The sequence below is a fragment of the Pseudomonas sp. 22072 genome (assembly GCF_052046095.1).
Taxonomy (GTDB): Bacteria; Pseudomonadota; Gammaproteobacteria; order Pseudomonadales; family Pseudomonadaceae; genus Aquipseudomonas; species Aquipseudomonas paracarnis.
On sequence record NZ_JBQEQE010000034.1, the window covers coordinates 1 to 48,497 of the forward strand.

Genomic DNA, 48,497 nt, shown 5'->3' on the forward strand with positions numbered 1-48,497 from the left:
CCAGCTCCCACCTTTGTTTTGCGGTGTGTCAGGGCTTATTGCGCATCGAAGGCCTGGCCATTGATGCCGGCACTGTCGGGCCCCATCAGGTACAGGTACACCGGCATGATCTCTTCCGGCGCCGGCCTTTCCATCGGGTTTTCCCCTGGGTACGCCTGGGCGCGCATGCTGGTGCGGGTGCCGCCCGGGTTGATGCTGTTGGTGCGCACTGCGGCCACATCTTCCAGCTCATCGGCCAGGGTTTGCATCAGCCCCTCGGTGGCGAACTTGGACACGCCATAGGCACCCCAATAAGCACGGCCCTTGCGCCCGACACTGCTGGAGGTGAACACCACCGACGCGTCCTGGGACAGCTTGAGCAGCGGCAGCAAAGTGCTGGTCAGCATGAACATCGCGTTGACGTTGACGTGCATCACCCGCATGAAGTTCTCGCCGGACAACTGCTCGATGGGTGTGCGCGGGCCGATGATCGAGGCGTTGTGCAACAGGCCGTCTAGGTGGCCGAATGCCTTTTCGATCATCGCTGCCAGCTCATCGTATTGATGGGGCAGGGCGGTCTCCAGGTTGAACGGGATTACCACCGGCTGCGGGTGGCCGGCGGCTTCGATCTCGTCATAAACCTGAGCCAGGTTGGCTTCGGTCTTGCCCAGCAACAACACGGTGGCGCCATGGGCGGCATAGGTCTTCGCCGCTGCCGCGCCAATCCCGCGACCGGCGCCGGTTACCAGGATGGTCCGGCCTTTGAGCAGTTCTGGCGGTGCAGAGTAATCAAACATAAATAGCCTCGACAAAATTCAAGGTGATACACCACTTGAAGTGGAATCCATTTCCTGTGGGAGCTGGCTTGCCTGCGATGGCGGACTAANCCAGCTCCCACATTGATCTCAGCGTTGTTGAGATCTTCGAACAATCAGCAACTGCACAGCGCGTTATCCAGCACCTTGCGCAATTCCAGCGGGTGATCCACCACCACATCCGCGCCCCAGTGGCGTGGGTTGTCATCCGGGTGGATATAGCCGTAGGTGACCGCCGCCGTGCGCGTACCGGCGTCGCGGCCGGATTCGATGTCGCGCAGGTCATCGCCCACGAACAGCACGCTGGCCGGGTCCAGGTCGAGCATCTTGCACGCCAGGATCATCGGCTCCGGGTCCGGCTTGCTGTTTTTCACATGGTCCGGGCAGATCAGCACGGCCGAGCGTTCGGCCAGGCCCAGGCGCTGCATGATCGGTTCGGCAAAGCGCACCGGCTTGTTGGTGACCACGCCCCAGATCAGCTTGGCTTTCTCGATGTCTTCCAGCAGTTCGGCCATGCCGTCGAACAGTTTGCTGTGCACCGCGCAGTCCTTGAGGTAGCGCTCCAGGAATTCCTGGCGCAGCTCTTCAAAGCCTGGGGATTCAGGATCCATCGAGAAGGTCACGGCAACCATCGCTCGGGCACCGCCGGAGATTTCATCGCGGATGTGCTGCGGGTTGATCGGCGCCAGGCCTCGGTCGGCGCGCATGGCCTGGCAGATGGCGATAAAGTCCGGCGCGGTGTCCAGCAGGGTACCGTCCATGTCGAAGAGAACCGCTCGCAACTTCACAGGCTTACTCCTCGCGCAGGGTCTGGATCATGTAGTTGACGTCAACGTCGTTGGCCAGCTTGTAGTGCTTGGTCAGCGGGTTGTAGGTCAGGCCGATGATGTCCTTGACGGTCAGCCCAGCCTGGCGGCTCCACGCACCCAGCTCGGAAGGGCGGATGAATTTCTTGAAATCATGGGTGCCACGCGGCAGCAGCTTCATGATGTATTCGGCGCCGATGATCGCGAACAGGTAAGCCTTGGGGTTGCGGTTGATGGTGGAGAAGAACACCTGGCCGCCGGGCTTGACCATACGGAAGCACGCACGGATCACCGAGGACGGGTCTGGCACGTGTTCGAGCATTTCCAGGCAGGTGACCACGTCGAACTGCTCGGGCATTTCTTCGGCCAGGGCTTCGGCGGTGATCTGGCGGTACTCCACGCTCACGCCGGATTCGAGCTGGTGCAACTGGGCCACGGCCAGCGGCGCTTCACCCATGTCGATGCCCATGACGGTGGCGCCGCGCTGGGCCATGGCTTCGCTGAGGATGCCGCCGCCGCAACCGACGTCCAGCACCTTCTTGCCAGCCAGGTTGACGCGCTCGTCAATCCAGTTGACCCGCAGTGGGTTGATATCGTGCAGGGGTTTGAATTCGCTCTCGCGGTCCCACCAGCGGTGAGCCAGGGCTTCAAACTTGGCGATTTCGGCGTGATCGACGTTGCTCATGGTGAATCCTCTGAATCTGATAAGTCGGTGTGTCGCGGCTGAACCCAAGGCTTCAGCCGCGTCGTTATTCGCTGTGCCCGCTGATGCGTTGGCCCCAGGCAATGGCCGTGGCGGTCAACTGTTGTTCATCCATGCGGGTCAATTGCCGGTCGTCGAGCAATGGCTTGCCGGCAACCCAAAGGTGTTTCACGCAATCGCGCCCGGTGGCATATATAAGCTGTGAGACCGGATCGTAGATCGGTTGTTGCGCCAGCCCGGAAAGATCAAAAGCGACGATGTCTGCCGCCTTGCCGACTTCCAGGGAGCCAATCTGGCTGTCCAGGCCCATCGCCCTGGCGCCGTTGAGTGTGGCCATGCGCAAGGCGCGGTGGGCATCCAGCGCAGTGGCCGAGCCGGCCACGGCCTTGGCCAGCATCGCCGCCGTGCGGGTTTCGCCGAGCAAATCCAAGTCATTGTTGCTGGCAGCGCCGTCGGTGCCGATGGCCACGTTGACGCCAGCCTGCCACAAGCGCTCCACCGGGCAAAAGCCGCTGGCCAGTTTCAGGTTCGATTCCGGGCAGTGAATGACGCTGGTGTTGCTTTCTACCAGTAAAGCCAGGTCGTCTTCGCTGATTTGGGTCATGTGCACGGCCTGAAAGCGCGGGCCCAGCAGGCCAAGTCGAGCCAGGCGCGCCAATGGCCGCTCGCCGGTCTGCTCGACGGCTTGCTGCACTTCAAAGGCAGTTTCGTGAACGTGCATATGGATCACGGCGTCCAGCTCTTCGGCGATCACCCGGATCTTTTCCAGGTTGGCATCGCACACGGTGTAGGGCGCGTGGGGGCCGAAGGTGATTTTGATGCGCGGGTGGTGCTTGAGGTCGCCGAACAGCTCGATACCCTGGCGAATCGCCTCGTCGGCACTGCTGGCGCCGGGGATCGGGAAGTCGAGGATCGGCAGTGCGATCTGCGCACGCATACCGCTGTTGTGCACGCAGTCACTGGCGACCTTGGGGTAGAAATACATGTCCGAGAAGCAGGTGATGCCGCCCTTGATCTGCTCGGCAATGGCCAGGTTGGTACCGTCACGCACGAACGCTTCATCGACCCACTTGGCTTCGGCGGGCCAGATGTGCTTTTCCAGCCAGGTCATCAGTGGCAAATCGTCGGCCAGGCCGCGGAACAGGCTCATGGCTGCATGGCCGTGTGCATTGACCAGGCCGGGGCTGAGCAGCATGCCGGGCAGTTCACGCACCTCTTGCGCCGCCAGCTTCAACGCCGCGTCCCGTGGCCCGATAAAGGCAATGCAGCCATCGCGGATACCCAGGCCGTGCTCCTTGAGCACCACCCCAGCGGGCTCGACGGGTACCAGCCAGGTCGGCAGCAGCAACAAGTCGAGCGGGGCGGCAGTGGAGGTCATCGCAGGCTTCTTCCCAGGCAGCTATAAAAGAAGGGCGAAGTATACCCGAGCGTCCCGGCTGGCGGATCGCTATAATCGGCGGCTTTTGTTCATGAGTGCGGGGTAAGGGATGCGCGACCGACTGTTGGCTGCAGAGAACGTGAAGGCCATCGAATGGCGTGATGGCGCGCTGCACCTGCTCGACCAGCGTGTTTTGCCGTCCCGGGAGCATTGGGTGGCCTGCGGTACCGTTGAAGCGGTGGCCGACGCCATTCGCACCATGGTGGTGCGGGGTGCACCGGCCATCGGCATCTGCGCTGCCTATGGCTTGGTGCTCGCCGCCCGCGAGCGCATCGCCGAGGGTGGTGACTGGCAGGCCGCGTGGGAAGAAGACTACGCCTTGCTGGCCCACACCCGGCCGACCGCATCGAATTTGTTCTGGGCCTTGCAGCGCATGCGCGACCGCCTGGATCGCCTCAAGCAGGACGCCGACCCGCTGGTGGTGCTGGAGGCCGAAGCCGTCGCGATCCATGAGAGTGATCGGGAAGCCAATGTGGTCATGGCCCAGCTGGGTATGGAGCGGATTCGCAAGCATCAGGGCAATGCCCAGGCGATCCTTACCCATGGCAATGCCGGCGCGTTGGCTTCCGGCGGCGTTGGCACAGCCCTCGGGGTGATTCACGCGGCGTATCTGGAGGGGTTGGTCGAGCAGGTCTATGTCAATGAAACCCGTCCATGGCTGCAAGGCTCGCGTCTGACGGCGTGGGAGTTGGCGAGCCAGGGCATCCCGGTGGCGGTGAATGCCGACTCCGCGGGCGCGCATATCCTCAAGACCAAAGGCGTGACCTGGGTGGTGGTGGGTGCTGACTGTGTTGCGGCCAATGGCGATGTGGTCAGCAAGATCGGCACTTATCAACTGGCCGTCTGTGCCATGCACCATGGCGTGCGCTTTATGGTGGTGGCGTCAAGTTCGACCCTCGATTTGATGATGGCTGCGGGGGAGGATGTTGCGCTGGAGCAGCGCGATATGGGTGAGTTGCTTGAGGTTGATGGGCAGCGGTTGGATATCGCGGCGCTTAACCCTGTATTTGACGTGACGCCTGCGGACCTTATTGACGTGATCGTCACCGAAAAAGGCATTGTCGAGCGGCCAGACACTGCCAAACTGGCCAAGTTGATGTGTCGTAAGCGGCTGCATTGAGTGTGTGGGTGCCTGTGGGGGCGCCATCGCAGGCAAGCCAGCTCCCGCCTTTAACTGTATTCACAAATCAAAGGTGGGAGCTGGATTGCCTGCGATCGGCCCTTGAAGTCAACAAAACGTCTGCATTCCATCCTCGCAAAAAAGCACCATCGCGCCTCTGAGCCCCTCTCGTCCCCTTCAAGCCTGTCATCCGTCAAATTACTAGCCTCCATGCGCATCAGGGGGATAGGTGCGTGGCGGCGATTGTGATAACATCCGGCGGTTTCCAGGGCTGCCCCGAGGGGTTGCCTATAACGTGCAGATCCGTGTCATAACTCGTTGATTTGTCGTAAGTCGTTGTCAGGCACCGTGCCGGCAGCGGCGAGCTTCGTTCGTCCCGAATGGATGTGACGAGGTTTCACCCGAAAAAGGAATCAGGCTTCTCATGGGCGAACTGGCCAAAGAAATCCTCCCGGTCAATATCGAAGACGAGCTGAAACAGTCCTACCTCGACTACGCGATGAGCGTAATTGTCGGTCGGGCACTGCCTGATGCGCGCGATGGCTTGAAGCCCGTGCACCGGCGTGTGCTGTTCGCGATGAGCGAGCTGGGTAACGACTGGAACAAGCCGTACAAGAAATCTGCCCGTGTTGTCGGTGACGTGATCGGTAAGTATCACCCTCACGGCGACACTGCGGTGTACGACACCATCGTTCGGATGGCGCAGCCGTTTTCCCTGCGCTACCTGCTGGTAGACGGCCAGGGCAACTTCGGTTCGGTGGACGGCGACAACGCCGCGGCCATGCGATACACCGAAGTGCGCATGACCAAGCTGGCGCACGAGCTGCTGGCCGACCTGCATAAAGAAACCGTGGACTGGGTGCCGAACTACGACGGCACCGAAATGATCCCGGCTGTCATGCCCACCAAGATTCCCAACCTGCTGGTCAACGGTTCCAGCGGTATCGCCGTGGGCATGGCCACCAACATCCCGCCGCACAACCTCGGCGAAGTCATCGACGGTTGCCTGGCCCTTATCGACAACCCTGAGCTGACCGTCGATGAGCTGATGCAATACATCCCCGGCCCGGACTTCCCGACCGCCGCGATCATCAACGGTCGCGCCGGCATCATCGAAGCCTACCGCACTGGCCGCGGGCGCATTTACATGCGTGCCCGCTCGATGATCGAAGACATCGACAAGGTCGGTGGCCGCCAGCAGATCGTCATCACCGAACTCCCTTACCAGCTGAACAAGGCACGCCTGATCGAGAAGATCGCCGAGCTGGTTAAAGAGAAGAAGCTGGAAGGCATCACCGAGCTGCGCGACGAGTCCGACAAGGACGGTATGCGCGTGGTCATCGAGCTGCGCCGCGGCGAAGTGCCCGAGGTGATCCTCAACAACCTCTACGCCCAGACCCAGCTGCAAAGCGTGTTTGGTATCAACGTGGTTGCCCTGATCGACGGCCGCCCGCGCATCCTGAACCTCAAGGACCTGCTGGAAGCCTTCGTGCGTCACCGCCGCGAAGTGGTCACCCGTCGCACCGTGTTCGAGCTGCGCAAGGCCCGCGAGCGCGGCCATATCCTGGAAGGCCAGGCGGTTGCGTTGTCGAACATCGATCCGGTGATCGCCCTGATCAAGGCCTCGCCAACCCCGTCGGAAGCCAAGGAAGCGTTGATCAGCACGCCTTGGGAATCCAGCGCCGTGGTCGCGATGGTTGAGCGCGCTGGCGCCGACTCGTGCCGCCCGGAGACCCTGGACCCGCAATACGGTCTGCGTGAAGGCAAGTACTTCCTGTCGCCAGAACAGGCCCAGGCCATCCTGGAACTGCGCCTGCACCGCCTGACTGGCCTTGAGCACGAGAAGCTGCTGGCCGAGTACCAGGAGATCCTCAACCAGATCGGCGAGTTGATCCGCATCCTCAGCAGCGCCGTGCGCCTGATGGAAGTGATCCGCGAAGAACTGGAAGTGATCCGCGCCGAATACGGCGACGTGCGCCGCACCGAAATCCTCGATGCGCGCTTGGACCTGACCCTGGGTGACATGATCCCGGAAGAAGAGCGCGTGGTGACCATCTCCCACGGCGGCTATGCCAAGACCCAGCCGCTGGCGGCCTACCAGGCCCAGCGTCGTGGTGGTAAGGGTAAATCGGCTACCGGCGTGAAGGATGAGGACTACATCGCTCACCTGCTGGTCGCCAACAGCCACACCACGCTGCTGCTGTTCTCCAGCAAGGGCAAGGTGTACTGGCTCAAGACTTACGAAATCCCGGAAGCCTCCCGCGCTGCCCGTGGCCGTCCGTTGGTCAACCTGCTGCCCCTGGACAGTGATGAATACATCACCACCATGCTGCCGGTCGAGGAATACACCGAAGGCCACTTCATCTTCATGGCCACCGCCAAAGGCACCGTGAAGAAGACCCCGTTGGAATCCTTCAGCCGTCAACGCAGCGTGGGCCTGATCGCCCTGGAGCTGGATGAAGGCGACGTGCTGATTTCCGCAGCCATCACTGATGGCGAGCGCGAAGTCATGCTGTTCTCCGACGGCGGCAAGGTCACACGTTTCAAGGAGTCCGACGTGCGTGCCATGGGCCGTACCGCCCGGGGTGTACGCGGCATGCGCCTGCCGGAAGGGCAGAAGCTGATTTCGATGCTGATCCCGGAAGAAGGCAGCCAGATCCTCACCGCGTCCGAGCGTGGTTATGGCAAGCGTACCGCCATCAGTGAGTTCCCGGAGTACAAGCGTGGCGGCCAGGGCGTGATTGCCATGGTCAGCAACGACCGCAACGGCCGTCTGGTCGGCGCGGTGCAGGTGCTCGATGGCGAGGAGATCATGCTGATTTCCGACCAGGGCACCCTGGTGCGTACCCGTGTGGCGGAAGTGTCGAGCCTGGGCCGTAATACCCAGGGCGTGACCCTGATCAAGCTGGCCAAGGACGAAAAACTGGTCGGCCTGGAGCGTGTGCAGGAGCCTTCGGAAGTCGAAGGTGAAGAGCTCGAAGGTGAGGAATTTGAAGGCGAGGTGATCGCAGCTGGCGATGACAACGTTGACGAGCCAACCCTCGACGCTGCCGCAGACGAAGAAGAACCGCAGGAGTAAGCGGACACACAGGGGGCGGATGAAGATTCGCCCCCTTGTTGTTTGTCCCGTATGAAATACAGCGCCCTTTGCCTGGACGCGGTCCATGTGGGAGCTGGCTTGNCGCTGCTATCGCAGGCAAGCCAGCTCCCACAGATGTCCGCTCCAGAACGAGGGCGTTGCTGACATGATTGCAGCCCCACCAGATCAGAGTGAGATTGGATGTGAGCAAGAGAGCCTATAACTTCTGTGCCGGTCCCGCGGCGCTTCCTGAAGCAGTCCTGCAGCGTGCGCAGGGTGAACTCCTCGACTGGCATGGAAAAGGCCTCTCCGTGATGGAAATGAGCCATCGCAGCGATGAGTTCGTGTCTATCGCCAACAAGGCCGAGCAGGACCTGCGCGACCTGCTGGACATCCCATCCAATTACAAAGTGCTGTTCTTGCAGGGTGGTGCGAGCCAGCAGTTCGCCCAGTTACCGCTGAACCTGCTGCCCGAAGGCGGCACTGCCGACTATATCGACACCGGTATCTGGGGGCAGAAGGCCATTGAGGAGGCCTCGCGCTACGGCCATGTCAACGTGGCGGGCACCGCCAAGCCCTACGACTACTTCGCCATTCCCGGTCAGAACGAGTGGAAGCTGACCAAGGACGCGGCCTACGTTCACTACGTCGCGAACGAAACCATCGGCGGCCTGGAATTTGATTGGGTGCCGCAAGTAGGTGACGTTCCGCTGGTGTGCGACATGTCTTCGGACATCCTCTCGCGCCCGATCGACGTGTCCAAGTACGGCATGATCTACGCCGGCGCGCAGAAGAACATCGGCCCGAGCGGCATCCTGGTCAATATCATCCGCGAAGACCTGCTGGGTCGCGCCCGCTCGGTGTGCCCGACCATGCTCAACTACAAGGTCGCGGCCGATAACGGCTCGATGTACAACACCCCGCCGGCGTTTGCCTGGTACCTGTCGGGCCTGGTGTTCGAATGGCTCAAGGAGCAGGGCGGCGTGGCGGCCATGGGCAAGCTCAACGAAGAGAAGAAGCGCGTCCTGTACGACTTTATCGACGCCAGCGGCCTGTACAGCAACCCGATCAACCTCAGCGACCGCTCGTGGATGAACGTGCCGTTCCGCCTGGCCGACGACCGCCTGGACAAGCCGTTCCTGGCCGGCGCCGACGCGCGCGGCCTGCTGAACCTCAAGGGCCACCGCTCGGTAGGCGGTATGCGCGCCTCCATTTATAACGCTGTCGACATCCACGCCATCAACGCGCTGGTTGCCTACATGGCAGAGTTCGAAAAGGAACACGGCTAATGTCTGAGCAAGAACTCAAAGCCCTGCGCGTACGCATTGACAGCCTGGACGAGAAGGTCCTGGAACTGATCAGTGAGCGCGCGCGCTGCGCCCAGGAAGTGGCCCGGGTGAAAATGGCGTCCCTGGCGGAAGGCGAAGTGCCGGTGTTCTACCGGCCCGAGCGTGAAGCCCAGGTGCTCAAGCGCGTGATGGAACGCAACAAGGGCCCGTTGGGCAACGAAGAGATGGCGCGGTTGTTCCGTGAAATCATGTCTTCGTGCCTGGCGCTGGAGCAGCCGCTGAAAGTGGCTTACCTCGGCCCTGAAGGCACCTTCACCCAGGCGGCAGCCATGAAGCACTTCGGCCATGCGGTAATCAGCAAGCCGATGGCGGCCATCGACGAAGTCTTCCGTGAAGTCGCGGCCGGTGCGGTGAATTTTGGCGTGGTGCCAGTGGAAAACTCCACCGAAGGCGCGGTCAACCACACGCTGGACAGCTTCCTTGAGCACGACATGGTCATCTGCGGTGAGGTGGAGCTGCGTATCCACCACCACCTGCTGGTGGGTGAAAACACCAAGACCGACAGCATCAGCCGCATCTACTCCCACGCCCAGTCCCTGGCCCAGTGCCGCAAGTGGTTGGACGCCCATTACCCGAATGTAGAGCGCGTTGCGGTGTCCAGCAACGCCGAGGCGGCCAAGCGGGTCAAGGGTGAGTGGAACTCGGCGGCGATTGCCGGCGATATGGCTGCCGGCCTGTACGGCCTGACGCGCCTGGCCGAAAAGATCGAAGATCGCCCGGATAACTCCACGCGCTTTTTGATGATCGGCAGCCAGGAAGTGCCGCCCACCGGCGACGACAAGACCTCGATCATCGTCTCCATGAGCAACAAGCCCGGCGCGCTGCATGAGCTGCTGGTGCCGTTCCACGACAACGGGATTGACCTGACGCGCATCGAGACTCGTCCTTCGCGCAGCGGTAAGTGGACCTACGTATTCTTTATCGACTTCATGGGCCATCACCGCGACCCTCTGGTCAAGGGCGTGCTGGAGAAAATCAGTCAGGAAGCCGTGGCACTCAAGGTGCTGGGCTCTTACCCGAAAGCGGTTTTGTGAGGCTTTGACATGAGTGGCAACTTCCTCGCCCTGGCGCAGCCGGGCGTGCAACAACTCTCGCCTTACGTTCCAGGCAAGCCTGTGGACGAACTGGCCCGCGAGTTGAATCTGGACCCGTCCAAAATCGTCAAGCTGGCGAGTAACGAAAACCCGCTGGGCCCGAGCCCAAAAGTGTTGGCGGCGATTCGTGAAGAGCTGGCCGAACTGACCCGTTATCCCGATGGCAACGGTTTTGCGCTCAAGTCTTTGCTGGCGGACAAATGCCGGGTCGAGCTGAACCAGGTGACCCTGGGCAATGGCTCCAACGACATCCTTGAGCTGGTCGCCCGTGCTTACCTGGCGCCAGGCTTGAATGCGGTGTTCAGCGAGCACGCGTTTGCGGTCTACCCGATCGTGGCTCAGGCGGTGGGGGCGGATGCTCGCGTGATTCCTGCCAAGGACTGGGGCCATGACTTGCCGGCGATGCTGGCGGCCATCGATGCCCAGACTCGCGTGGTGTTTATCGCCAACCCGAACAACCCGACCGGCACCTGGTTTGACGAGCAGGCACTGAACGAATTCCTGCAGGACGTGCCGGGGCATGTGCTGGTCGTGCTGGACGAAGCCTACATCGAGTACGCCGAAGGCAGCGACCTGCCCGATGGCCTGGATTTCCTCGCGGCCTACCCGAACCTGCTGGTGTCGCGTACGTTCTCCAAGGCTTATGGCCTGGCGTCGTTGCGGGTCGGTTATGGCTTGTCCACGCCCGTGGTAGCCGATGTGCTGAACCGCGTGCGCCAGCCGTTCAACGTTAACAGCCTGGCCCTGGCGGCCGCCTGTGCGGCGGTGCAGGATACCGAATACCTGGAAGAAGGCCGTCGCCTCAACGAAAGCGGCATGCTGCAATTGCAGGAAGGTTTTCGTGAGCTGGGCCTGGGCTGGATTCCGTCCAAGGGCAACTTCATCTGCGTCGACCTCGGCCAGGTGGCTGCGCCGGTGTTCCAGGGCTTGCTGCGCGAGGGCGTGATCGTGCGCCCGGTGGCCAACTACGGCATGCCGAACCATCTGCGTATCACCATCGGTCTGCCGGCTGAGAACAGCCGCTTCCTTGAGGCGTTGGCCAAGGTTCTGGCCCGTGGTTGATGTCACTGCATTGCAACCTGCTGTGCCTATGATCGGTCGCCTGGTGGTGGTCGGCCTGGGGTTGATCGGTGGCTCCTTCGCCAAGGGCCTGCGTGAAAGCGGGCTGTGTGGCGAAGTGGTGGGCGTGGACCTCGACCCGCAGTCGCGCAAGTTGGCGGTGGAGTTGGGCGTGGTGGACCGCTGTGAAGCGGACCTGGCCGTTGCGTGCCAGGGCGCGGATGTGATCCAGCTCGCCGTGCCGATCCTTGGCATGGAGAAATTGCTGGCGGTACTGGCTGGTATGGACCTCGGGCAAGCGATTCTTACCGATGTGGGCAGCGCCAAAGGCAACGTGGTGCGTGCTGCACGATTGGCGTTTGGTGGGATGCCGCCGCGCTTTGTGCCGGGCCATCCAATCGCTGGGTCCGAGCAGAGCGGGGTGGAGGCATCCAATGCGCAGCTGTTCCGTCGGCATAAGGTCATCCTGACGCCGCTTGCGCAAACCGATCCCACGGCGTTGGCAGTGGTGGATCGTCTCTGGCGCGAGCTGGGCGCGGATGTAGAGCATATGCAGGTCGAGCGTCACGACGAAGTGTTGGCAGCGACCAGTCACTTGCCGCATCTGCTGGCATTTGGCTTGGTGGATTCGTTGGCCAAGCGCAACGAGAACCTCGAGATTTTCCGCTACGCCGCCGGCGGCTTCCGCGATTTCACGCGGATTGCCGGCAGCGATCCGGTGATGTGGCACGACATCTTCCTCGCCAATCGCGAAGCGGTGTTGCGCACTCTGGACACCTTCCGCAGTGACCTCGACGCCTTGCGCGATGCGGTGGATGCGGGAGACGGCCATCAACTGCTGGGCGTGTTCACCCGTGCGCGGGTGGCGCGTGAACATTTCAGCAAGATCCTCGCGCGCCGGGCCTACATGGAAACCGCAGTGAGCACCGATGACTTGACCTTCGTCGCCAGCCCGGGTGGCCGCTTGAGCGGGCGCATCCGCGTGCCGGGTGACAAGTCGATCTCTCATCGCTCGATCATGCTGGGGTCGTTGGCCGAAGGTGTGACCGAGGTGGAGGGCTTCCTTGAGGGTGAAGATGCCCTGGCGACCTTGCAGGCCTTTCGCGACATGGGCGTGGTGATCGAGGGCCCGCACCATGGGCGCGTGACCATTCACGGTGTCGGCCTGCATGGCCTGAAGGCTGCGCCGGGGCCGATCTATGTGGGTAATTCCGGCACATCGATGCGCCTGTTGGCCGGTGTATTGGCGGCGCAGAGCTTTGACAGCGTGCTGACCGGCGATGCCTCGCTGTCCAAGCGCCCGATGAACCGTGTAGCCAAGCCGCTGCGGGAAATGGGCGCGATCATCGAAACCGGGCCGGACGGGCGTCCGCCACTGAGCATTCGTGGTGGGCAGTCGCTAAAAGGCTTGAACTATGTACTGCCCATGGCCAGTGCCCAGGTGAAATCCTGCCTGTTGTTGGCGGGGTTGTACGCTGAGGGTAAAACCTCGGTGACCGAGCCAGCACCGACCCGCGACCATACCGAGCGCATGCTGCGCGGCTTTGGTTACCCGGTGGCGGTGCAGGGCGCGACGGCGTCGCTGGCGTCGGGGCTTGGGTTGACCGCTACGCGTATTGAAGTGCCGGGGGATATTTCGTCTTCGGCGTTTTTCCTGGTGGCGGCCTCGATTGCCGAGGGCTCCGAGCTGCTGCTGGAGCATGTCGGTATCAACCCGACCCGCACCGGGGTAATCGATATCCTGCGGCTGATGGGGGCTGATATCGCCCTCGAAAATCAGCGCGAGGTGGGCGGCGAGCCGGTTGCGGATTTACGTGTGCGTGCCGCCGCGCTCAAGGGCATCGAAATTCCAGAGGCCCTGGTGCCGTTGGCGATTGATGAGTTCCCTGTGCTGTTTATTGCCGCAGCCTGCGCTCAAGGTCGCACCGTTTTGCGCGGTGCCGAGGAGTTGCGGCTCAAGGAGTCCGATCGTATCCAGGTGATGGCCGACGGTCTGTTGGCCCTGGGCGTGAAGTGTGAACCCACGCCTGATGGGATTATCATTGACGGTGGCCCGATGGGCGGCGGTGAAGTGCATGCCCATGGCGATCACCGGATTGCCATGGCGTTCAGTGTGGCTTCCCTGCGGGCGATGGCGCCTATTCGTATCCTTGACTGCGCCAATGTTGCTACGTCTTTTCCGAACTTTCTGACACTGTGTGCCCAAGTCGGCATCCGTGTTGCCCAAGAGGCTCAATTGTGAATATCAAAGCACCGGTGATTACCATCGACGGGCCTAGTGGCTCGGGCAAAGGCACAATCGCTGGCATTCTGGCCAAGCGCCTGGGTTGGTGCCTGCTGGATTCTGGCGCGCTGTACCGCCTGCTGGCGTTTGCTGCGCACAACCATGGTGTTGACCTGACCAACGAAGAATTGCTGACGAAGCTTGCCGCCCATCTGGATGTGCAGTTCATTGCGGCGACCGAGGGTCAGTTGCAGCGCATCATTCTGGAAGGTGATGAAGTCAGCGATGTGATTCGCACCGAGAGTATCGGCGCGGGCGCCTCCCAAGTGGCTGCGCTGCCCGCCGTGCGCGAGGCGCTGCTGCAGCGCCAGCGCGCATTCCAGGAGGCGCCGGGCCTGGTGGCCGATGGCCGCGACATGGGCACGGTGGTGTTTCCCGAGGCGCCGCTGAAGATTTTCCTGACCGCCAGCGCCGAGGAGCGGGCACGCCGCCGTTACTTGCAGTTGAAGGGCAAAGTCGATGGTGTTAGTCTGTCGAGTCTGCTAGATGAGATCCGTGCACGCGATGAGCGTGATACCCAGCGTGCGGTAGCCCCGCTCAAACCGGCGGCTGACGCCATACAGCTGGATTCCACGGAGCTGTCCATCGAGCAGGTGCTGGAACGCATCATGAGTGAAATCGCCATTCGCGATATCGCCGGGTGATCAAGAAGGCCGCAGGGGACCAGTCATAGTCCTGCGGTGGCTTCTTTTAACTGAAACTGACCCACACCGTCTGGGGTGTGGAGATGGGCGTATTCTTCGCCCTTATCAACAGGAATTAAAATGAGCGAAAGCTTTGCGGAACTCTTTGAAGAAAGCCTAAAAACCCTGAACCTTCAGGCAGGCTCCATCATCACCGGTGTTATCGTTGATATCGATTACCAAGCTCGCTGGGTAACCGTTCACGCTGGTCTGAAGTCTGAAGCTCTGATCCCGCTGGAACAGTTCTACAACGATGCTGGTGACCTGACTATCAATGTCGGTGACGAAGTTCACGTTGCTCTGGACTCGGTTGAAGACGGTTTCGGTGAAACCAAGCTGTCCCGTGAAAAAGCCAAGCGCGCTGAATGCTGGATTGTTCTCGAAGCAGCCTTCGCAGCTGAAGAAGTGGTCAAGGGCGTTATCAACGGTAAGGTTAAAGGCGGCTTCACTGTCGACGTTAACGGCATCCGTGCGTTCCTGCCAGGTTCTTTGGTCGACGTTCGTCCAGTGCGCGACACCACGCACCTGGAAGGCAAAGAACTCGAATTCAAAGTCATCAAGCTCGACCAGAAGCGCAACAACGTTGTCGTTTCCCGTCGCAGCGTGCTGGAAGCAGAGAACTCCGCCGAGCGTGAAGCTCTGCTGGAATCCCTGCAGGAAGGCCAACAAGTCAAAGGTATCGTCAAGAACCTCACCGATTACGGCGCATTCGTCGATCTGGGTGGCGTCGATGGCCTGCTGCACATTACCGACATGGCTTGGAAGCGTATCAAGCATCCTTCCGAAATCGTCAACGTTGGCGACGAGATCGATGTCAAGGTTCTGAAGTACGATCGTGAGCGTAACCGCGTTTCCCTGGGCTTGAAGCAGCTGGGCGAAGATCCATGGGTTGCTATCAAGGCTCGTTACCCAGAAAGCACTCGCGTAACCGCGCGTGTTACCAACCTGACCGACTACGGCTGCTTCGCAGAGCTGGAAGAAGGCGTGGAAGGCCTGGTACACGTTTCCGAAATGGACTGGACCAACAAGAACATCCACCCTTCGAAAGTCGTACAAGTCGGCGACGAAGTGGAAGTTATGGTTCTGGACATCGACGAAGAGCGTCGTCGTATCTCCTTGGGCATCAAGCAGTGCAAATCTAACCCATGGGAAGATTTCTCTGGCCAGTTCAACAAGGGCGATAAAATCTCCGGCACCATCAAGTCGATCACCGATTTCGGTATCTTCATTGGTCTGGACGGCGGCATCGACGGCCTGGTTCACCTGTCCGACATCTCCTGGAACGAAGTTGGCGAAGAAGCTGTTCGTCGTTTCAAGAAGGGCGACGAGCTGGACACCGTTATCCTGTCGGTTGACCCAGAGCGCGAGCGCATCTCCCTGGGTATCAAGCAACTGGAAAGCGATCCGTTCTCCGAGTACGTTCAAGAGAACGACAAAGGCGCCATCGTTAAAGGCACTGTGAAAGAAGTTGACGCCAAAGGCGCCATCATCGTTCTGGCCGACGATATCGAAGCGACTCTGAAAGCCTCCGAAATCAGCCGTGACCGCGTTGAAGACGCGCGCAACGTTCTGAAAGAAGGCCAGGAAGTAGAAGCCAAGATCATCAGCGTTGACCGCAAGAGCCGCGTGATTCAGCTCTCCATCAAGTCGAAGGACGAAGTGGAAGAGAAAGAAGCTATCCAGAGCCTGAAAGAAGCTGCTCCGGAAGCTGCTGCTGACACCACCATGGCGGCACTGCTGCGCCAGGCAATGGCTAAGCAGAACTAAGTTCTGTAAAGCTGTAGAAAAAGGGCGACCTCGGTCGCCCTTTTTTGTGCCTGAAATTTGATGAAGCAACTGCACCGAACGAAGGTGTTCAGCCCAATGTCAGAACTGACTATAGTTTTAAAAACGGCTATTTCGCGTTGCTGACTCAATAAGGGTTTGAATGAACAGAATTATCGTAGTATTCGCTTTGCTGGCGCTTGCAGGCTGCTCCTCTACCAGCGCCAAGACCCACGCCAAGCGTGGCGTCAGCGGCATCGAGATCGACTGCTCTGGCTTGGGTAACAAGTGGGAAAAATGCGAAAAACGCGCCGCCCGTGAGTGCAAGATGCAGGGCTATAAGGTCATTACCCGCTCCAGTGATGCGGAGGACGAAGAGGGCGACTACCTGTTCGGCTGGAACCCTGCTGGCGCGGTGACGCGGACCATGTTGGTGATCTGTAAGTAAGGGGTTGACCGCTCGCTGAGCGTGTTTATTCAGCCCCACATAAGTTGACACATGGGCTGTTCAAATTCATCAACTCATGCTAAAACCTTCGGAGCGCTTTTCCTAGCTGCTTGAAAAAGAAGGGAAAAATATGACGAAGTCGGAGTTGATCGAACGAATTGTCACCCATCAAGGGCTGCTCTCATCCAAGGATGTGGAGCTGGCTATCAAGACCATGCTTGAGCAAATGTCCCAATGCCTGGCCACCGGAGATCGCATCGAAATCCGCGGCTTCGGCAGCTTCTCCCTGCACTACCGCGCACCGCGCGTAGGCCGCAACCCAAAAACCGGCCAATCCGTCAGCCTCGACGGCAAATTCGTTCCCCACTTCAAACCGGGCAAGGAATTGCGCGATCGGGTGAACGAAGAAGAGGAAGAAGGCGTCTGAGTTTTTTTGAGTAAGGAGAAGGGCATGCGTGGGGTTAAGCGCGTTGTTGCGGTGTTGATTGCGGTGCTTGCGGCTTTGGTGGTTCTGGCGTTTGTGCTGGAGAACCAGCAGGGTGTTGCGCTGTCATTCCTGGGGTGGAGTACTGCGCAGATGCCGGTGGCGGTGTTTGTGGTGGTGGCTTTGATTTTGGGGATGTTGATTGGGCCGGTGTTGGGGATGGTTGTGCGTAGGCGTCGGGGTAAGGCGGTGGCTTAAGGTTTAAGTCTTGGTTGGCAATTGTGATGGGGATCAGCGGTGTTGGTGACCGTTTGTCAGAAACCCAATTATGTTAAGCGCTTTGAGCTGCGTAGCGACCTAGGCTGGTGGGTTGCGACAGTTCCCACGGAAAACCCAGAATCATCCTACATACATATCAAGACTTGTAATATGCCAAAGAGATGGCAGAATGGAATCTGTTCTCGATAACGGGCATTTTGTGCGCTCAAAATTTAGCAACGAAGCTGGGTTTTAGCGGTCATCCAATTAAAATAAGAAAAGACACAATCTGTTTTGCATAACGAGCCCGCAGTTTCTCTCTGAAGGCAGGTTTTTGTTGTGAGTAGTAGCTTACGCTCCGTCCTCATCCCCCAGCATAAAAAAATTGATTCGTTGGCGCTTATAACAAATATTTGGCGTCAAAAAACAATCATTATCTCCGCGAGTGCACTGATTGCATCGATTTTTGCGGCATATGCATTTTCGGTCACGCCAGAATACAAAGTGAGCAGTGTGCTTCGGCCTGCTGCGATTAATGAATTGGATGCACTTAATCGCTCGGAAGTTTACGTTTTACCTCCTGGTGAGGCCTTGGTGCGGGTCGGTATGGCCTTAGAGTCGTACGAGATTCGTATGGAGTTTTTTAGATCCCATCAAAAGCTCTTCGAGGGATTTGTGCGACCTGGACGTAATCTTCAGCAGGCGTTTGAAGAGTTCAATAAAAAATCTATAAGTTTGATGTTGTCTGATAAAGATAAAGTTGATTCGCTCAGTTCTTATTTGAAGCTTGAGCTGAACTATCCCAAAGGGATCGATGGGGTTTCAATACTCAATGGATTTGTGGACTATGCAATAGAAAATGAGCGTGATCATATATCGGCGGATTTGACAGTTATTATCAATAACCGTTTAAAGGAGATCGACGGCAGGTTGGCCGCAGCCCGTTCAAGCTATGACACATGGAAGGAAGCAAGAATTGCATCACTTTCTGAGTCAGATAGAATTCGCCGAGCTCAGCTACAAGACGAGCTTCAAGGGCTCCGGACGCAACTTCATAGTTTAAATTCGAATCGAATTGCAGAGCTCAATGAGGCCATAACAATTGCTAAGAAATTGAACATTATGATGCCTGCTTCACCGACCTCTGTCGGTGACGATGCACATTCTGGGTCTGTCAGCATGCGAACAGAAATTAACAATCAGCAAATTCCGTTGTATTTTATGGGGGTCAATGCGCTTGAAGCTGAGCGTACGGTCTTGCTACAGCGGAAGTCTAATGACTTCACTGAGCGACGGATTTCTCAAATTGCCAAAGAGCTAAAGCTGCTGGAGTCCAATCGAGAGATTGAAGTCTTGAAGAGTCGTGTGAACGATGAGTTATTTCTGACTGATGTGCAGCCATTGCGCGCAGAGAAAGCACGATTGCTGAGTGTGAATAAGGATATGAGTAACCTTAGGCTTGTAGCCATTGATAAAGAAGCGCTAGAGCCTACTTCCCAAGTAAGCCCTAACCGCCCCTTGCTCATAATCGGTGGTTTATTGCTAGGCTTGGTTATTGGATGCGCAATCGCTTTCTTCCGGGTAATAAAGCACACGTTGCGTGAGTCGAAACTTTAGTGATTTCTTCAACTTCTAGTACAGAGAGTTGTTCACCACGGTGAGTTTCAGTGGTGGGCGGGCGTGAAAGCCGAGATCCTTATCGTCAAGGCAAATTGCCATCTGATATTTGTGTTCTGAGAATTGACTTGGCAGAAGATTCTAGATAGAAGCGTCGATTGCAGTGTAAAATTGTTTTTATCGCTGCCGGGCCTATGGCCTTTCCAGTGGCCCCTTTCACCTAATCGGTACCTGAGAATGGCTCGATTGGCAACTGGCGCATGCTCCAACTGAGCTTATTCTGAGGTCGATATGAAAACTAATAAACGCTACGCCTTTCTGGCCGTGCTGGCAGCCAGCGTACTCGTGACCTTGGGTGACACTAGGAATATTATTGGCTCGCTTAATTACTGGTTGTTGTGGGGAGGGGTATTAGTATTTGGGGTTTATGGCAGTGGCGGTAGATTGAAGTTGTCGTCGGAAGTAAGTTCTATCACTCTCGGTTTTGCTTTGATAACACTTGCTTTTATGATCTCTGCTGTAATTAACTCGGATGCCTATACGGCTTATCAAGGCGTCAAGTTTATAGCTATCTATATATTATTTCTGGTGATATACAGTTGTTCGGGTTTGCTGGAATTGAACGATTTTTATAAGATCGCTTCGATTTCGATTATGGTGGGTCTCGTCGTATTTGTAATGTCGAAATTCTTTTTTGATGGATTCTATGTTCAATTGGGCGATGGCCGACAAGGCAGTGAGTTTGCCTACCCTGGTGTAATGTGGAAAGTCTGTGCTTTCTTTGCACCCTATATCATTGCAAAGTTACTCACGGCTCGTATGAGAGGTGCAATTTTTGCGGGCTGCGTTTTAATGGCGTCGGTGTATATATTGTTAGCTGACTCCAGTCGAACCGGTTTTCTATGGTTTGCGATTGTCATCTTTTCCTTTTTTCTTTTGCGTTTTTTGGTATTTCCCATCAGAACTTTGCTGGTCGCAATACTTTGCTTGATTGCAGGAATTTGTGTACTGCTCTCTTCAAATGTTGATCTGACGAATCATGATTCATTATTGGTCTTGAATCGTTTGTTTGAGGGTGACCCCGTTAGGGCGGCGATGATACGGGACGGAATATCGAACGTTCAAAAATGCTTTCCATTCGGGTGCGGATTCGGCAGTTCATTTAGCGTAGTGGATGGAGAAAATATTGTTATCCATAATGTATATTTAGGCATGCTTGGTGACGTAGGAGTTCTGGGTGAGTTGGCACTCTTGTTTCTAATGTTGATGCCGTTTGTGTTTTTCTTGTTGTCACTGGTGCAGGGTTTCGATCTAAATAATAATGTTTTCTTTAAGTTTGCCGCAATTTTAGGTGTGCTTTGTTATATTTTTATCATGCTCTTTCACCCGCTGAGTACTGAAATGTCAGAGTGGGGCTATTGGATTTTGATGGTGTCTTGGCTTTCTCGTATTTATAAGTATGATGATGCCGGTTTGATCAATATCGGGTATGGCCAGAAGGTAGGGTGTTAAAGTGTTTACCGTATTTAAAAACATGGGCCTACTTTTTTTTGTACAGCTCTTTGGTTATTTGGTGCCTATCTTGGAAATTCCCGTGCTGGCGCGCTCGTTGGGTGTGCAGGAATACGGCAAGGTAGTTTTGATTCAATCGGTCGCTCTGCTATCTTCGCTTGTTGTGGAGTACGGTTTTTCGTTAAGCGCCGCCAGACAAGTGTCCTTAGCTAAGACTGACATTTCGTTACTGTCCCGGGTGTTTGGTGAAGTCCTATCTGCAAAGCTAATAATTACGTCGCTTATAAGTTTCGTTGCGCTGCTTTTTTACTTGTCTTTCAATTCGCCAGCCTTCGAGCCTGAAGTGATAGGCTTGGGTTTTTTGTATTTTGTAGCGTTTGGATTTAGCCCTTTTTGGTTTTTTCAAGGGCTCGAGAAGATTGCGCTTGTCGTCTTTTTGGAGGTGGCGTTGCGTGTTGCAAGCCTTTCATGTTTGTTTGTTTTTGTTCGGGATTCAACTGATGCTTTGGTGGCGTTGTCTATTTTAGCGACATTTGCTTTGGCAAATACGTTGCTCGGGAATTATTTATGTTATCGAAATGGATGCCGCGTTCGGTTCAGCTTGTTAGGTGGATGGCTTCAGATTCGAAAAGGATTTCATGTTTTCATCTATAAGAGCTCAAATAATATCTTGCTTAGCGCTGGGCCTGCTCTTGTAGGACTGCTTTGTGGAAAAGTCGCTGTTTCAGGATATGTTCCTGCTGAAAAAATTATACGAGGATTTGTGGGTTTTATAAATCCGGTACTTATAGGTTTTTTTCCTTATTTGAATAGGCAGTACCTTCACTCTGAAAAAAACGCATCCAGACTTTCTTGGATTATTGTCGGGCTGATGTTCTTGCTGGGGGGGGTAAGTGCATTGTTTATTTCTTTGGCAGGAGGGTTTCTAATAAATAAAATACTGGGGGCGGATTTCGAGCAGGCGACGACAACTTTGCAGATTTTTGTATGGATAATCCCCTTCAGAATGGCTAATCAAGCGTTGGGTTTATGCATGCTTATACCTCGTGGTATGGATAAGGTGGCGAGCTCTGCAATGCTATTATTCTCGGTAGTGTCAATTATTCTGGCAAGTGTGTTATCGATTAGCTATTACGTCAACGGCATCGTTTTTGGATTTATTCTGGCGGAACTCATGCTGTGTGTTACGTTTCTTATATTATCTTATCGATATAAACCAGTCACTTATCTTGAGGAGCGTACTGAGTGATAACAATTTTAACGGCAACATATAATCGTTATAACACTCTGCCTCGTTTGCTCAAGAGCTTGCTTGAACAAAGCTCAAAAGAGTTTGAATGGGTGCTAATAGACGATGGGAGTTCAGATGGGACTCAGGATTTCGTTGAAAAATTAAAGGAAGAAAATTTGGGTTTTAACCTGACATCCATCAGGCAGAATAATGCTGGAAAGCACGCGGCTATTAATAGCGGGATAGCAGCAGCGAAAAAAAATTGGATCTTCATTGTAGATAGCGATGATGCACTGGTGCCTGACGCAGTTGAAACGATAATAGCGTCCATCACAAAAGCGACGGATAGCACAGTGGGCTTGTGCTATCGTAAGGCGTATTTCAGCGGTGAGTTACTCGGTAATGATTTAAAGACAGCCGAGCAAAGCTTGGTCTCTACGCCGACGGAGGCCGGAAAATTGTTCGCAGGTGACTTGGCTTATATATTTAGAACTGATGTAATGTCGAAATTTCCTTTTCCGATATTTAAGGGCGAGAAATTTGTTCCCGAGCTATATATTTGGAATAAAATAGGAGATGCGGGCGATATCGTATTTTTTACACGAAAAATTATTTATCTGTGCGATTACCTTGAGGATGGATACAGTCGTAATTTTTCGCGCCATCTAAGGGCTAATCCTAAAGGGTTTTTTATTTATTATTGGTCGCAATTTTTGCGTGAGAAGACCGTATTTTATAAGTTTAAAAATTTAATCAGATCTGTGCAGTGCGTTTTGTATATGTTTCTAGGAAGGCCTAGATGAATATTATATATTTTATTACTGGGTTGGGCATGGGCGGGGCCGAGAGGCAAGTCGTTAATCTTGCTGATCGGATGAGCGCACGAGGGCATAACGTTGTAATTGCTTATTTGACGGGTGACGCGGATGTGCTTCCTGAAGAGCCGAATGTTACGGTGGTTGCTCTAAATGGTAATAAAACCATATTTGGAATGATGCGTGCGGTTAATAATCTGGTTAAATTGATTAGACGATTTAAACCCGGGGTAATACATAGCCACATGGTGCACGCGAACTTAATAGCGCGGATGATTCGTTTATTTATCAAAATTCCCAAGCTGATTTGTACGGCACATAGTTCCAATGAAGGAGGCAAGCTGAAGATGCTGGCCTACCGGTTGACGGATTTTTTAGCTGATCTTACAACGAATGTAAGCCAAGAGGCGGTTGATATACTCATTGCAAAAGGCGCTTCATCTGCTGGGCGTATGGTCTTTGTACCCAATGGAATAGATACCGGGCGTTTTGTATTTGATAAGCATGTACGTAATGAAGTTCGTGCCAGAGAGTCTGTGGACTCTTCTACCAGAGTTCTCTTGGCTGTTGGACGTCTTGTTGAAGCAAAAAACTATCCTTGCCTGTTAGATGCGTTCAAGCTGGTTTTAAATGATCACGAAAATATATGTTTGTGGATAGTAGGCGATGGCCCTTTGGCTGCTGATCTCGCGCTATATGTTAACAAGGCCAATTTAAACGGGAAAATAAAATTTTTCGGGAGTCGTGACGACGTTCCTTCATTCTACTGTGCTGCTGACGTGTATATTTTGTCTTCTGCATGGGAAGGCTTTGGGCTTGTCGTGGCCGAAGCGATGTCATGCGAAACGTTAGTGGTCGCAACAGACTGCGGTGGGGTGAAAGAAGTATTGGGTGACAGCGGCTATCTTGTTGAGCCATTCAACCCCGAAGCGCTACGTCAAGGTATTATCTCAGCACTTAGTCTGTCCCCCGAGCAGAAAAGGTCACTCGTCATCTCTGCAAGATCAAGAGTAGTTGATAACTTCTCCTTAGAGTCTGTGGTTAGTAGATGGGAGGAGTTGTATGCCCAACCACGGACCTGATGATTTTGATCACGTGCAATTCTTGAACGGTATTTTTTAGCATGTGTATATCGACAAGAAATAGTCACTCGCTTGAGCCGGAAAGTTGGGCCTGGGTAATGATTTTGAAAAGGTGCGCAGTGTGAAAATTGTTTATGTCATCACCCGTTCGGACGTTATTGGCGGCGCCAGTGTGCATCTTCTTGATTTAGCGCTTGGCTCATCAAAAGCAGGTCATAGCGTCGATGTCCTCGTGGGCGGGGAGGGCGTCTTTAATACTCGAGCGCGGGACTTGGGGCTGTCGTGCCACTCATTGAAATATCTTGTTCGTGAAATCAGCCCTGGAAAAGATATTCGCGCCTTTTTTGAGTTGCGAGCAATGCTTTCCAAGCTAAAACCTGATCTCGTCCATGTGCATTCTTCCAAGGCTGGCATTCTAGGCCGGCTGGCCGCTAAAAGTCTGGGTTTGCCAGCGGTCTTTACAGCACATGGTTGGGCTTTTACGGAAGGAGTATCTGAGAAACGTCGTTTCGTGTACCGTAATATTGAGAGAGTAATGGCTCGTTTTTCAGACCAGATCCTTACGGTTTCTGAGTTTGACAGGCAACTTGCTCTGGAGGCTAAAGTGGGCGATGAAGAGACTGTTCTGACCATCCACAATGGCATGCCTGAGGTCAGCTCCAATAGAGTCAGCTTTACACAATCTGATCAAATACGCTTGATCATGGTTGCAAGGTTCGAAGTACCTAAAAACCAAAAATTCCTATTGGAAGCACTTGCTAAAGTGGAAACCAAAAATTGGGAGCTCGAATTGGTGGGCGACGGCCCCACACTGGAAAGCGCCCGGAAATTGGCAGCACAGCTGGGAATTGCTGAAAAAGTAGCTTTTTCAGGGGCTTGTGATGACGTTCCGATCAGGCTTTCGCGATCTGACGTTTTCATCTTGATTTCTGATTGGGAAGGGTTACCGCTGACTATATTGGAAGCTATGCGCAGTGGACTTGCGGTAATCGCCTCTAACGTAGGGGGGGTGTCTGAATTGGTTGCGAATGGTGATAACGGTTTCGTGGTAGACCGGGGGGATCAGCAAGGGCTGGTCGACGCATTGACGCAACTGATTAAATCCGCAGAGCTTCGAAAAAAGCAGGGCATTTCAGGTCAATACAGATATCGTACAAATTTTACTTTCGATATTATGTTGGATAAAATTCTGAAAATTTACCAGAAAGTGTTAGACAGGACTAAATGAAAATCCTTATTACTGGTGCGAATGGCTTTATCGGGCGGGCGTTATCCGGGCACCTCGTCAGTTCAGCCAAATACTCAGTTGTCGGCACTTACCGCAGGCCCTCTACTGATGTGCCATCTGATATTCAGATGTTTTCGACTGGTGAGGTAGACGGTAATACTGATTGGAATCGTGCCCTGCATGGCGTTGATACCGTTGTCCATCTGGCTGCGCGCGCGCACGTGTTGAATGCGGGAAGCGAGGATCCAGTTACGGAGTTTGAACGGATAAATGTCGAAGGTGCCATTAATTTAGCAAAGCAATCGATAAAAGCAGGTGTCCGTCGGTTTATATTCATTAGCTCTATTGGCGTAAATGGTGCGGAAACGGATAAGTATGCTTTTACCGAGAGCGATGAGCCCCGGCCGCATGCAGACTATGCACGCTCGAAATTAAAGGCAGAGCACAAGCTGGCAGAATTACTTGCTGGAGAGTCGATGGAGTTGACAGTCATCCGACCCCCTTTAGTGTATGCCGCGGAAGCACCGGGCAATTTTAATCGTCTTCTGAAGCTGATCGCGTCGGGATTACCGTTGCCCTTCGCCGCCGTGAAAAATAAGCGCAGTATGATCGCGCTGGATAATCTGGTGGATTTCATTGAGCTTTGTATTGAGCATCCATTGGCTGCAAACGAACTGTTTTTAGTTTCTGATGGAGATGATTTTTCCATTAGCGAAATTATCAAGCTCCTCGCGTCGGGCATGAAACGAAAAGAAAGGTTGTTTAGCCTTCCTGACCCGGTATTGCGTTCAGTCGCCAGCGCGCTCGGGAAGCGTTCGTTATACACGCAGCTGTGCAGATCATTGGTTGTCGATACTGCCAAAACTAAAACACTATTGAATTGGGTTCCTGCGAAAAAGACCGATGAAGCTTTGGTCGAAGCAGGCCAAAAATTCCATTTATTAAAGTGATTCACTTCGAAATTATTGCAGGTAGGGATTGGCACATGACGTTCTGGATAGCGATTGTTTCAATAGGAAGTTCTATTTTTTTTACAGGATTATTACGTCGTTATGCCCTCCAGCGCAATGTATTAGATATTCCTAACAGCAGAAGTTCACACTCGGTACCTACCCCACGCGGCGGCGGGCTCGCAATTGTGGTGGGGTTTCTGATATCCCTTGGTTTAATGCGTTCTTTTGATTTGATTGATAACGCTTTTTTTCTCGCATCGTTCCTCGCGGGTTTAACGGTAGCCGCTTTAGGATTTCTGGATGACCATGGGCACATACCTGCTCGCTGGCGCTTGTTAGGACATTTCCTCTCAGCGGTATGGGCGTTATATTGGATTGGCGGGTTACCGTCGGTTACGTTTTTTGGATTGCAAGTCAACCTAGGCTGGGTTGGCGGTGCGTTAGCTGTTTTATATGCTGTGTGGATGTTGAATCTTTACAACTTCATGGACGGTATAGACGGCTTGGCGAGCGCTGAAGCTATCTGCGCGTGCTCTTCCGCTGCTCTAATCTATTGGTTGTTGGGGTATGAGGAGTTGTTATGGCCACCTATCTATTTAGCGTTGGCGACGGCAGGCTTTTTTTATTGGAACTTTCCAAAGGCGCGAATTTTTATGGGCGACGCGGGGAGTGGCTTTTTGGGTATTACGCTGGCCATCATTTCGCTTAAAGCTGTTTCTTTTTCGTCTACGCTCCTATGGGTCTGGCTGATCCTGTTAGGCGTATTTATCGTTGACGCCACATTCACATTGCTGCGTAGGCTAGTACGCGGTGAAAAAGTATATGAGGCACATCGCAGCCACGCTTATCAATACGCCTCGCGTACCTTTAATGCCCACATCCCCGTCACACTATGTGTGATTTTGATAAACTTAGTCTGGCTCGCACCGATAGCATGGCTCGTCGCATTTGCCAGAGTTGATGGTGCTGTCGGTATGTTGATCGCCTATGTCCCGCTCGTTGCCCTAGCTCTGAAATTCAAGGCCGGAGTCAAAGAGGCAAGTTGTTAGAGTTAGGAGTGGCGAGAGCGTAATAGTGATGGGCTTATATTTGGATTTTGGATTGTTAGAACTGCGAGAGGTTTGGAAAATATGAACTCACTGAGATCGCGCTTATTACGCCTCCCGCGCAGGTATAAACGTATTTTACAAGTGGTTACTGATGTTTTCCTAGTCTGGTTTGCGCTTTGGTTGGCTTTCGTCGTGCGAATAGGTCTCGATGAAATGATCAATCCGTTTGTGCTGCACACCTGGCTGTTTTTGACAGCGCCAATCGTGACTATACCGCTGTTTATACATTTTGGTATGTACCGTGCAGTTTTACGTTATTTTGGAAATGATGCGTTAATCGCTATAGTCAAGGCCGTGAGCCTTTCTTCGCTAATTATTGGTGTGGTTGTTTATTGGTACAGTAATCACCAAAATGTCGTTCCGCGTTCTATCATCTTTAACTATTGGTGGCTAAGTCTCATCATGATAGGAGGGTTGAGATTAGCATTGCGTCAATTCTTCTTGGGAGACTGGTTTACCGCTGCTCAACATGTGCCTTTCACTAACCGTGACGATGGTTTACCACGCGTGGCTATCTACGGTGCCGGGTCTGCGGGAAATCAGCTAGTCGCCGCATTACGCATGGGCCGCTTGATGAGGCCTGTAGCGTTTATTGACGATGACTCCACTATTTCAGATCGGGTGATCTCGGGTCTTCAAGTTTATAAGCCCAAACATATCCAACGAATGATCGATGCCACAGGAGCTCAAGAAATTCTATTAGCGATACCTTCATCGACGCGTGGACGTCGTCGGGAAATTCTTGGATTTCTAGAAGGTTTTCCTTTACATGTACGTAGTGTTCCCGGCTTCATGGACCTGGCCAGTGGGCGGGTCAAAGTGGATGATATCCAAGAGGTGGATATTGCCGATCTATTAGGGCGCGATCCTGTACCGGCACAAGAAGATCTGCTGGAACATTGCATACGGGGCCAAGTGGTGCTGGTTACCGGCGCAGGGGGATCAATTGGATCTGAGCTGTGTCGCCAGATCCTCGAGTTGCAACCAACGACCCTGATTCTCTTTGAGCATAGTGAATACAATTTATACAGCATTATGTCTGAGCTGGAGGCACGAGTATTAAGGGATTCGTTAGGGGTGAAACTGCTTCCGATCCTGGGTTCTATACGTCATCAGGATAAATTAGTTGATGTAATGAAAACCTGGCACGTAAATACAGTCTATCATGCGGCTGCTTATAAACATGTGCCGATGGTAGAGCATAATATTTCGGAAGGTTTTCTGAATAATGTTATTGGCACGTTAAATACTGCTCAAGCAGCTATTATTTCACAGGTTGCTAATTTTGTACTTATTTCGACTGATAAGGCGGTACGCCCTACCAATGTGATGGGAAGCACCAAGCGGCTTGCGGAGATGACGCTGCAGGCGCTCAGTCGTGAATTGGAACCTGCGCTTTTCAATGATGCAGTTCCTACTCTAAATCACACTCGCTTCACAATGGTTCGGTTTGGAAATGTTTTGGGGTCTTCTGGTTCCGTAATTCCGCTATTTCACAAGCAAATTAAATCAGGTGGTCCGTTAACAGTTACTCACCCGAAAATCACTCGATACTTCATGACCATCCCTGAGGCGGCTCAACTTGTTATTCAGGCAGGCTCAATGGGCCAGGGAGGAGATGTTTTTGTATTAGATATGGGGGAGCCGGTTAAAATCACAGAATTGGCGGAGAAAATGATTCACCTGTCAGGCCTGAGTGTTCGTTCAGAAAAAAAACCGCTCGGCGATATCGCTATTGAGTTTACAGGGCTTCGGCCTGGGGAAAAGCTCTACGAAGAATTACTCATCGGCGATAATGTCGATGCCACGCAACACCCAATGATCATGAGCGCTAACGAAGATTATTTGTCTTGGGGCATATTGAGGCCGAGATTGACGGAGTTGTTGTGCGCTATTGAAAATCATGATTACAGTAAAGTGCGTCAATTGTTGCGCGAAACGGTGAGCGGCTATACTCCCGATGGCGAAATTGTTGACTGGTCTTATCAGCAGAGAAGGTTGGAGCTGTGATTTAGATGTTGGTCGGAGATAATAGTACGGCTGTGCTGTTATCTCTGCCTTATAGATATTCGTGCTTTTATATGACATAAATAAGTGTATGGCTTATTTGCATTAACCAACGTCTGTTAAAGGGCCGACTCGTCGACACGTCACCGTCGGCCACAACGTGCGTTTACTGAAAACGGCAGAAACTGGGCCTATTCAACAGCCTTAGTGCTCTACATTTTCTTCCCATGCATGACGCTTACAGAATACAATCTCTCGGGGTAACGCATCGTGATATTCCCATGCGCGCTACCTCGTGATAAGCGAACGGAGAGCCCGCGCGCCTGAACATCCATGGAGCTTCTCCGACGTAGCCCGAACAGGAAGATATTGCATGAGTAACTTTATAAATGAAAACTGAATATTCACTTGAAGTCATCACGCTCACGCTGTCAATAATACTATTGTTTGTTGCTTTTTCTTCGATATTTAGGTCGAAAATCGAAAGTGCAGAAGTTAAGCATGAGTACAAGTTTATTAATGGCTTGCGTGGTCTAGCGGCTATATTTGTTTTTGTTAATCATGCCCCGTTTGTGCTAATAAATCTGGGTGTAAAAAATACTGTTTTTTCTGCGTGGGGACAAATTTACCCAAACCTCGGATCTTTTGGTGTGCAGATTTTTTTCTGCATAACGGGTTTTCTTTTTTTTGACAAGATTATCAAGAGTAAAGATATTGATTGGGGCGATTTTTTTGTATCCAGAATCAGAAGGGTGGCTCCGCTTTACTATCTGACATCACTCTTAGTGTTTATTATTGCGGCTTCGTTTACAGGGTTTGAGTTTCTGAATAAAGAGTCCATTACCACTATCGCAGGGTTAGTAACGTTTAATTTTATAGATAATCCAATGAAAATTGGAGGCGTATCTCTTGTTCCTCTGAGTTCCGTTACATGGACGTTGGTTCATGAGTGGCGTTTTTATGCAGTGCTACCCATGGTGGCAATTTTTTACCGATCTCCCTATCGGTCCGTTATCATGACGGTAGCTATACTGATTGCTGCCATTGACCTGGGTACTTCTGCCGTGGTGTGCTGGGCATACTTTCTGTCAGGCATGGGTGCAGCAGTTATTCATAAAAAAAGTATTACAAATAAAGCTATAAAACTTTCATTCATGATAATTGCTATATCTATATTTGTTTGGATGTGCGGACTGGTTGAAGTTCCTGGCTACGGAGCGTTGAGATTTACTCTGGCCACAATATTTTTCATAAGTATTACTATTTCCAACCCGCGTTTTTTGCATTATCAGTTCCTGAACAGGCTCAGCGATATTAGCTACAGTGTTTATTTGCTCCACTTGCCAGTGTTGTTTTTGTCCTTCAAGCTATTATCTGTATTCCTCGATCTTGCTGCTCTTGATAAAGTAACCTTTTGGGCTGTGAATTTCATGACCATTCCGATCATCGTTGCGTTGTCGACCTTTACTTTTGTTCATGTAGAAAAAAGATTCATGCGCAAAAAGCGGGAGCAGCAAACCGACGCCCCGCCGGTTGCCTACTCCGAACAGACAAAAGCCGCGATATGAAGTGTGCGGCGCTCCGGCGTCGTGCTTCTTTGTTCCGCTCGACGTCCATCGGTAATGATCGGTCTGTAGGGCTCTCTGCTGACCTTGATGTTATCAATGGCCATTTTGAAAGTTACTAGATATTCGTAACCTCACGCGACTTCAATCGGCTCTCTAACACTTTGTAATACCCCCAATTTTGACACCCTCCACCCATCGCCTAAGTTAGAAAAGCAGCTTTGGAAAGCTGCTTTTCTCTCTTACCGATATCATGGAGCGTCACCAATGCAAAACCTCTACATCTCGTCCCTCATCTTCGCCTTCCTCACCAGCCTCTCCGTCGCCACCACTGCCGCGCCGTCCATCAAGCCGGAACCTCCAACCTCCATCTCCACCCAAATGACCAAGACCGAGCAATCCACCAAGGTCAACCTCAACGCCGCCGACGCCGAGACCCTGCGTCGCGATCTATTCGGCATTGGTGCTTCCAAGGCGAAGGCAATTATCGCCTATCGCGAAAGCAACGGCCCGTTTACAGCGGTGGATGAGTTACTGGAAGTAAAAGGCATCGGCAAGGCACTGCTGGAGAAGAATCGCGACAGGTTGGTTATTGATTGAAGATGTAATAAAAGCGCAGAAGGCCGGTCATTGACCGGCCTTTTCTTTATCGGACCTAGCGCCTGGTAATTCGCAGGCAGCATTGGCACGAAACGTGGTTACCTCTAATTCAGTGATTGTTCAACAATCTCGAGGTAACAATGCCACTCACTTTATCTTTAGCCGACCAAATCGCCCTGGAACTCCGCGCCGACATCATAGGCGGCCGGCTGTTACCAGGCATGCCGCTGATCGAGGTGGACCTGGTCAAAGCCTACAACGCATCACGCAATACGATTCGAGAGGCGCTGCATCGTCTGGGCCAGGAGGGCCTTACTCGCTATGTCCGCAACAAGGGCGTGATGGTTCGGCGCTTGGTGCGGGCGGAAGTGCGTGACCTCTTTGTCGTCCGCCGCACCCTGGAGTTGCAGGCGATTGCCCAGAGCGGGCCGCTGACGGACGTCCAATCGACGCGTATGCAAAGCGCCATTGACGCCACCCACTTGGCCCGGGAGCGCGAAGATTGGCGAGTCGTGGCCACCCACAGTCTTATGTTCCACCAGCAGATCGTCGCCTTGATGGGCAGCCCATTGTTCGACGAGTTTTTCGCTCAGGTGATTGCTCAGTTGCGTCTGGTGTTCTGCGCCGCGCCTGACGAGCAGCGTTTCCAGTCGCCCTGGCTGGAGCGTGACCATGAGATATACACATTACTAACCCGCAACCAAACCCAGGCCGCCAGCGAGGCGATGAGCCTGTACCTGGACGATTCAGAACACCTTTCCCTCGCCCTGTTTGATCACCCTTGATAGAGGATTGCCCCATGTACAAAGACTACCCGGCCGCGTACCAGGTCAGCAAAGGCTCAGCATTGCAGGTGGATAGGGCGTTCTATGAGCGTATTCGTGATCAGAAAACCCAGCGCACGTTGATCGAGCAGTTCGAGGTGCCGATCCGCACGGGGAGGGCGTGGAAGGTGCCGGCCGGGCATGTGTTTCGTGTGACCACGCCGGTGGGGCCGCAGGTGGGGGACTTTAATGTCTGGAACGCCAACGATCCGCGCGAACGTTTGTGGGCTGCGCGCACTCGTCAGCTGCAAGGCGCTCATGTCAGCACCCATGATCGGTTGTGGTCGAACCTGCCCTTTTTAAGGCCCTTGGTCACGATCACCGATGACAGCCTGGCCAGCTACGGCATTGATGAGCACGGTGGGCGTTTGCATGATTTGTTGGGCACGCGGTGCGACCCCTATGTGAACCGTATGTTGACCGGTGAGGACTTTCATCACCATTGCCACTCGAACCTGACCCGTGCGGTATTGCCCCACGGACTGACGGAGTTCGATGTGCATGACGTGTTGAATATTTTCCAGTGCACCGGGCTCAATCACGATGACATGTACTTTATGAAGGCCTGTCCGGCGCAGAAGGGCGATTACCTGGAGTTCTTTGCCGAGATTGATTTGTTGTGTGCATTGTCGACGTGCCCTGGCGGGGATCTGTCGCTGCCGATGTGGGGGCCGGAGGCGCAGGACCCGCTGACGGTGTGTCGTCCGTTAGGGGTTGAGATCTATAGGCTGGAGGATGAGTTGCTCAGTGGCTGGAGCCAGCCGGAGCGTGCTGCCTATAAGGGGCAACATGGGTTGCATATTGCCAAGGCGGATTGGGAGTAGGGGGGGCTGCTTCGCAGCCCAGCGGGAGCAAGCTCCCTCGCCACGGGGTTACACGCGTTTTATCTGTCTTGCGCATCCTTGGCGTCCGCCTGCGCATTTCGCTCGGCCACGCGTTTGCGTTGTTCGTCGGTGAGTTCGACTTTGTTGGCGCTGTCGCGCAGCATCATCAGCCCTCCGACGATCGACCCGATCGCGACTACCATAATCAACCACGCATACCACGGCATAAGGCTCTCCTTGAGGCAGATGTCCGTGGGAAAGCTTCCCACGGTAATGACTGCTTTGAGTCATGGGCTTTCTGAGTAGTTCAGTGTAGGCCCGTTCTGCCTCATAGGCGCTATTGTCCGGTCAACATCGCATCTGCCGGCGCATCGACACGGTCTTGTGCGGTCAGCTGGAAGTAGATGAAGCCCACTGCCATAAAACCCAGGAAGATCAGCCCGATCAAGGCATTGAACCAGGCCATCGCCACCAGGCATACCACCGCCAGCACCAGCGCAATGCCTGGCACGATGGGGTAGCCCGGTGCGCGGAAGGTGCGTTCCAGCAACGGCTCGGTCTTACGCAGTTTGAACAGGCTGAGCATGCTCATGATGTACATGACGATGGCACCGAACACCGCCATGGTAATCATCGCGGCGGTCAGGGTCATGCCGCCCAGGTTGATCAGGCCGTCGCTGTAGATGGCGGCGATACCCACCACGCCGCCGGCGAGGATGGCCCGGTGCGGTGTATGGAAACGTGAGAGTTTGGCCAGGAAAGACGGCAGGTAACCGGCACGGGCCAGGGCGAAGAACTGGCGCGAGTAGCCGAGGATGATGCCGTGGAAGCTTGCCACCAGGCCGAACAGGCCAATCCATACCAGCATGTGCAACCAGCCGGAGCTGTCACCCACCACGGTTTTCATCGCTTGGGGCAGTGGGTCGTTGATGTTCGACAGCGTGCGCCAGTCGCCTACGCCGCCTGCGAAGAACATCACGCCCATGGCCAGGATCACCAGGGTGAGGATGCCGCTGATGTAGGCTTTTGGAATGGTGCGCTTGGGGTCCTTGGCTTCTTCGGCGGCCATGGCCGCGCCTTCGATGGCGAGGAAGAACCAGATGGCGAAGGGGATGGCGGCAAACATCCCGGCAATTGCCGGGGCGCCGAAGGTGTCGGAACCGGCCCAGCCGTTGAGGGCGAAGTGGCTGAAGCTGAACGCAGGGGCGACCACCCCCATGAACACCAGCAGTTCGGCGACGGCGAGCACGCAGACGACCAACTCAAAGGTGGCGGCGAGTTTCACCCCGAGGATATTCAGGCCCATGAACACGATATAAGCGCCGACGGCGGCGTGCTTGGGGTCGAGTGCCGGGAACTGCACGTTCAGGTACGCACCAATGGCCAGGGCAATCGCGGGCGGGGCGAAGACAAATTCGATCAAGGTGGCCAAGCCGGCAATCAAGCCGCCTTTCTCACCGAAGGCGCGACGGCTGTAGGCAAAGGGGCCTCCTGCATGGGGAATCGCAGTGGTCAGTTCGGTGAAGCTGAAGATGAAGCAGGTGTACATCGCGGCGACCATCAACGAGGTCACCAGAAAGCCCAAGGTACCGGCGACGCCCCAGCCGTAGCTCCAGCCGAAATACTCGCCGGAGATCACCAGCCCCACGGCAATACCCCATAGATGCAAGGTACCCAATGTGGGTTTGAGTTGTGTGTTCATTGTGCTGCGCTCCTTGAACTGTTTGGAATGATTCAAGGTGTTGCAGTGGCTATGCCAAGCCTCAGAACTATGTCGTAAAGCAATGCCTATGTCGCCGAAGGGACGGTTTGGCGTTTGAATGCGGCATGAGTTGCACCACATAAGTGCGGTGGTGCCTTGGCGGGCGCTTTCGCGGGCAAGCCCNGACCGAGTTTTAACTGAAAGAACGCAGTCGAATGTGGGAGCCGGGCTTGCCCGCGAAGAGGCCCCCCCAGCCACGGCAAACCCCGCTGTAAACCCCGCATAAACCCACTCTTTACGCCATCTTTACGCCCCACCCGGCGCCTCGCTCTCGTTCCTTTACACCGCTCCTGCGGACAATGCCCCCACACGCGGCAATCGCCGCAAAACGGGGAAATTTCCATGAGCGTTCTGGACGGAGTGTCACTGCTATTGGCCGTGGCGCTGTTCATTTATCTGCTGGTTGCGCTGTTACGCGCGGATCGGAACTAGGAGCGGGCTATGCACAGTTATGACTATTGGCTGATCATCGCCTTCTTTGCCGTGGTACTGGTGCCGGCACCCTTTTTGGGGCGGTTCTACCACAAGGTGATGGAAGGCCAGCGCACTTGGCTCACCCCGGTACTGGGGCCTGTCGAGAAAGCCTGTTATCGCCTCTCGGGCGTGGATGCGCAGCAGGAGCAGAGCTGGCAGAAATACATGCTGGCCTTGCTCGCATTCAACCTGGCGGGCTTCTTGTTGTTGTTCTCGATCCTGTTATTCCAGGGCTCCCTGCCACTGAACCCGCAAAAACTGCCGGGCCAGGAATGGACCCTGGCTTTCAACACCGCCGTCAGTTTCATGACCAATACCAACTGGCAGAACTACAGCGGCGAAGCGTCCCTAAGTTATCTAAGTCAGATGGCCGGCCTCACGGTGCAGAACTTCGTCAGTGCGGCGACCGGTCTCGCCGTTCTGGTCGCCTTGTGCCGTGGGATCGGGCGCAAATCTGCCCAGACCCTGGGCAACTTCTGGGTCGACATGACCCGCGCCACCCTCTACGGCCTGCTGCCGTTGTGCCTGGTGCTCGCACTGTTCCTGGTATGGCAGGGCGTGCCGCAAACCTTCGCTCACTATGTGGATGCCATCACGCTGCAGGGCGTGGACCAGGTGATTCCGCTGGGGCCGGCCGCCAGCCAGATTGCGATCAAGCAACTGGGCACCAACGGCGGTGGCTTCTTCGGCGTGAACTCGGCGCATCCGTTTGAAGACCCGACAGCCTGGGCCAACCTGTTTGAAGTGGCCTCGATCATCCTGATCCCGGTAGCGTTGGTGTTTACCTTCGGCCATTACGTCAAAGACCTGCGTCAGAGCCGGGCGATCCTCGCGTGCATGCTGGCGTTGTTCCTGATCGGCGGCGCGACGTCGCTGTGGTCCGAGTACCAGCCCAATCCAACCCTGAACAACCCGGCGGTGGAGCAAACCGCACCGTTGGAAGGCAAGGAAACACGCTTCGGCACCACCGGTACCGTGCTGTGGTCGGTGACCACCACTGCGGCGTCCAACGGTTCGGTCAATGGCATGCAGGACAGCCTCAGCCCCCTGAGTGGGATGGTCGCGCTGGTGAACATGATGGTCGGCGAAGTGATCTTCGGCGGCGTGGGTGCCGGTATGTACGGCATGTTGCTCAACGTGTTGATCGCGGTGTTCCTCGCCGGCTTGATGATCGGCCGCACCCCCGAATACCTGGGCAAGAAACTCCAGGCCAAGGAAGTGCAATTGCTGGTGGTGACTCTGCTGGTTATGCCGGTCGGCGTATTGGTCTTGAGTGCCATCGCCGCCAGCCTGCCCGGCCCGGCAGGTGCCATCAGCAACCCTGGCCCCCATGGCTTCAGCCAGTTGCTCTACGCCTATACCTCGGCCAGTGCCAACAACGGTTCGGCGTTTGCCGGCCTCGGCGCCAATACCCCATTCCATAACCTGATGCTCGGCCTGGGCATGTTGATCGGCCGCTTTGGCTACATCCTCCCGGTACTGGCCCTGGCCGGCAGCCTGGCGATGAAGAAGACCGCACCGATTGGCCAGAACAGCTTCCCCACCCATGGCGCGCTGTTCGTGACCTTGTTGACCGTGACCATTTTGCTGGTGGGCGGCCTGACTTTCCTGCCGACGCTGGCGTTGGGCCCCATCGCTGAACACTTGAGCATGGGCTTCTAGTTAAGGGATATGAAAATGAATATGCCTGCAAAAAACGCGGCCCCGGTCAAACCCCTGGAGCCTGCCAAAACCGCCATCTCGGCCCTGTGGCGCCCGGCGCTGGTCCAGGCGTTCGTCAAGCTGGACCCACGCCAACTGCAACGCTCGCCAGTGATGCTGGTGGTGGAGCTGACCGCCATCCTCACCACCGTGTTGTGCTTTGTGCCCGACACCACCGTGCCCACTTTTGTAGCGGTGCAAATCGCCGTGTGGCTGTGGTTCACCGTGCTGTTCGCCAACTTCGCCGAAGCCCTGGCCGAAGGCCGCGGAAAGGCCCGCGCCGACAGCCTCAAGGCTGGCAGCGAAGGCTTGAGCGCCCGACGCCAGGAAGCCGATGGCAGCTTCAAGGTGGTGCCGGCCACCAGCCTGCGCAAAGGCGATGTAGTTCGTGTTGCCGCCGGGGAAATGATCCCCGGTGACGGCGAGGTCGTCGAAGGTATTGCGGCAGTCAACGAAGCAGCGATCACCGGCGAATCCGCCCCGGTGATCCGCGAGTCTGGCGGCGACCGTTCGGCCGTCACCGGCAACACGCGGCTGGTGTCGGACTGGCTGCTCATCCGCATCACCGCCAACCCGGGCGAGTCCACCCTGGACCGCATGATCGCGCTGGTGGAAGGCGCCAAACGCCAGAAAACCCCCAACGAAGTTGCGCTGGATATTCTGCTGATCGGCCTGACCCTGATCTTTCTGCTGGTGGTCGTGACCCTGCAGCCGTTCGCCCACTTTGCCAATGGCAGCTTGCCGCTGGTGTTCCTGGTCGCACTGCTGGTGACGCTGATTCCCACCACCATTGGCGGCCTGTTGTCGGCCATCGGGATTGCCGGCATGGACCGCCTGGTACGCCTCAACGTGATTGCCAAGTCCGGCCGCGCCGTGGAAGCGGCGGGGGACGTGCATGTGTTACTGCTGGACAAGACCGGCACCATCACCTTCGGCAACCGTCGTTGCTCGGCCGTGGTCGCTGCACCTGGTGTCAGTGGCCGCGAATTGGCCGAAGGCGCGTTGCTGGCGTCCCTGGCCGATGACACGGCGGAAGGCAAGTCCATCGTTGAATACCTGCGCGCCTTGCACCCCCAGGCCGAGCCGAGCCTGGATGCGTTGACCGCCGTGCCCTTCAGCGCCGAGACCCGTTTGTCCGGTGTCGACTATCAGGGCCGTGTGTTCCGTAAAGGCGCGGTGGACTCGCTGCTGGCGTTTATCGGCCAGCAACGCAGCGACCTGCTGCCTGCGTTGTCGCGGGAAATCGACAAGATCGCCCAAAGCGGCGGCACGCCCTTGCTGGTGTGCGCCGATGGCAAGTTACTGGGGGCGATCCATCTCAAAGACGTGGTCAAGCCAGGTATTCGTGAGCGTTTTGCCGAGTTGCGCAAGTTGGGGATTCGCACCGTGATGGTCACTGGCGACAACCCGCTGACCGCCGCCGCGATTGCCGCTGAAGCGGGTGTGGACGATGTGCTGGCCGAAGCCACGCCAGAGAAGAAACTCGCGCGTATTCGCCATGAGCAGAACGATGGTCGCCTGGTTGCCATGTGCGGCGACGGCGCCAACGACGCCCCGGCGCTGGCCCAGGCTGACGTCGGCATGGCGATGAACGACGGCACCCAGGCCGCGCGCGAAGCCGCCAACATGGTCGACCTCGACAGCGACCCGACCAAGCTGCTGGACGTGGTGCAGATCGGCAAGGAGTTGCTGGTGACTCGCGGCGCGCTGACGACCTTTTCCATCGCCAACGACGTGGCCAAGTACTTCGCGATCCTGCCGGCGTTGTTCGCCTCGATCTACCCGCAACTGGGCGTGCTCAACATCATGCACTTGCAGAGCCCACAGAGCGCGATCCTCTCGGCTATCGTGTTCAACGCGCTGATTATCGTGGTGCTGATCCCGTTGGCCCTGCGCGGCGTGCGCGTGCAGGCCGCGAGTGCGGCGGCGTTGTTGCGGCGCAATCTGCTGATCTACGGGCTGGGCGGATTGTTGGTGCCGTTCGTGGGGATCAAGGCCATCGACATGCTGCTGACCGCGCTGCACTTGGTCTGACCTGATCGTTCCCACGCTCCGCNCGCCGCCGCCCCGGACGCTCCGCGTCCCACAGCACCACTGAATTGAGGAGTCTGAAATGTCCAACATCATCCGCCCAGCCCTGAGCCTGCTTGTACTCATGACCCTGATCACCGGCGTGGCCTACCCGCTGGTAGTCACTGGCGTGGCCCAAGTGGCCTTCCCCGATCAAGCCAATGGCAGCCTGGTGCGCGACGCCAGCGGCAAGGTGCGCGGCTCCAGCCTGATCGCCCAGGACTTTACCGGCGACAGCTGGTTTCACCCACGCCCGTCAGCCGGTGCTTTTGCCACAGTGTCCAGCAGTGCCAGTAACCTGGGCCCCAGCAATCCGGCCTTGGCGACACGCATATTCGAGGATGCCGGCAAACAGTCAGTGCCTGGCCAGGGCCCGGTGCCACTGGCCTCGCTGACAACCTCCGGTAGCGGCCTTGATCCACACTTGCCACCGCAGGCGATTGTCTATCAACTGGCGCGAGTGGCGGCGGCGCGAAATATGCCGGTGTCGACCTTGCAGCGGTTGCTGGATGAGCACATCGAAAGCCCTCTGGTAGGCCCGCCTGTAGTAAACGTACTGGCCTTGAACATGGCTTTGGAAGCGTTGTAAGCAAGACGATTGCCATCGCGGGCAAGCCCGGCTCNCCCGCGATGGCGGCCTTGAAGACTCTCTATCAATACCTGAAGGAACCCCCGAGCATGAGCGACGCCGGCCGCGCCGATGCCCTGTTAGCCGATCTGCCCCGGGACGGCCGTGGCCGGCTCAAAGTCTTCCTCGGCGCCGCGCCCGGTGTGGGCAAGACCTACGCCATGCTCCAGGCGGCCCATACCCAACTGCGCCAGGGCGTGCGCCTGATCGCTGGGGTGGTTGAAACCCACGGCCGCGCCGAGACCGAAGCCTTGCTCAGCGGCCTGCCGCAACAACCGCTGTTGCGTAGCGAATACCGTGGCGTGATGCTCGAAGAAATGGACCTCGACGGCCTGCTCGCCGCCAAGCCCAAGCTGGTGCTGGTGGACGAACTGGCCCACAGCAACGCTCCCGGCAGTCGTCATGAAAAACGCTGGCAAGACATCCAGGAACTGCTCGCCGCCGGCATCAACGTGTTCACTACGGTCAACGTCCAGCACCTGGAAAGCCTCAACGACCAAGTGCGTGGTATCACCGGCGTGCAAGTGCGCGAAACCCTGCCGGACTGGGTGCTGCAAGAGGCCGACGAACTGCTGCTGATCGACCTTCCGTCTCGCGAGCTGCTCGAGCGCCTGCGTGACGGCAAGGTGTATGTGCCCGAACAGGCGCGTGCGGCCATCGATGCGTTTTTCACCCAGACCAACCTCATGGCCCTGCGCGAACTGGCCATGCAAACCGCCGCCGCCCACGTCGACGATGACCTGGCCCAGGGTTACCGCCAACTCGGCCAGGCCGCGCCGGCAGTGCGTGGGCGCCTGTTGGTCGGTGTGGATGGCGATGCCCAAGCCGAACGCCTGGTGCGCCATGCCAGCCGCGTGGCTCAGCGTCGGCATTTGCCCTGGAGCCTGGTGCACATCGACAACGGCCGTGCGCGGGATGAGCAATCGCGCCTGCGCCTGCAAAACGCCCAGCAACTGGCAGAGCGGCTGGGCGGGGAAGTGGTGTTGCTGCGCGCCGGGGAAGTGGCCAAGACCCTGATCCAGCACGCCGCCGAACGCCGTGCCAGTTTAGTGCTGGTAGGGCAGTCACGGATGCGCTGGCGGCGGCGCCTGTTCGGTGGCGGCTTGGCGGCACGCCTGTTGCGCAATGCCCGCGGCTTGGAAATCAACGTCCTCGACAGCGATGACATGCCTGCACCGCCACGCCTGCCGGAGATGCGCGGGTTGGTGTGGTTCGATTACGCCTTGGCGGTGGTGGCGACCCTCGCCGCTGCCGCAGTGGCCTGGGCCGTGTCCAGTGCGTTGGCGCTGCCGAACATCTCGCTGGTGTTTCTTGCCGCCGTGCTGTTGGTGGCGGTGCGCAGCAGCCTGGGGCCGTCCCTGGTGTGTGCGGCACTGTCGTTTTTGACTTACGATTTTCTGTTTATTCCGCCGAATTTTTCCTTCGCCATCCAGCGCGAAGAAGACGTGTTGACCCTGTTGTTCTTCCTGTTGATGGCAGCGTTGACCGGCAACCTCGCCGCACGCCAGCGCCGCCAGCTGCAGGCGTTGCGCGATACCCAGGAAGAAACCAGCGAACTGCTCGACCTGTCGCGCAAGCTCACCGCTGCCACCGACCGCCAAGCTGTCATCAGTGCCGCCGCCCACCATCTGCAAGGTTGGAACGAGCTCGATCTGTGCCTGGTCAATCGCGATGGACAGGGCGGCTGGAAGGTCGAGACCGGTGGCCCGTTGACCCTCACCGAAGCTGAACGCGCCGCCGCCGATTGGGCCTGGCAGCATGATCAGCCGGCCGGCATGGGCACCGGCACCTTGCCGTTTGGGCGTTGGTGGTGGTGGCCGCTGTCGGGTGAAGAGGGGCCCTTGGGGTTGCTGGGTGTCAGTGCCAAGCCTGGCCTGGAATTGAGCGGGCAACGTCGACGCTTGCTCACCGCGTTGAGCCAACCGCTGGCCCAGGCACTGGCGCGGGCACAATTGGGGCAGGAGTTGGAATCGGCGCGCCTGCACGGCGAAACCGAACAACTGCGCAGCGCTTTGCTCGCGTCGGTGTCCCACGACTTGCGCACGCCATTGACCTCCATGCGCGGCAGCATCGACAGCCTGCTGGCCCTGGGTGAAGCCATCCCCCTGGAGGATCGCCGCGAATTGCTCGAAGGCACTCGCGATGAGGCCGAGCGCCTCGACCGTTATATCCAGAATCTGCTGGACATGACACGCCTGGGCCACGGTGCGCTGAAACTGGCACGCGATTGGGTGTCGCCCGGCGATATTGTCGGCAGTGCCCTTGGGCGATTGCGCGCCGTGCTGGCGCCGTTGCAGATGAGCACCGATGTGCCGCCGGAACTGCCCTTGTTGTATGTGCATGCGGCGCTGATTGAGCAGGCCCTGGTCAATGTGCTGGAAAACGCCGCACGGTTTTCGCCGCCCCAGGGCCGCTTGCAGTTGCGCGCTGGCGTGCAGGATGAGCAGTTGTTTTTTGCCGTAGCGGATGAAGGGCCAGGCATTCCCGAGGAGGAGCGTGCGAAGATCTTCGACATGTTCTACACCGCTGCCCGCGGTGATCGAGGCGGGCAGGGCACCGGCCTCGGCTTGGCGATCTGCCAGGGCATGGTCGGTGCGCACGGTGGGCATATCAGCGTGGCCGATGGCATTGACGGGCGGGGCACCTGCATCACCTTGTTTTTACCGCTGCCCACACAGCCTGCCCTGGAGTAAACCTTGTAGGAGCGAGCTTGCTCGCGAAGGTCGTTAACGATAATGATGGCTTCCTGAATGCACGCGTTGCCTAGAGGTTTTTCGCGAGCAAGCTCGCTCCTACAGAGGGTGATTTTTTTAATGGGTTTTAATGAGACACCATGAGCCAGACCGCGACGATTCTTGTCATTGATGACGAACCGCAGATCCGCAAATTCCTGCGCATCAGCCTGGCTTCCCAAGGCTATAAGGTAATCGAAGCCGGCACCGGCAACGAAGGCCTGGCGCAGGCGGCCTTGAGCAAACCGGATCTGCTGGTACTCGACCTGGGCCTGCCCGACATGGACGGCCAACAGGTGCTGCGCGAGTTTCGCGAGTGGTCGAGCGTGCCGGTGCTGGTGCTGTCGGTGCGGGCCAGCGAAGGTCAGAAGGTCGAGGCCCTCGACGGTGGCGCCAATGACTACGTGACCAAACCGTTCGGCATCCAGGAGTTTCTTGCCCGGGTGCGTGCGCTGTTGCGCCAGGCACCGGCCGGAGAGGCTCAGGAAGCCGCCTTGAGTTTTGGCCCGCTGACGGTCGACCTGGCCTATCGCCGCGTTTTGCTGGACGGTGCCGAAGTGGCGCTGACCCGCAAGGAATACGCAGTGCTGGCGCAGTTGGCACGCCACCCGGGGCGGGTGATTACCCAACAGCAACTGCTCAAGGACATCTGGGGGCCAACCCATACCGAGGACAGCCACTACCTGCGGATCGTGGTGGGGCACTTGCGCCAGAAGCTGGCGGATGACCCGACCCAGCCACGGTTTATCGTGACTGAGGCGGGGGTGGGGTATCGGTTGCTAAGTGCCTGAACGTTTGGTGCCTGTGCTGGCGCCATCGCAGGCAAGCCAGCTCCCACAGCTGAAATGCATTTCCCTGTGGGAGCCGGGCTTGCCCGCGATGAGGCCATCCGCAACACTTACACGCTCAACTCTGCTCACTCTCATACCGATCCAACGTATCACTGGCAATCTCCCGCCCCAAAGCGATCAATTCCGGCGCTTTATAGAACTCGAAAAACCGGCACACCCGCTTTGGCACGTTGATCAGCACATCGGGCGGATACCCAGCGATCTTGTACTGTGCCAATGAGGTTTGCATCACCTCGAAACTCTGGTTGATCAGGTCCAGCAACGAGGCAGGCCCGACGTTGTCGATGATGAACGAGCCGGTGGCCGACTTCGGTGCACCGGCTTTCTCGGGCGCCGCGGCAGGTTGTTGGGCTTCGGGTTCGGCAGACTCCAGCCACGGGTTGATTTCGGCGGCCTGGGCCTGCAAGGCTTCTTGTTCCAGCTTCATCAACTGCTCGGCCTGCTTGCGGCGAAATGGCAGGTGGGAGCCCAGTGACTTGGCCAGGCTGTTGAAGCGGCTCTTGAACGCCGGCGGGCGCGGAATCACCGGCAATTGGTAGTGTTTCTGGTTGGTGGCATTGAGGTTGACCGCAATGATCAAGTCGCAATGGCTCGACACCACCGGAACGATGGGCAGCGGGTTGAGCAGGCCGCCGTCCACCAGCATGCGGTTGCCCTGCATCACCGGTGTGAACAGGCTGGGGATGGCCGCTGAGGCGCGCATGGCCTGGTGCAGGCAGCCTTCCTGGAACCAGATCTCCTGTTGGTTGGTGAGGTCGGTGGCGACGGCGGTGTAGGGGATGCGCAGCTCCTCGATATTGATATCGCCGACAATCTTGCGAATTTGCCCGAACACCTTCTCACCGCGGATCGCTCCCAGGCGAAAGCTCACATCTACCAGGCGCAATACGTCGAGGTAGTCCAGGCTTTCGATCCAGTTGCGGTACTCGTCGAGCTTGCCGGCGGCGTAGATTCCACCCACCACGGCGCCCATGGAACAGCCGGCGATACAGGCGATGTCATAGCCGCGTCGTTCGATTTCTTCGATCACCCCGATATGGGCGTAGCCCCTGGCCCCACCGGAGCCCAGCACTAAGGCAACACGTTTCTTCATGGCCAGATCCTTCGCAAAACAGGGGCCCACAATGCACCCATCAAGGGGCCTGCTTCAATCCTTGCTGACAGCGCGCAATATTTTTCCAGGCTGGCGATCAGCCTCGGGTATGCTCTGGCAATAGGTACTACTGATTTCAGGCTAAGGACAAGGCACTTTTCCCTGTAGGCAACGTCTACAGGCTACGACTGAATTTGTATATTTGAGGTGTCATCAATGAAAGCCTGGATCTGTGTGCCTGTGATCGTGTTGGCCTTGGCTGGCTGTGCCGGGAAAACCGCGTATCGCGACAGCTGTGGCTCGCAATTGGACGCCGCCTGGAAAGAGCTGGACCTGGCCAAGGCCGAAGGTTTTGCTGGCACTGTCAGCTACTCCAAGGCTTTGTCGCTGTTGACTGGCGCCAAGACTCAGCAGCAGTTTGAAGCGTTCGAGGGTTGCTCCAACAAGGCCGAAAAGGCGCGGTTCTACATTCGTGAGTCTCGCGCCGGGCGATAACCCAGGGCGGATAGGATTTTTTATCGGAAAGTGAGGGCAGGATGTCAGCGTTGGTCAATCAGTTAGTCGCTCAGGTCATTGGCCTGGAAGTAGGGTTACTGAGCTGCCAGGCTCGCCTCGCCGCCGTCACTGACGATGAAGCCTTGCATGATTTGCGCACAACGGTACGCCGCCTGCGCAGCCTGTTGCGCCCGTTGCGCGGGCTGCCCGGTGTCGAACAGCTTGAATTGGCCGCCAGCACGGTTGGCCAACTGACTACGCCGCTACGCGACCGAGAGGTGCTGGCGGCGTATTTGCATCAGCACGGTTATCACGACGCGGCTGATCGACGCCTGCGTCTGCAGCCCGAGGCTTATCGCCAGGTGGCGCAAAGCCCGGAGCTGGCGCACTTGCTGCTGATTCTGGATGCGTTCCCACGGTTTATCCGCGCGTCCCAGCATCAGAAACTGCTCAAGGGCTTGCGCCCGCGCATCCAGAAACGCCTGGCCAAGCAATGGCAGGCACTCGATGGCGCCTTGAAGGACCCCGATCATGACCGCCACCGGCTACGGTTGCTGATCAAGCGTGTGCGCTATGCCGCCGAGGCGTATCCCGAGCTGGACAAATTACCCACCGACGCCCTGTCGCACTTGAAGAAAGCCCAGAGCGCGCTGGGTGACTGGCACGACTGTTGGCAGTGGCTGGCCCAGGCCGGCCATGAGCCAGACCTGCAACCCTGCGTAGCAGTGTGGCAGCGCACCATGCTCAAGGCGCAAGGCAAGGCCGACCGTGTGCTGGACACGCTCAGCGCCGAGTGTTTTTAAACCGGTCCGGTTTTTGGCCGGAATGGGCGCTGTGCCTGTGCAATTCGATGGTTAAGATTCCTCCACGATTTTCTTGATGTGAGGTCGCCATGCGCTTTAGTGATTTGCTCGACGCTGCCCGTAGCAATCCGCTGGATGTCACCATCCCTGCCGAATGGGCCCAGGGCCGGGCCACCTTTGGCGGGCTGGTCGCTGCCTTGCAGTACGAGGCGCTGCGCGCCCAGGTGCCGGCGGACCGACCGCTGCGCTCGCTGGCCATCACCTTTGTCGGCCCGGTAGCGCCGGATGTAACTGCCAGCTATCAAGTCGAAGTGCTGCGCGAAGGCAAGGCGGTCAGCCAGTTGCTGGGGCGCGTGGTGCAGAACGGTGAAGTGGCGACCCTGGTCCAGGCCAGTTTTGGCGCCTCTCGCCCCTCCGAAATTGACGTGGCAAGTGAGCCGCCACCGGTATTCAAACATTGGGATGAGTGCCAGGAACTGCCCTATATCAAGGGTGTTACCCCCGAATTCATGCGGCATCTGGCGATGCGCTGGAGTGTCGGTGGCCTGCCGTTTACCGGCAATAAATCCCGCGACATGGGCGGCTGGGTACGGTTGCGGGGGGATGTGAAAGAGGAGCCACTGACCGAGGCGCATATCCTCGCCCTGGTCGACGCCTGGCCACCGGCGTTGCTGCCACACCTGAAAAAGCCCGCGCCGGGCAGCACCCTGACCTGGACCATCGAGTTCATCCAGCCGTTGCAAGACCTGACTACGCTCGACTGGTGCCAGTATCACGTCAATATCGAACACGCCCGCGACGGCTATGGCCACGCTGCCGCTGCCTTGTGGAGCCCGACCGGCGAGTTGATCGCCCTCAGCCGTCAGACCGTGGTGGTGTTCGCCTGAACCCGCCGGTCAGTGGTGGTGCCGCTGCCGCCAGGCGCGCCACCAGCCACCGCTGAGCACAAAGCGCGGGAAGGTCACGAACTGCTCGACCACCAGGCGCTGCACCGCATCTTTGCGATCACTGAACGGCTCACTGGCCTGGGCTTCCAGGCTATGGCCGTGACCCTGCAACGCCAGGCCCGCGACAATGCCAATGACACCGACCGCGAAGCTGGCCAGGCTAAGGCTGAACACGCCCGACACGATCAGCAGGAAACCGACGATAAACAGCGGCACGGCAATCAGGTGCAACGCCAGGTTGGTTGGGTGCTGATGGTTCTGTGGGTACTGACGCCATTGCCAGGCGGGGAGATTGGGGTGACGTTTGCCCATGGTGGAGAATCCTCTGTCCGTTGAAACAACTTGAACAGAGTTTAGGTTGAGGTGGGCGAGGTGGCGAATTGGGGCTGGCTATGGGGCTCATAGTAATTATGCGATTTTTGCTCTATCTAGAAAAAATAATCGTCTGGACCATTTATGTATACATTCGGATCGCAAAGTGAAATGAATTTAGCCTTGAATTCAATTAGAGAATTTTCATTCTTTGCTTGGAAATGAAAAAGATCATTTTGCTTAGTGATATCAACAAGAAACACCTCTTTAATGGGGATGTTGTGTATTTTTAATTCGCGAATGCCATGGCAATCGATGCCCATTCTGCAGGTGTTATAGCCTTTCCCTTCCCATTTTTTTGGCAAAGTATCTGGAAATTCGGGTATGTCGAATCCTAATCCCACAGAAGGTCGATCATTTTCTATTTGCAAAGAAAAAAGAGCAATTTGGCCGATTTCTACAGGCGTGCTAAAAATTTTTTCAAAAAAAATATTATGATCAAGTTCGTTCCAGTATTTCATCGACTTCTCCTAAAGTTGTAATGGTCCTTGCCGCCGTCTACGGTTCCGTTTCGAGGCTTGTCTATTGGTCGCAAATTGAAATGCGCTTTTTGGTCACCTATGCCGTCTGGTCTGCCGAATTTATGCCCGGCAGAATGGTCCTGAATAAGAACCTTCGAGCCGTCTGCTCTCGTGAATTGATAAACCCTTGAATTTATGGTTCTACCGCTTTCATCCAATATATTGTCATCATTCAAATCAGTCATTTTTTCTATTTTGTACTGTGTCGTTCTTCCTGAGTTCGGGTGTGTCATCACATCGGGGTTTTGAGTCATAGGTACATTGGCATCCCTTTTTGCTTGCCTGAACGCCCCTTTACGAGAGACATCAGGTATATCCGGTTCTGCAGGCAAAGAGCAGATCGGTTTTTTCTTTCCTGAGCCAGGACAATTTGCGCTCAACCCTAGAGGATCAACCCACCCCGTAGGGTTGGGCACATATTGGTACCCGTTGATCCCACCCGCCAACTTCACCGGATCCGGCGTCAGGTAGCGACCAATATCCGGATTGTAGTAGCGATGGCGGTTGTAGTGCAGTCCGCTTTCCGCATCGAAATACTGCCCTTGAAACCGCAGTGGATTGTCGACTTTGCCCACGTCGAGCCGGGCGATCTGGCCGTAGGCGCGGTAGTGGGCGGACCAGACGATTTCGCCTTCGGTGTCGGTCAGTTCCTGCGGGGTGCCGAGGTGGTCGAGTTGGTAGTGGTAGGGCTTGGTTTCTTTTGGGCCGAAACCTTCCAACAGGGCCAAGGGGCGGAAGCTGTCGGGCTCGTAGAGATAGCTGCGATGGCGCTCTGCATGGTGTTCGGCTATCAGCTTGTCGCCTTGCCAGAAAAATTCCGTGGTTTTGCCCTCCACGGTTTTGCTGACACGCCGCCCAAACGGGTCATAGCGATAGCTGGCGGTTTCGCCGTTCGGTTTTGTGATGCCGATTAACCGATGCTGGCAGTCGTAGCGGTACTCTGTGACGAGTTGCTGGCCCTTGCCGCGTCGTTCGCGGATGAGGTTGCCGAAGGCGTCGTAGTCATAGTGCCGGTCGCCCTGGATCATCAGGCGGTTGGCCGCGACGATGTCCGGGCCGGGGCGGTCTTGCATCAGCAGGTTGCCGGCGGGGTTGTGGGCGAAGCGTTCCTGTACGTCCTGGGAGTGGTCGGCGCGGGTCAGGCGGTTTAGCGGGTCGTAGCGGTAAAGGTGTTCGCCTTTGCGGGTGTCGAGCAGGCGGGTAAGGTTGCCGGTTTTGTCGTAGTCGTATTGGCGTTGGTAGAAATAGTTTTGCTGCTGCGTAACGGCGTGGGCGTGCAGACGATTCTGGTCGTCGTGGTGGTAGTGGCTGAGCAGTTGGCCTTGCTGGCGCTGATGCTCGCGGCCGCTCTTGAACAGATGTGAGGTGAGCACTTCAC

43 protein-coding genes are annotated in these 48,497 nt (G+C 56.2%); 33 read left to right on the plus strand and 10 right to left on the minus strand.

Translation table 11 applies throughout. From position 1 onward, the window contains the following. Positions 1-35: 35 nt before the first annotated feature. The 4 genes from ACTJLA_RS24050 to ACTJLA_RS24065 all read right to left on the minus strand — a co-directional run bounded on the left by ACTJLA_RS24050 (position 36) and on the right by ACTJLA_RS24065 (position 3,681). A complete protein-coding gene (locus ACTJLA_RS24050) occupies positions 36-776 on the minus strand; it encodes a YciK family oxidoreductase (protein ID WP_314548335.1) in 741 nt (246 codons plus the stop codon). Between the two features lie 134 nt (positions 777-910). Continuing rightward, a complete protein-coding gene (mupP, locus tag ACTJLA_RS24055; protein WP_003189759.1) occupies positions 911-1,582 on the minus strand; it encodes an N-acetylmuramic acid 6-phosphate phosphatase MupP in 672 nt (223 codons plus the stop codon). Positions 1,583-1,586: 4 nt separating this feature from the next. Continuing rightward, a complete protein-coding gene (gene ubiG / locus ACTJLA_RS24060) occupies positions 1,587-2,285 on the minus strand; it encodes a bifunctional 2-polyprenyl-6-hydroxyphenol methylase/3-demethylubiquinol 3-O-methyltransferase UbiG (RefSeq protein WP_003189760.1) in 699 nt (232 codons plus the stop codon). A 64-nt stretch (positions 2,286-2,349) separates the two neighbouring features. Beyond that, positions 2,350-3,681, minus strand: a complete 1,332-nt coding sequence (locus tag ACTJLA_RS24065) for a TRZ/ATZ family hydrolase (RefSeq protein WP_072446750.1) — start codon at positions 3,679-3,681, stop codon at positions 2,350-2,352. Between the two features lie 109 nt (positions 3,682-3,790). Here ACTJLA_RS24065 and mtnA point away from each other — a divergent pair, with 109 nt between their 5' ends. From mtnA to ACTJLA_RS24185, 24 genes are all read left to right on the plus strand, one after another. Then, positions 3,791-4,861 carry an S-methyl-5-thioribose-1-phosphate isomerase gene (mtnA, locus tag ACTJLA_RS24070; protein ID WP_314548340.1) on the plus strand — a complete coding sequence of 357 codons (1,071 nt, stop codon included), beginning with the start codon at positions 3,791-3,793 and terminating at the stop codon, positions 4,859-4,861. Between the two features lie 424 nt (positions 4,862-5,285). Further along, positions 5,286-7,940 (plus strand): DNA gyrase subunit A, encoded by a 2,655-nt coding sequence (gene gyrA, locus ACTJLA_RS24075; protein WP_032892792.1) that lies wholly within the window; start codon positions 5,286-5,288, stop codon positions 7,938-7,940. Between the two features lie 203 nt (positions 7,941-8,143). Continuing rightward, positions 8,144-9,229, plus strand: coding sequence for a 3-phosphoserine/phosphohydroxythreonine transaminase (gene serC / locus ACTJLA_RS24080; RefSeq protein ID WP_054921888.1), 1,086 nt, complete (start codon positions 8,144-8,146; stop codon positions 9,227-9,229). Next, complete coding sequence (gene pheA, locus ACTJLA_RS24085) at positions 9,229-10,323, plus strand: prephenate dehydratase (RefSeq protein ID WP_032902668.1); 1,095 nt, start codon at positions 9,229-9,231, stop codon at positions 10,321-10,323. Before serC ends, pheA begins: the two co-directional genes overlap by 1 nt. Before the next feature lie 9 nt (positions 10,324-10,332). Then, complete coding sequence (gene hisC, locus ACTJLA_RS24090) at positions 10,333-11,445, plus strand: histidinol-phosphate transaminase (RefSeq protein WP_314548345.1); 1,113 nt, start codon at positions 10,333-10,335, stop codon at positions 11,443-11,445. A 28-nt stretch (positions 11,446-11,473) separates the two neighbouring features. Further along, positions 11,474-13,684: a bifunctional prephenate dehydrogenase/3-phosphoshikimate 1-carboxyvinyltransferase gene (locus ACTJLA_RS24095; protein WP_314548574.1), complete on the plus strand. Its 2,211-nt coding sequence runs from the start codon at positions 11,474-11,476 to the stop codon at positions 13,682-13,684. Beyond that, positions 13,681-14,370, plus strand: coding sequence for a (d)CMP kinase (gene cmk, locus ACTJLA_RS24100; RefSeq protein ID WP_003189772.1), 690 nt, complete (start codon positions 13,681-13,683; stop codon positions 14,368-14,370). Before ACTJLA_RS24095 ends, cmk begins: the two co-directional genes overlap by 4 nt. Positions 14,371-14,490: 120 nt before the next feature. Continuing rightward, positions 14,491-16,176 carry a 30S ribosomal protein S1 gene (rpsA, locus tag ACTJLA_RS24105; protein WP_003189774.1) on the plus strand — a complete coding sequence of 562 codons (1,686 nt, stop codon included), beginning with the start codon at positions 14,491-14,493 and terminating at the stop codon, positions 16,174-16,176. A 160-nt stretch (positions 16,177-16,336) separates the two neighbouring features. Beyond that, positions 16,337-16,621, plus strand: a complete 285-nt coding sequence (locus tag ACTJLA_RS24110; RefSeq protein ID WP_034126690.1) for a lipoprotein — start codon at positions 16,337-16,339, stop codon at positions 16,619-16,621. Between the two features lie 130 nt (positions 16,622-16,751). After that, positions 16,752-17,048, plus strand: coding sequence for an integration host factor subunit beta (gene ihfB, locus ACTJLA_RS24115; RefSeq protein ID WP_003189779.1), 297 nt, complete (start codon positions 16,752-16,754; stop codon positions 17,046-17,048). A 24-nt stretch (positions 17,049-17,072) separates the two neighbouring features. Then, positions 17,073-17,303: a LapA family protein gene (locus tag ACTJLA_RS24120; RefSeq protein ID WP_054898455.1), complete on the plus strand. Its 231-nt coding sequence runs from the start codon at positions 17,073-17,075 to the stop codon at positions 17,301-17,303. Positions 17,304-17,642: 339 nt separating this feature from the next. Next, positions 17,643-18,920, plus strand: a complete 1,278-nt coding sequence (locus ACTJLA_RS24125; RefSeq protein WP_314548349.1) for a chain-length determining protein — start codon at positions 17,643-17,645, stop codon at positions 18,918-18,920. 291 nt (positions 18,921-19,211) lie between these two features. Next, complete coding sequence (locus ACTJLA_RS24130; protein WP_314548350.1) at positions 19,212-20,432, plus strand: hypothetical protein; 1,221 nt, start codon at positions 19,212-19,214, stop codon at positions 20,430-20,432. Position 20,433: 1 nt separating this feature from the next. Then, entirely contained in the window at positions 20,434-21,681 is a 1,248-nt protein-coding gene (locus tag ACTJLA_RS24135) for an oligosaccharide flippase family protein (RefSeq protein ID WP_440842282.1), read from the plus strand. After that, positions 21,678-22,466, plus strand: coding sequence for a glycosyltransferase family 2 protein (locus ACTJLA_RS24140; protein ID WP_054898459.1), 789 nt, complete (start codon positions 21,678-21,680; stop codon positions 22,464-22,466). Before ACTJLA_RS24135 ends, ACTJLA_RS24140 begins: the two co-directional genes overlap by 4 nt. Further along, the gene (locus ACTJLA_RS24145) at positions 22,463-23,560 is read left to right on the plus strand and encodes a glycosyltransferase (RefSeq protein ID WP_314548355.1); all 1,098 of its coding nucleotides are present in this window, start codon (positions 22,463-22,465) and stop codon (positions 23,558-23,560) included. Before ACTJLA_RS24140 ends, ACTJLA_RS24145 begins: the two co-directional genes overlap by 4 nt. 85 nt (positions 23,561-23,645) lie before the next feature. Next, on the plus strand, positions 23,646-24,788 hold the full coding sequence (locus tag ACTJLA_RS24150; RefSeq protein ID WP_081089523.1) for a glycosyltransferase family 4 protein: 1,143 nt from the start codon (positions 23,646-23,648) through the stop codon (positions 24,786-24,788). Further along, positions 24,785-25,738 carry an NAD-dependent epimerase/dehydratase family protein gene (locus tag ACTJLA_RS24155; protein ID WP_313042784.1) on the plus strand — a complete coding sequence of 318 codons (954 nt, stop codon included), beginning with the start codon at positions 24,785-24,787 and terminating at the stop codon, positions 25,736-25,738. Before ACTJLA_RS24150 ends, ACTJLA_RS24155 begins: the two co-directional genes overlap by 4 nt. Before the next feature lie 35 nt (positions 25,739-25,773). Then, positions 25,774-26,790, plus strand: coding sequence for an MraY family glycosyltransferase (locus tag ACTJLA_RS24160; protein WP_313042786.1), 1,017 nt, complete (start codon positions 25,774-25,776; stop codon positions 26,788-26,790). Between the two features lie 81 nt (positions 26,791-26,871). Beyond that, positions 26,872-28,860, plus strand: coding sequence for a polysaccharide biosynthesis protein (locus ACTJLA_RS24165; RefSeq protein ID WP_313042787.1), 1,989 nt, complete (start codon positions 26,872-26,874; stop codon positions 28,858-28,860). Positions 28,861-29,246: 386 nt separating this feature from the next. Beyond that, the gene (locus ACTJLA_RS24170; RefSeq protein ID WP_314548359.1) at positions 29,247-30,425 is read left to right on the plus strand and encodes an acyltransferase; all 1,179 of its coding nucleotides are present in this window, start codon (positions 29,247-29,249) and stop codon (positions 30,423-30,425) included. A 264-nt stretch (positions 30,426-30,689) separates the two neighbouring features. Then, entirely contained in the window at positions 30,690-31,022 is a 333-nt protein-coding gene (locus ACTJLA_RS24175) for a ComEA family DNA-binding protein (RefSeq protein ID WP_057975727.1), read from the plus strand. 140 nt (positions 31,023-31,162) lie between these two features. Further along, positions 31,163-31,807, plus strand: coding sequence for a GntR family transcriptional regulator (locus ACTJLA_RS24180; protein ID WP_072446721.1), 645 nt, complete (start codon positions 31,163-31,165; stop codon positions 31,805-31,807). Positions 31,808-31,821: 14 nt separating this feature from the next. After that, entirely contained in the window at positions 31,822-32,670 is an 849-nt protein-coding gene (locus ACTJLA_RS24185; protein ID WP_057975729.1) for an urea carboxylase-associated family protein, read from the plus strand. Between the two features lie 59 nt (positions 32,671-32,729). Here the strand turns inward: ACTJLA_RS24185 and ACTJLA_RS24190 are convergent, their stop codons facing one another. Next, complete coding sequence (locus ACTJLA_RS24190; RefSeq protein WP_003172675.1) at positions 32,730-32,897, minus strand: DUF2897 family protein; 168 nt, start codon at positions 32,895-32,897, stop codon at positions 32,730-32,732. 110 nt (positions 32,898-33,007) lie between these two features. After that, positions 33,008-34,372, minus strand: coding sequence for an ethanolamine permease (gene eat, locus ACTJLA_RS24195; protein ID WP_314548364.1), 1,365 nt, complete (start codon positions 34,370-34,372; stop codon positions 33,008-33,010). A 402-nt stretch (positions 34,373-34,774) separates the two neighbouring features. On the opposite strand from eat, the gene kdpF reads away from it, so the two are divergent. From kdpF to ACTJLA_RS24225, 6 genes are all read left to right on the plus strand, one after another. Next, a complete protein-coding gene (gene kdpF / locus ACTJLA_RS24200) occupies positions 34,775-34,864 on the plus strand; it encodes a K(+)-transporting ATPase subunit F (protein WP_003218754.1) in 90 nt (29 codons plus the stop codon). A 9-nt stretch (positions 34,865-34,873) separates the two neighbouring features. Further along, positions 34,874-36,568, plus strand: a complete 1,695-nt coding sequence (gene kdpA, locus ACTJLA_RS24205; RefSeq protein WP_314548366.1) for a potassium-transporting ATPase subunit KdpA — start codon at positions 34,874-34,876, stop codon at positions 36,566-36,568. Positions 36,569-36,583: 15 nt separating this feature from the next. Beyond that, positions 36,584-38,641, plus strand: a complete 2,058-nt coding sequence (gene kdpB, locus ACTJLA_RS24210; RefSeq protein ID WP_169918940.1) for a potassium-transporting ATPase subunit KdpB — start codon at positions 36,584-36,586, stop codon at positions 38,639-38,641. A 79-nt stretch (positions 38,642-38,720) separates the two neighbouring features. Continuing rightward, entirely contained in the window at positions 38,721-39,266 is a 546-nt protein-coding gene (gene kdpC / locus ACTJLA_RS24215; protein WP_314548369.1) for a potassium-transporting ATPase subunit KdpC, read from the plus strand. An 89-nt stretch (positions 39,267-39,355) separates the two neighbouring features. Beyond that, positions 39,356-41,998 (plus strand): sensor histidine kinase, encoded by a 2,643-nt coding sequence (locus ACTJLA_RS24220; RefSeq protein WP_072446709.1) that lies wholly within the window; start codon positions 39,356-39,358, stop codon positions 41,996-41,998. 140 nt (positions 41,999-42,138) lie between these two features. Further along, positions 42,139-42,828, plus strand: coding sequence for a response regulator (locus ACTJLA_RS24225; RefSeq protein ID WP_034126713.1), 690 nt, complete (start codon positions 42,139-42,141; stop codon positions 42,826-42,828). A 115-nt stretch (positions 42,829-42,943) separates the two neighbouring features. Here ACTJLA_RS24225 and ACTJLA_RS24230 read toward each other — a convergent pair whose 3' ends face one another. Next, entirely contained in the window at positions 42,944-43,981 is a 1,038-nt protein-coding gene (locus ACTJLA_RS24230; RefSeq protein WP_054898472.1) for a patatin-like phospholipase family protein, read from the minus strand. A 216-nt stretch (positions 43,982-44,197) separates the two neighbouring features. Here ACTJLA_RS24230 and ACTJLA_RS24235 point away from each other — a divergent pair, with 216 nt between their 5' ends. The 3 genes from ACTJLA_RS24235 (at position 44,198) to ACTJLA_RS24245 (ending at position 46,166) form a co-directional block, all read left to right on the plus strand. Then, entirely contained in the window at positions 44,198-44,476 is a 279-nt protein-coding gene (locus ACTJLA_RS24235; RefSeq protein ID WP_003189839.1) for a hypothetical protein, read from the plus strand. Positions 44,477-44,517: 41 nt separating this feature from the next. Continuing rightward, positions 44,518-45,279, plus strand: a complete 762-nt coding sequence (locus ACTJLA_RS24240) for a CHAD domain-containing protein (protein ID WP_314548374.1) — start codon at positions 44,518-44,520, stop codon at positions 45,277-45,279. A gap of 89 nt (positions 45,280-45,368) precedes the next feature. Next, on the plus strand, positions 45,369-46,166 hold the full coding sequence (locus ACTJLA_RS24245) for an acyl-CoA thioesterase (protein ID WP_034126715.1): 798 nt from the start codon (positions 45,369-45,371) through the stop codon (positions 46,164-46,166). Between the two features lie 9 nt (positions 46,167-46,175). On the opposite strand, the gene ACTJLA_RS24250 is transcribed toward ACTJLA_RS24245, so the two are convergent. From ACTJLA_RS24250 to ACTJLA_RS24260, 3 genes are all read right to left on the minus strand, one after another. After that, a complete protein-coding gene (locus ACTJLA_RS24250; protein WP_054921817.1) occupies positions 46,176-46,538 on the minus strand; it encodes an Mpo1-like protein in 363 nt (120 codons plus the stop codon). 116 nt (positions 46,539-46,654) lie between these two features. Beyond that, positions 46,655-47,059, minus strand: a complete 405-nt coding sequence (locus ACTJLA_RS24255) for an Imm50 family immunity protein (RefSeq protein ID WP_034126716.1) — start codon at positions 47,057-47,059, stop codon at positions 46,655-46,657. Beyond that, on the minus strand, positions 47,056-48,497 hold a 1,442-nt coding region (locus ACTJLA_RS24260), incomplete at its 5' end, for an RHS repeat-associated core domain-containing protein (protein WP_440842290.1). The genes ACTJLA_RS24255 and ACTJLA_RS24260, both read right to left, overlap by 4 nt.

Coding starts and splice junctions, on each gene's coding strand:
- kdpB (WP_169918940.1), top strand. CDS start 36,584: ATGAATATGCCTGCAAAAAACGCGGCCCCGGTCAAACCCCTGGAGCCT.
- ACTJLA_RS24130 (WP_314548350.1), top strand. CDS start 19,212: ATGAAAACTAATAAACGCTACGCCTTTCTGGCCGTGCTGGCAGCCAGC.
- kdpF (WP_003218754.1), top strand. CDS start 34,775: ATGAGCGTTCTGGACGGAGTGTCACTGCTATTGGCCGTGGCGCTGTTC.
- rpsA (WP_003189774.1), top strand. CDS start 14,491: ATGAGCGAAAGCTTTGCGGAACTCTTTGAAGAAAGCCTAAAAACCCTG.
- eat (WP_314548364.1), bottom strand. CDS start 34,372: ATGAACACACAACTCAAACCCACATTGGGTACCTTGCATCTATGGGGT.
- ACTJLA_RS24190 (WP_003172675.1), bottom strand. CDS start 32,897: ATGCCGTGGTATGCGTGGTTGATTATGGTAGTCGCGATCGGGTCGATC.
- ACTJLA_RS24175 (WP_057975727.1), top strand. CDS start 30,690: ATGCAAAACCTCTACATCTCGTCCCTCATCTTCGCCTTCCTCACCAGC.
- ACTJLA_RS24235 (WP_003189839.1), top strand. CDS start 44,198: ATGAAAGCCTGGATCTGTGTGCCTGTGATCGTGTTGGCCTTGGCTGGC.
- ACTJLA_RS24220 (WP_072446709.1), top strand. CDS start 39,356: ATGAGCGACGCCGGCCGCGCCGATGCCCTGTTAGCCGATCTGCCCCGG.
- mtnA (WP_314548340.1), top strand. CDS start 3,791: ATGCGCGACCGACTGTTGGCTGCAGAGAACGTGAAGGCCATCGAATGG.
- ACTJLA_RS24120 (WP_054898455.1), top strand. CDS start 17,073: ATGCGTGGGGTTAAGCGCGTTGTTGCGGTGTTGATTGCGGTGCTTGCG.
- ACTJLA_RS24110 (WP_034126690.1), top strand. CDS start 16,337: ATGAACAGAATTATCGTAGTATTCGCTTTGCTGGCGCTTGCAGGCTGC.
- kdpA (WP_314548366.1), top strand. CDS start 34,874: ATGCACAGTTATGACTATTGGCTGATCATCGCCTTCTTTGCCGTGGTA.
- ihfB (WP_003189779.1), top strand. CDS start 16,752: ATGACGAAGTCGGAGTTGATCGAACGAATTGTCACCCATCAAGGGCTG.
- ubiG (WP_003189760.1), bottom strand. CDS start 2,285: ATGAGCAACGTCGATCACGCCGAAATCGCCAAGTTTGAAGCCCTGGCT.
- pheA (WP_032902668.1), top strand. CDS start 9,229: ATGTCTGAGCAAGAACTCAAAGCCCTGCGCGTACGCATTGACAGCCTG.
- gyrA (WP_032892792.1), top strand. CDS start 5,286: ATGGGCGAACTGGCCAAAGAAATCCTCCCGGTCAATATCGAAGACGAG.
- ACTJLA_RS24165 (WP_313042787.1), top strand. CDS start 26,872: ATGAACTCACTGAGATCGCGCTTATTACGCCTCCCGCGCAGGTATAAA.
- ACTJLA_RS24170 (WP_314548359.1), top strand. CDS start 29,247: ATGAAAACTGAATATTCACTTGAAGTCATCACGCTCACGCTGTCAATA.
- ACTJLA_RS24145 (WP_314548355.1), top strand. CDS start 22,463: ATGAATATTATATATTTTATTACTGGGTTGGGCATGGGCGGGGCCGAG.
- ACTJLA_RS24065 (WP_072446750.1), bottom strand. CDS start 3,681: ATGACCTCCACTGCCGCCCCGCTCGACTTGTTGCTGCTGCCGACCTGG.
- ACTJLA_RS24245 (WP_034126715.1), top strand. CDS start 45,369: ATGCGCTTTAGTGATTTGCTCGACGCTGCCCGTAGCAATCCGCTGGAT.
- ACTJLA_RS24225 (WP_034126713.1), top strand. CDS start 42,139: ATGAGCCAGACCGCGACGATTCTTGTCATTGATGACGAACCGCAGATC.
- ACTJLA_RS24185 (WP_057975729.1), top strand. CDS start 31,822: ATGTACAAAGACTACCCGGCCGCGTACCAGGTCAGCAAAGGCTCAGCA.
- ACTJLA_RS24160 (WP_313042786.1), top strand. CDS start 25,774: ATGACGTTCTGGATAGCGATTGTTTCAATAGGAAGTTCTATTTTTTTT.
- ACTJLA_RS24255 (WP_034126716.1), bottom strand. CDS start 47,059: ATGAAATACTGGAACGAACTTGATCATAATATTTTTTTTGAAAAAATT.
- ACTJLA_RS24095 (WP_314548574.1), top strand. CDS start 11,474: ATGATCGGTCGCCTGGTGGTGGTCGGCCTGGGGTTGATCGGTGGCTCC.
- ACTJLA_RS24180 (WP_072446721.1), top strand. CDS start 31,163: ATGCCACTCACTTTATCTTTAGCCGACCAAATCGCCCTGGAACTCCGC.
- ACTJLA_RS24240 (WP_314548374.1), top strand. CDS start 44,518: ATGTCAGCGTTGGTCAATCAGTTAGTCGCTCAGGTCATTGGCCTGGAA.
- ACTJLA_RS24230 (WP_054898472.1), bottom strand. CDS start 43,981: ATGAAGAAACGTGTTGCCTTAGTGCTGGGCTCCGGTGGGGCCAGGGGC.
- kdpC (WP_314548369.1), top strand. CDS start 38,721: ATGTCCAACATCATCCGCCCAGCCCTGAGCCTGCTTGTACTCATGACC.
- ACTJLA_RS24250 (WP_054921817.1), bottom strand. CDS start 46,538: ATGGGCAAACGTCACCCCAATCTCCCCGCCTGGCAATGGCGTCAGTAC.
- hisC (WP_314548345.1), top strand. CDS start 10,333: ATGAGTGGCAACTTCCTCGCCCTGGCGCAGCCGGGCGTGCAACAACTC.
- ACTJLA_RS24155 (WP_313042784.1), top strand. CDS start 24,785: ATGAAAATCCTTATTACTGGTGCGAATGGCTTTATCGGGCGGGCGTTA.
- ACTJLA_RS24050 (WP_314548335.1), bottom strand. CDS start 776: ATGTTTGATTACTCTGCACCGCCAGAACTGCTCAAAGGCCGGACCATC.